The following is a 53,146-nucleotide window of genomic DNA, read 5'->3' on the forward strand; positions in this document are numbered from 1 at the left end:
AGCATCGGTAGCAACAACAGTATAGTTTGGATTGTCACCCAAAGTCACCGCAATCGGATAATCACCCACATTAGAGAACTGCGTAGCAGTAGTTGCCAAGGTATAGTTGATGGTATCTCCATTCACGGCACCAGTAACCACAGCAGTAAGTTCAGGATTCAGGTCTCCGTATATTTTAGTTTGATCCGCAGCCACCACAGTCACATTAAGGACTTTAGGGGTAACGGTTACTGTAACGGTAGCATTATCACAATTGGTTGGATTAAGTATTTCACAGATTCTGTATACCAAAGAATACGAACCAGCAGGTGTACCCGCGGCTACTATTACATTGGTGCCAGAAAGCGTGATTCCAGAATTGGTTGCAGAGACAAAAGTCGTATTGACTTGAGCAGGCACTACAGCCACCCCATTCAATTTATCATTTGAAAGGACATTGGTGAAAGCTGTTTCAGCAGTAGCCCCATATACTACAGTTCCGACATCATTAATCGCATCAATTACAGGAGCAGTAACGGTTACAGTAACAATAGCATTATCACAATTGGCAGGATTAAGTATTTCACAGATTCGGTATACCAAAGAATACGAACCGGCAGGCGTACCCGCGGCTACAATTACATTGGTACCAGAAAGCGTGATTCCTGTATTAGTTGCCGAAACAAAAGTGGTACTCACTTTAGAAGCTACAACCGCTACTCCGTTCAAGGTATCGTTAGTCAACACATTAGTGAAAGCCGTTCCACCAGTAAATCCGTTTACCGGAGTTCCAGCATCATCGACAGCGACAATAGCAGGTGCGTTAACTGGAATGGTAACTGTTGCTGAATCACAATTGTCGGGATATTGCTTATCACAAATTTTATAGATGATGGAATAAGAACCAGCAGGAGTTCCAGCAGGAATTGATATTTGGCCTGTTGTTAAATCTAAAATTGGTACAGAGGCTCCAACAGTACTTGGTACGGCAGCGGTTATAATTGTTAAATTCACTTGATTAATTACTGCAGCTAAACCATTTACTGTATCAGGTGTATTAGCTGAATTAGGATTGCTTAGTAAAACATTCCCAGCATTAAAATTCCCACTAGTCCCATTCGATGAAACTAGTAGATCATTTACAGCGTCAATTTCTGGTGCAGGAACAATAGTAACACTAGTTGTGGCTTCACAACCATTAGCGTCAGTTACTTTATAAGTGTACGTTCCTGCAGTTAAACCTGTTGTAGACGGATTAGTAACATCATAAGTATATGGACCTTTACCACCATCAGCACTTAATGATACGCTACCAGTACCGCCAAAATATGTGATTTGACTAGCAGTTGCAGTCAATACCACTTTTGTAGGAGCCGCGTTGATAGTAACCGTTATTGATTTAGAGCAACCGTTTGCATCAGTAGCGGTGTAGGTATAATTTCCGGCAGCCAAATCAGTTTTGGCAGTTGAATTGAAAGTAATAGTTCCTGTCCCCCCAGTTGGCGTGCTTAAAACTACCGATCCTTTTTCACCAAAACATTTCGGTTGAGTAGGAGTTGCAATAAAAGCAATTTCAGCAGGAGCCGCGTTGATAGTAACCGTTATTGATTTAGAACAACCGTTATCATCAGTAGCTGTGTATGTATAATTTCCGGCAGCCAAATCAGTTTTGGCAGTAGAATTGAAAGTAATAGTTCCAGTTCCTCCTGTTGACGTACTTAAAACTACCGATCCTTTTTCACCAAAACATTTTGGTTGAGTAGGAGTTGCAGTAAAAGCAATTTCAGCAGGAGCTGCGTTGATAGTTACCGTTATTGATTTAGAACAACCGTTAGCATCAGTAGCGGTGTACGTATAATTTCCGGCAGTCAAATCAGTTTTGGCAGTTGAATTGAAAGTAATAGTTCCAGTTCCACCAGTTGGAGTGCTTAAAACTACCGATCCTTTTTCACCAAAACATTTCGGTTGAGTAGGAGTTGCAATAAAAGCAATTTCAGCAGGAGCCGCGTTGATAGTAACCGTTATTGATTTAGAACAACCGTTAGCATCAGTAGCGGTGTACGTATAATTTCCGGCAGCTAAATCAGTTTTGGCAGTTGAATTGAAAGTAATAGTTCCTGTCCCCCCAGTTGGCGTGCTTAAAACTACCGATCCTTTTTCACCAAAACATTTCGGTTGAGTAGGAGTTGCAGTAAAAGCGATTTCAGCAGGAGCTGCGTTGATAGTAACCGTTATTGATTTAGAACAACCGTTCGCATCAGTAGCGGTGTACGTATAATTTCCGGCAGCTAAATCAGTTTTGGCAGTTGAATTGAAAGTAATAGTTCCTGTTCCCCCAGTTGGCGTGCTTAAAACTACCGATCCTTTTTCACCAAAACATTTCGGTTGAGTAGGAGTTGCAGTAAAAGCGATTTCAGCAGGAGCCGCGTTGATAGTAACCGTTATTGATTTAGAACAACCGTTCGCATCAGTAGCGGTGTACGTATAATTTCCGGCAGCCAAATCAGTTTTGGCAGTTGAATTGAAAGTAATAGTTCCTGTCCCCCCAGTTGGCGAGCTTAAAACTATCGATCCTTTTTCACCAAAACATTTCGGTTGAGTAGGAGTTGCAGTAAAAGCGATTGCTGGTGTAATAGTCAGTTTAACTGCTGTTCTGGTTAAACTTGAACACGTACCATTCGAATATTCTGCATAATAAGTTACCGAGCCTACTGAATTTAAAGTTGGATTTGTAACAATATTTCCATTTGTTGCGGCATCATACCAAGTTATTCCAGTAGTTGATATTAAAGCATTATTGGCATTTAGCGTCTGTATAGGTGTAGCCTCACATTCAGTAATATTACCGTTACTTGTTGGTTGATTTGGCGCAAATGTTATCGTAATTTTAGCCTCGTTTGATAGTAATCCAGTTAAATCTTTAATGGTATAATTAATAGGCGTTGGATTATTTTTAAAACTAGCTAACGGAACAAAAGTTACTATTCCATTTGAGTTAACAGACCAAGTTCCCTGACCTGATACCGTTAAGGAAGTTTGAATTCCAGACAATGTTGGATTTAAATCTACGGATGATTTGTCGATGTTTTGATTAGAATCAATATCATTAGATGTTACATCTATTGTGATAGTGCCATATGATTTACATAAACTTGAATCATCATTTGCAATTGGTGCCTTGGGTATTGTAAAACTTACCTCTCCAAAACTAATCGAACTTTGTCTTTGATTAGAACTGTTACTATTTCCTAATCTAAAAGATATTGAATTAAGAGTTCCAAAGTTAACTGCTGCAATGTATTTTGTATTAGTAATACTAATAGGGTCAACAGAATTACTAGGTCCTTGAAATCTTGTATATGGTGTTACTGTGCTAACGGTAATTAAACTGTTAGCTTCTAATGTATAGTTTTCGTTATTAGGCCTAGTAACATCAAAAAATTCATTTCCGTCCAAATCAAGAACTTCTAAAATAAAAGAGCTTAAATCAATTTTTAATTGTTGCGCGGTGTTAAATGTTCCTCCTTTATAGAAAGCAAATTGAAATTCAACATTTCCATTAGGTTGAGACGTACTAATCACGGGTTGAAATCTATCTCTTAAACTTCCACCTCCATTATTTGGATTGTCAATATCAACGATTGTAGCATTAGTTATATTTACTATAGTAACTATAGCATCAACATCAGTTCCATCAACATTAGTAACAGTGGGATAACGATATTTGGCACCGACTGTTTTATCGGTTCCAGATATTAATGTTGGGGTTGTGAATTTTGGTGTTTGTGAAAATGATTTTAGTGAAACTAAAAGGAATAAAATAAAAAATATTATTTTACTTGTTTTTAAAGTAATTTTATTCATGAATTTGTAGGTTTTTTTTCAGTAGTAAAAAGTCTTTTTTTAATGTTTTTTATAAAAGTATTTTGAAACATAATCAATTATAAAAAGGAATTTAAAAAAAGGAATTAATTTCTTTTTAAGTGGCTAGTTTAAATTATTTTAAAAATCAATTTATGCCGTTAAATACGAAATTTTGGTAATATTGGTTTTAAATAATTTAGTTAAATAAATATTTTGATTAACTCTAATTATTTCAAAAAAGAAGATGGTAAAAAATAGAAAACCCATTATGAATGACAATGATATATTATTTTGGATAAATAAATCGTCTTGTAGTTTAACAATTTTATTAAGTAATATTTCAATCATAACTAGGATTTTTTTTATAGGAATTTATTTTTAAATTTAGAATTTGGGCAAAGGTAAATAAATAGGAATATCTTATATTTTTTTTCTGCCAAAAACCAATAAACTCGTTTAATGACACTTTTTTAATCTTAGGGATTAATTTTCAATCCTTTTTTGCTGATTATTAGGCTTTGTTTACTTGATTTAGGTAAGTTTTTTTAATGTTTTTTGTTATTAAAAAGTAAGGGTAGAATAAAATATTTAACAAGTTGATTGGGAGTGTATTTTTTTTATCTAAGAGTAATCTTTTTATGGTTATTTTTCACTAATTTTTTCAGCTAAAAAATATTAGTTATCAATCAAATTTTCATTATTTGAATTTGAATAAGCAATTGCATTTAAAATTTATTTTGTAATTTGTAAGCTCAAATAAATTGAAACAATGCCATTGATAAATAAACAGTGTTAGTATGAAAAATCTAATTTTAGTTCGGCATGCAAAATCAAGTTGGGAAGTTCCAATGCATGATAAAGATCGTGGTTTGACTTGTCAAGGAATGAAAGATGCGCATCTTGTTTCTACTCATGCAAAAGATTTTATACCCAAAACGTATATTATTTGGGCCAGTTCTGCAAAAAGAGCAACAAACACGGCGTTAATTTTTGCTCAAAATTTAGCCTATCCTATAGAAAGTATCGTTTACAAAGACGACCTTTATACCTTTGACGAAAAGAAATTGGAGGAAGTTATTAAATCATGCAGTAATCTTTTCGAAAGTGTTATTGTTTTCGGACATAATGGTGCAATTACAAATTTTGTTAATAAATTTGGGGATAATTATATTGATAATATTCCTACAAGCGGTTTTGTATCTTTAGAATTTGATACAGATGATTGGAAAAAAATTAAAAAAGGTAAAATAAAAAAAATAATATTTCCCAAAGATTTAAGATGAATAAAGTATTAGAATACAAATACATTGATAGAGAAAAAAGTTGGTTAGCTTTCAACGCAAGAGTGCTTCAAGAGGCTGGCGATAGTTCAGTTCCACTATTAGACAGATTACGATTTTTAGGTATATTTTCGAATAATTTAGATGAGTTTTTCAGAGTTCGTTTTGCAGCCATTAGACGATTAAGTCTTACAGGAATCACTGGAGAAAAGTATCTTGGAGGGATTTCTGCACAGCAATTAGTAAAAGATATTACCGAAATTGTAATCCAACAACAATCTGAAAGTTTACGAATATTAAATATTATTGAAGCTGAACTTGAGACAGAAAATATATTTATCATCACTGAAAATGATATTACAATTGAGCAGGAAATCTTTTTGAAAGACTTTTTTATTCAAAAATTAAGTCCTGAATTAGTAACAATAATTTTGAATGATTTAGCAGAATTTCCTGTTTTGAAAGACACTTCGGGATATTTAGCCATCAAGTTAGTTATGAATCAAAATTCAGAAGTTCGTTATGCCGTAATCGAAATTCCAAAAACAATTAACCGTTTTGTTGTTTTACCATCAAATAATGAGAAACAGTATGTCATACTTCTGGATGATGTTATTAGACATAATTTGAGCAGTATTTTCAATATTTTTGACTATGAAAGTGTTTCTGCACATATGATAAAAATCACCAGAGATGCTCAGTTAGACATCGACAGTGATTTAAGCAAAAGTATGATTGAAAAAATATCATTGAGTGTTAAAGATCGTAGAATTGGTGAACCGGTTCGCTTTATTTATGACCAATTAATTGAAGAGGATACCCTGCAATTTTTTCTTGATAAAATGAAAATCGTTTCTACTGACAGTATTATTCCTGGTGGAAGATACCATAACAGACGCGATTATATGAATTTTCCAAATCTAGGTCGATTTGATTTATTGTACAAAACCAATGATCCGTTACCAATTCCAGGATTAAGTCTTGAAGGAAGTATGTTAGAAAAAATAAGTGAAAGAGATTATTTACTCAATGCTCCATATCAATCCTTTTCCTATTTGACTAAGTTTTTGCGTGAAGCGGCATTAGATCCAAAGGTAACTTCAATTAAAATTACTTTATACCGATTAGCCAAAAATTCTCAAATCATTAGTTCATTGATAAATGCTGCCAAAAACGGAAAAAAAGTAACCGTTCAAATCGAATTGCAAGCTCGTTTTGATGAAGCCTCCAATATTTCGTATGCAGAGCAAATGCAACTAGAAGGCATTGAATTAATCTTTGGAATAAAAGGACTAAAAGTACACAGTAAAATATGTGTTATTGAAAGAAATGAACATAATAAAATAAAACGATACGGCTTTATTTCAACAGGGAATTTCAATGAATCAACCGCAAAAGTGTACACTGACGTAACACTTTTTACGAGTCATCAGCAAATTCTGAAAGATATTATGCGAATATTTGAGTTTTTTGATATCAATTACAGAGTACATCGCTATAAGCATCTTATAGTTTCACCGCATTACACCAGAAGCCGATTTTTAAAATTAATTGATCGAGAGATTACACATGCATTAGCGGGAAGAAAAACACATATAAAGCTAAAAATGAATAGCTTGTCTGATTTTGAAATGATAGATAAATTATATGAGGCCAGTAGAGCAGGAGTAAAAATTCAACTCGAAGTTAGAGGAATTTGTTCATTGATTCCAGGAATCCCAGGTATGAGCGATAATATCGAAGCTATAAGTATTGTAGATAATTATTTAGAACATTCCAGAATTTATATTTTTGGTAATGCTGGACAAACTGAAGTTTATATTTCATCAGCTGATTTTATGACCAGAAATCTAGACGGTCGTGTTGAAGTTACCTGTCCGATTTACGATCAGGAAATAAAAAATGAATTAATAGATAACTTCGATATAGGTTGGAAAGGGAATGTAAAAGCTCGTTATCATTCTTATAAATTAGATAATAAGTATAGAATTCGAAATCATAATCCAGTTTTTAGGGCACAATTAGAAACCTATAAATACTATCAAAGTAAAGTTGAGTTAGAGTCAAAAATGGAAAAAATAGTATAATAATTTGTTCCAGTTTAGTTTAATGTTTTCAATAATTTTTTCATTTTAGAATTAATAAATAGACCAATTAATTACTAAAAGAATAAACGAATCAAATCCAAAATGATTAAAATAAAAAAATATGCCGCAATCGATATTGGTTCTAATGCCATGCGTTTATTGATTGTAAATATTGTAGAACAAGAGGGAAAAGAGCCGCAGTTTAATAAGAGTTCATTAGTGCGTGTTCCAATACGTCTTGGACAAGATGCCTTTACCGTAGGTGAAATTTCAGAAGAGAACTTGGAAAGAATGTGCGATGCTATGAAAGCTTTTAATCTTTTGATGAAGGTGCATAAAGTAGAACGCTATATGGCTTTTGCAACTTCAGCGATGCGCGAAGCCTACAATGGCAAAGAAGTTGTTGCTCTAATAAAGAAAAAAGCCGACATAAAAATAGAAATAATTGATGGTAAAAAGGAAGCAGCAATAATCGCTTCAACAGATTTACACCATTTACTTAAAACAGATCAGACCTATCTTTTTGTTGATGTAGGTGGTGGAAGCACCGAATTTACCTTGTTTTCTAATGGCAAAATGATTAATTCAAGATCATTCAAAGCAGGAACCGTTCGGTTATTAAATGATATGGTTTGTGATGTGGTTTGGGATGAAATTGAAAAATGGATCAAAACAAATACGGAAGAATATGAAGAAGTCATTCTGATTGGTTCAGGGGGGAATATCAACAAGCTGTTCAAGATGTCCGGAAAAATACAAGAAAAACCATTGTCTTATATTTATATGAATTCCCAATATGCTTTCTTGAATTCACTTTCTTATGAACAAAGAATTTCAGAATTAGGATTGAATCCGGATCGCGCCGATGTAATTATTCCTGCTACAAGAATTTATCTGAACGCCATGAAATGGAGTGGAGCAAGAAATATTTATGTTCCTAAAATTGGGCTTTCTGATGGTATTGTAAAAGCGATGTATTACGGAAAGATTTAATTTCTTTTAGATTTTACATTTTAAGCATCTAAATCTAATCCAAATGTTGCTCGTAAAAGTTCAATATTTGGATTTATTTCATGTAATCTGTTGTATCGATCCTGGTCGTTAAAGCTTCTTTTGCTCTCAATACTTTCGTTCACAATAACCTCAATTGTGATATCATGATTGTGTAAATGTCCTTTTAAATGTCCTAAAAGTCCATTCAATTCTTTTTCGAAGTCTAATTTAGATCCTTCATTTGGCAATTCAATTGTGATGGAAGTTCCGTTTAATTTAGGATCGTTAATAAGTAATAACGACTCCATAATTTTATAGCCTTTATCTCCTAAACGTTGTGCATATTTGTTCCAATGCAATAACATTTCTGTTTCAGTAAAAGATTCTGTTGGTAAGTGTGCCACCTCTTTAACAATCCCTCTGGTACTTTCTTCCAATGCTTTTTTGGCGCGAATACTAGCTAATGAAAACGCAGAAACCTTTGGTTCATTAGATTGTGGAATATCAATTTTTACTGTTGGAGTGGAAACTGAAGGAGCACTAACAATAGTTTCCGGTTCTTTTTCTTGAGTTGCTGCTACTATTGGATTAATTGTAGTGCTTTCTATTTTAGCTTTTGGACTTTCAACTATAGAGTAATCGTTCTTTCTAAAGTAAGTAGGAGGAATTATAAATTGGTCAACTTTTTTTTTTCTCCATCAAAAGTGATAGAGGCAAGTTGCATCAGGCAAAGTTCAACAAGAAGTCGTTGGTTTTGGCTCAGTTTGTATTTCAAATCACAATCATTAGCAATTTCAATTCCTTTTAAAAGAAAGTCTTGACTGCATTTTTGTGCTTGGACACCATACATTTGCTGCGCTTGTTCTCCAACTTCTAATAAAGATAATGTAGAAGGTGTTTTAGAAACCAATAAATCCCTAAAATGGGAAGCTAATCCGGATACAAAATGGTGTGCATCAAAACCTTTAGCAAGAATTTCGTTGAAAGCCATCAATAAATCTGGGATTTTGTTTTCCAAAATCAAATCGGTTACATTGATGTACGTTTCGTAATCCAACACATTCAAGTTTTCCGTAACGGCTTGACGTGTTAAATCTTTTCCGCAAAAAGAAACTACTCGGTCAAAAATAGACAAAGCATCACGCATTGCGCCATCAGCTTTTTGAGCAATAATATGCAAAGCATCATCTTCAAATACTACGCCTTGACTTGTGGCCACTTCGGCAAGATGTTCTTTAGCATCTTTTACGGTAATTCTTTTGAAATCAAATATTTGACAACGAGAAAGTATCGTTGGAATAATTTTATGTTTTTCGGTCGTAGCCAAAATAAAAATGGCATGTTTGGGCGGTTCTTCCAATGTTTTCAAGAAAGCATTAAAAGCTGCCGAGGACAACATGTGAACCTCATCAATAATGTATACTTTGTATTGTCCCGTTTGTGGCGGGATTCGAACTTGGTCAATTAGATTACGTATATCATCCACGGAGTTGTTGGATGCGGCATCTAATTCGAAAACATTAAAGGCAAAATCTTCATTAGGATCATCATATCCAGGCTGGTTAATTTTACGAGCCAAAATACGGGCACAAGTTGTTTTTCCAACACCACGTGGTCCTGTAAATAACAATGCTGAAGCTAAGTGATTGCTTTCTATGGCATTCAATAAAGTATTAGTAATGGCTTTTTGTCCTACAACATCTTTAAATGTTTGAGGACGATATTTACGAGCCGATACAACAAATTGTTCCATAGAAATTTTATTCGAAAGCAAATATAGGTTTTAATTTAATGATGCAAAAATTTAAGTATTGAAAGATTTTATAATTTTCAGAATGGTTTTTGTTTCCCAAATTTCCTAGCTCAGATTACTTCACAGTACTATAATTTTAATGGAGTTCAGTGAACTGCGTTTGAAGAAAAAATCCTTATTCGCTGGTCCCGAAACCTCGGGATGGCGTATAAGATTGTTACGGATAGCTGGAATAAGCTCCTAAAAAATAATTGATTTAAATTCTTGATTTAGTTTTAAATTATTTTAGAAAACGAGCTTACTTGTTTCTCCCTTTGATGGTTAGATCAATTAATACTTTTGCGGCTCCATTTTCGGAATTTGCTGCATATCCCGCTACAAACACACCTTTTTTACCAGAAGTTGATTTTATACCATAAACTGTTGCTTCGTCATCTGGATTTGAATCTCCTTCGTAACGATAAATATGTTGAATTTCATAGTGGCTTGGATTTTTTACAATATCTTCCTCATGAAGATTAAAATCAAAGGTAAATCCCATCTCATTCAAATCGTCTAAGGCTTTAGAAACGGTGGCATAGTGATACATATTTGACATAATAGAGATTTTTTAGTTATTTACTAAAGGTAACTAATTTATTATGAATTGATTGTAAAAGGCTTGTTAAAGTAGGTTACAGTAAATGAAAAAAAAGAATTAAATAGTGTAAATTTGCACCGCAGACCGCCTTATCGCCGTCTCGTCTTTTGGGACGAGAGGGAGGAAAGTCCGGACACCAAAGGGAAGCATAGCGGGTAACACCCGTCGGTCTCGTCTTTACGGACGAGATTAGGACAAGTGCAACAGAAAGTATGTACAGGTAATGCTGTAGTGAAACCAGGTAAACTCTATGCGGTGAAATATCAAGTATATCAGCATTTAAGGGCGTCTCGTTCGTTGCTGAAGGGTAGATAGCTTGAGTCACGCAGTAATGTGTGATCTAGATAAATGATAAGGCTCTAATTTATTGGAGACAGAATCCGGCTTATAGGTCTGCATTTTTTATTAAAAGATTTAATAAAACTAAAGATTGTGAAATCTAAAAAAGAACCATTAAGAAATTAAGTTTCATTAAGTCGCAACGCTTAATTTTCTGAATTTCTTAATGGTTTAATTTTTAAATAGTAGTTATGAAATAGCCAATAGCAACAAGTTTGCGTAAGTAAACACCAATAAATAAAAAGGCGATACTATATATGACTGCTAAAAAATAATTTTTACCTATATGAAAACAAGAATTGGGATTTTAGGATTGGGTGGAGTAGGTGGTTACTTCGGAGGATTATTAGCCAAAGCTTATTTTGAATCAGATGCAATCGAAATCGTATTTATTGCAAGAGGCGAAACCCAAAAAGCAATAGCCAAAAATGGATTAAAAATTATTGCTGATACTACTGAAATAAGTACTTTTCCGAGTTTAGTTTCTAACAACCCAGAAGAAATTGGGAAACTTAATTACCTTATTTGCGCTACTAAAACCTACGATATTGAAACCAGTTTTGAAACCATAAAAAATTGTATTACCCCAAACACGATAATCCTACCTTTATATAATGGTGTCGATGCCACGGAACGCATCCAAAAGTTGTTTTCTGAAAATACTGTTTTGCAAGGTTGTGTTTATATTGTTTCAATGATTGAATCACCTGGAGTTATCAAAAAAATGGGTTCTTATGAAAAACTATTTTTTGGTTCTAAAAATACACCGGTTTCCAAATTAAATGAACTACAATCCATTTTCGAAAATGCCAATATTGAAAGTTATCTTGTGGAAAATATCGAAGAAACGGTTTGGGAAAAGTTCATTTTTATTTCAGCGTTAGCTTCAGCTACTTCCTATTTGAACGTAAACATAGGAGGGATTTTGAATAATCCTGAAAATAAAGCAATTTATAGTTCACTGTTAAACGAGATTACTGCTGTCGCTGTTGCAAAAGGGCTAGCGTTGCCAGATGATATTGTGGCTCAGACGATTATCAAACTAGAGAAAACTCCAAAAGACGCCACTTCATCGATGCACAGAGATTTATTGGCTGGTAGAAATACTGAAGTAGTTTCCTTGACAAAATATGTGGTAGATCAAGCAATAAAATTTGGAGTTGCAACGCCTATTTACCAACTTGTATTAGAGAAGTTAGCTAAAAATTGAGTTTATTGTTAAAATAAAATTCTGACAAATTAGAATTTAGTATTATGTTTGCGTCCGATATAAAACAAATGATATATCGAGAACTTAATAATAACTATACATGCAATTTTCGGTATCTAAAAATGGTAAAGCAGCTCTTGCAGCTCTTTTTATTTTAATGACAATTTCACATTCTAACGCACAAGAAAAACCAGTAGTAGAAAAAAGTCAATTTAAAATTAATGTATTACTTCCCGGATTTGTTTACGAACATGGTCTAAGTGATAAAAATACACTTTACTCAGAATGGAGTTCAGGTTATGGATATACATCGAATAGTTTTGGGAAAACCTGGACCTTCTATCCTTACATCAACGAACAGTTTCGTCATTATTATAATTTAGAGAAAAGAGCAGAAAAGGGAAAAGTTACTTCTCATAATTCAGGAGGTTTTGTTGCTATGACCGCTCTTTATAATTTCAAATCAATTGCTACGAATGATAACTTTTTGCCCGAAAATGCATCGATAACTGTAGCGCCGGTTTGGGGTTTTCAACGAACGTACAAAGGGAATTTTAATCTTGATTTGAATATGGGTGTTGGTTATAATTTTGACAAAAATGACAGTGAATTAGTTCCAGTTTTAAACTTTACTTTGGGTTGGATAATTGGTAAATAGTTATTTTAAATCTTTATTAAAAACAGAAAAGCTCTTGTAATTTCAAGAACTTTTCTGTTTTATATATTATCTAGATTATTCTTCTTCACCTTCGTTTTGGTCTGATTCATTTTCAGAATCTTCTTTATCACCAGAACCAATTTCGAAAAAACTAAAAATAGAACCACCATAACTTTTCTGGAACGAAAAGTGAATCATGTGATCTAGTTTGGTATATTTAGAATGCTCGATTACCATCATTCCATCTTCATTAAGTAATTCTTTCTCGAAAACTAATAAGATAATTTTTTCGAAAGTTTTTTGATCCAAAGCATAAGGCGGATCTGCAAAAATAATATCGTAAGATGTTTTGCATCTTTCTAAATACGTGAATACATCACTTTTTGTGGCGGCAATATTAAAATCATATTCAGCTGCTACTTGCTTGATGAATTTTACACAACCAAAATCACCATCAACAGAAGTGATTGGCGTACTTCCTCGTGAGGCAAATTCGTAACTGATATTTCCTGTTCCTGCAAATAAATCTAATATTTTAAGTCCTTCAAAACTGAAATGGTTGTTCAAAACATTAAACAATGCTTCTTTAGACATATCGGTAGTGGGACGAACGGGCAATCCTTTTGGTGGAAAAATGCGTCTTCCTTTGTATTTTCCTGAAATGATTCTCATGAGTTGAAAAGTATAAAATGATTTCTGTTTTCGGCCTCAGAAAAATAATTGTTCCATCGTAAATCTTCTACATCTATGAGGGAAACGTTGCGAATGTATTTGTAAGCAATTTTGAAATAATCACTTTCGGTATTAATATTTCCGATTAATTCCAATGGGAAATTTTCGGGATTTAAGTTCAATTGCTCAGCCGTAAATAAAATATAATATAAGAAATCTTCCGGCGTTTTATAATCAAAAGAATTGAAGAGTAATAATTTTTGGTTCTGAACCACAATGATTTCAAAATGACCTGTATTAATATGTACAAACATTTTTTTATCATCCTTATTCTTGGAAGCAACTAATAATTTGGAAACCAAAATACTATTTGCATGTTTGTAATCGAAAGCACCAAATTGATCAATGAAAAAATTATTGATATTCACATACGGAATGTAAACTGCATTCATTTGATAGTTTGAAATTTCATCAAAAGCGAAAAAATCAGTTTCAAAAACCTTCGTGTTGTATTGCAGATAACTGCCTAAAAAGTTTTCGTCAAATAACGGTTCAGGTACAAATGTTGAAAGGTTATTATTATGAATCACCAGAATTTCATCATATGAATCATTCAATTCCGGATGATCTCTAAAAGCATCGGCAAACAAATCTTCAATTTTTGTGGCTTTATGAAAGGTATCAAAATGAACTTCGTTAAATGAAGTTACCGTATTATTTAGCGTATCAAAACAACAAAAAGAAAGTCCTGTCAAGGAAACTTGAATGGAAAGTTTTTTATAATTTTTTTCGGCTATGTTCATAATAGTATTGATTTTTTCAACAACGCAAACTTACAAATTTTAAAATCAATAACAATATCAATTGCAATGGCAATGGCAAAAATCAATTACAAAAAATCAATTACAAAACTTAATTGCAATGACAATAACAGTAGCAATGACAATAGTAATGACAATGGCAATATTCAATGGCAGTAATTGAAAATTGAAATTGCTATTGACATTGAAATTGAAAAAACATTCTTTACTTTGCAGTCAAATAACACAAAATGAATTCCTCCCTGTTTTATAGTCTTTTACAAAAAAAATTCCCTTTTCAACCCACCTATAAACAGGATATTTTTTTTCAAAAAATCGCTATTTTTTTAACCGAAACCGATAATAGAACCATCTTCGTATTAAAAGGATATGCGGGAACGGGAAAAACGACCGTTATTTCTACGATTGTAAATAGTTTATTAGACATCAATAAAAAATATGTCTTGTTGGCGCCAACTGGTCGTGCGGCAAAAGTAATTGCCAATTATTCGAACAAACCGGCTTTTACGATTCATAAAAAAATATACTTCCCCAAGAAATCTTCCGGTGGTGGCGTTTCGTTTACGTTACAACAAAACAAACACAAGAATACCATATTTATAGTCGATGAAGCATCGATGATTTCGGATACTAATTCTGATTCTAAGTTGTATGAAAACGGTTCCTTATTAGATGATTTGATTTCGTATGTCTATTCGGGAACCAATTGTAAGATGATTTTATTGGGAGATACGGCTCAGTTGCCTCCGGTGAATTTAGATATCAGTCCCGCTTTGGACATTCGTACTTTGGGAATGAATTATGATAAGGAAGTAGAACATATTGAGTTAGACGAAGTAATGCGTCAGGAAGAAAATTCCGGGATTTTGCATAACGCAACTGAACTTCGGGAATTATTGAAAGATTCCTTTATTGATGAATTCAAATTTGATCTCAAAAAATTCAAAGATATCGTTCGGTTGACCGATGGTTACGATATTCAGGATGCCATCAATTCCGCATACAGCAATTATAGTATAGAAGACACCGCTTTTATTGTTCGTTCCAATAAAAGAGCGAATCAATATAATGAGCAAATCAGAACCAAAATCCTCGATAAAGAAAGTGAACTTTCCACTGGCGATTTTCTGATGGTGGTGAAGAACAATTATTTTTGGTTGAAAGATTCTGATGAAGCGGGTTTTATAGCCAATGGTGATATTATCGAAATATTAGAAATTTTCAATATCAAAGAATTGTATGGTTTTAAGTTTGCCAAAGTAAAAATTCGAATGATTGATTACCCCAATCAGATTCCATTTGAAACGGTATTATTAATGGACACCATAAAAAGTGAATCACCATCGTTGACCTATGAAGAATCGAATAGATTATATCAGGAAGTATTGAAAGATTACGAAGGTGAAACCAAATTCCAAAAGTTCCAAAAAGTAAAAGCCAACGAATATTTCAATGGTTTGCAAGTGAAATTCTCGTATGCAATTACGTGCCATAAATCACAAGGCGGTCAGTGGAATACTGTTTTTATAGAACAACCGTATTTACCGGACGGCATCAATAGAGATTATATTCGCTGGTTGTACACGGCAATGACTCGAGCCAAAAATAAATTATATTTGATAGGTTTTAAGGATGAGAATTTTGTAGAGTAAATTTATAAATAATGAAACAAAGAATAGCTCACATTGCCTTGGTTGTTGCTGATTATGATGAGGCGATAGCTTTTTATACTCAAAAATTACATTTTGATTTAATTGAAGATACCGTTTTAAATGATACAAAGCGATGGGTTTTGGTTGCTCCAAAAGGTGCCATTGGATTCAGTTTGCTTCTGGCAAAAGCAGCAACTAAAGAACAGTCAGAAAAAGTGGGAAATCAAACTGGTGGACGCGTATTTCTATTTTTAAATACTGATAATTTTGAAAGAGATTATCAAAATTTATTGGATAATAAAGTTGAAATTATTAGAGAACCTATTTTGGAAGCGTATGGTAAAGTAGCTGTTTTTGCTGATATTTACGGCAATCTTTGGGATTTAATAGAACGAGCTGATAACTAGAATAAATAAATTTTATTCACATGAACACATTAAACGACTTACATAAAATATCTGGCTCTTTTTCGAATACCGAAAAAATGCCGGTTTTGTTTTTGGGACACGGAAGCCCGATGAACGCAATTGAAGAAAATCAGTTTGTGACGGGTTTTCGAAATTTGGCAAAAACATTACCGCAACCGAATGCCATTTTGTGTATTTCGGCGCATTGGTATACCAAAGGTACCAAAGTTACCGCAATGGAAATGCCCCGAACGATTCACGATTTTGGAGGTTTTCCACAAGCACTGTTCGATGTACAATATCCCGCAAAAGGAAGTCCGGATTTAGCAGTAGATACCAAACATTTATTATCGCCAGTAGAGGTAGAGCTGGACGAACATTGGGGTTTGGATCATGGTGCTTGGAGTGTTATTAAACATTTATATCCCGAGGCGAATGTTCCCGTGATTCAGTTGAGTATTGATTATACAAAATCTGGACAATACCATTTTGAACTGGCTCAGAAATTAAGTGCGTTGCGTACCAAAGGAATCTTGATTGTAGGCAGCGGAAATATTGTGCATAATTTAAGGTTGGTCGATTATCATAATTTCGACAAAGACAATTACGGTTACGATTGGGCAATTGAAGCAAGGGAATCGGTAAACAATTATTTATTGGACGGGAATTTTCAACCATTGATTGATTTTGAAAAACAAAGCAAGGCGTTCCAATTAGCGATTCCTACGCCAGAGCATTATTTACCTTTAATTTATACTTTAGGACTAAAAGGAAAAACCGAAGAACTGAGTTTGTTTAATGATAAGTTATTGGCGGGTTCTTTGAGTATGACTTCGGTGAAGATTATGTAGATAGGTAGTAAAGGAGTGTATTGTAAAATAGCTCTTTTGCTTTAAAAAAATATTAACACCCCAAAACCAACCTTAAAAAAAACTTATTGTGAAAACACGAGACGATAAAAAATTAGATAATCCAGTTTGGTTTTCGTTATCAGAAACACATCAAAGTTTTGCGGTAGAGTATGGCAGTGTAAAATTATATCATCCGGATTATTGTCCGTTTGGTGGTTTTGAAAAAGGTAATGCGATTGCAAAGTCTTTGGATGAATATTCTGAGATGGTTGATAGTTTTTTTATTGTTGGAGAAAAGCCGGAACTTTCAAATCTATTGAAGTTAAATAAAGAATTGGTTTGTCTTCAAATGATTGTTTGTAATCCAATCGACATTGCTATTAATGACCCAATCATAAAACTGACTGACGAACATATTGATGTTTTATATGAGTTGGTGAACTTGGTGCAACCAGGATATTTTAAAAAGAAAACCGCTTTATTAGGTAATTATTATGGTATTTTCAAAAACGGTGAACTTGTTGCCGTGACTGGTGAGCGCATGCAAATGAATGACTTTATCGAAGTAAGCGCAGTTGTCTCACATCCCAACCATACCGGAAAAGGATACGCCAAACAATTAGTGATCCATGCCGTAAATGAAATTTTCAAGCAAAATAAAATTCCATATTTACATGTGATTGAAGACAATAAAGGTGCAATACAATTGTACGAGAAGTTGGGTTTTACAATCAGGCGTAAAATTAGTTTCTGGAATATCACCAAGCAAATTTAAGGATTGAGAACAATTTTGTAAATCCTAAAAACATACTAACTTAGCACTTTAGCAATTCCATATATAATGAAAATAATAGCAGTCATTCCCGCACGTTATGCTTCGACACGATTTCCCGCAAAACTAATGCAGGATTTGGGAGGCAAAACGGTTATTTTAAGAACTTATGAAGCAGCCATAAACACTAAATTGTTTGATGATGTTTTTGTGGTAACGGATTCGGATTTAATTTATAATGAAATCGTTTCTCACGGTGGAAAAGCCATCAAGAGTATTAAAGAACACGAATCAGGGAGTGATAGAATTGCAGAAGCGGTTGAAAATCTGGACGTTGATATTGTGATTAATGTGCAAGGAGACGAACCGTTTATCGATGCCGAACCGTTGGTAAAAGTCATTGAAGTTTTTAGAAATGATTTGGATAAAAAAGTAGATTTGGCTTCTTTAATGCGCGAAATTACTAATGAAGAAGACATCAATAATCCCAACAATGTAAAAGTAGTTGTGGATCAAAATGGATTCGCATTATACTTTTCACGTTCGGTAATTCCATATCCAAGAGAGAAAAATGTGGGTGTTCGCTACATGCAACACATCGGGATTTATGCTTTTAGAAAACAAGCATTATTGGATTTTTATAGTTTACCAATGCAATCTTTGGAAGCATCCGAAAAATTGGAACAATTGCGTTATTTGGAATTTGGAAAACGAATTAAAATGGTGGAAACGACACATGTCGGAATCGGAATTGATACTCCGGAGGATTTAGAAAGAGCGAGAAAAATGCTGTAGTTACTCCAGATTTTCATGATCGAAATAACCTTTTGTTTTTACTTTGGTGGAGAAGAAATTCAAGAAAAGCACAATAAAAAACAGAAACAGTAAGGCTTGTGTTGTAACTAGAAATTTCCCTATTGGTGTAATGGGATGGTAGTCGCCATAGCCGATGGAAGAGGAAGTTACAATGCTGAAATAAATAGAATCAAACCAATGCAAAAACGGTCTGTTCATGTAATTTCCAACAGAATAAAAGACAGCATACGCAAATGCAATCTCCAAATAATTAAAAAATAGCAACAACATGGATCTCTTGTATGAGCGTGGTTTTGAAAATAAATCAGATGCAAAAATCAGTGTTGGAATATAAAAAACAGTTTCCAAAAAAACATAAACAAGAATCCAAATAAGCCATTCTTGGCTTTGCCAATGATTTATTAATATCACTATTGGAAAAATCACTTTTAATAAAACATAAAAGTCTAAAGCTAAATCTTGGTATTCAACTCCTTTCTTGCTGGCCCAATATTTAATGTAAATCCCTGGAAAAAGTAATTGGGACGAAGCCAGTATTAATCGGACAATTTTTTCAATTCCATTATCTTCCTGATGATCGTTATTCCAAATGGATTGAATATTCTGAATCCGTTTTTGGATAGGATTAAATTTAGGTTGCACGCCCTTTGACGTTTTTCCAAGAAGTAGTTTTTTTAAAATTTTTTTCATTCTAGCAAAGTGTTAAATAACGCTATGTAAGGTTACAAAATAATTGTGTTGCTTGGCCAGAATTCCATTGTGAATTTTCACAAAAAACTTATACTATTAAGTTAGTTTCTCAATTAGAATTAGTTCGTTATGAACTTCAAGTCTGGGAATGGTCTTAATCTGAAATTGATCTTTGTAAAACTCGGAAACGTATTTTTTATTTCTTAAATTTTGGCTTTCATTTAATAACATGGTATTGAAAAGTATAAAACCATGACTTTTTAAAAGAGAGCAAACTCTATTGATAAAAAAAGTTTCAAATAGAAAATTTGGCATTACTGTATCTTGAAAAATATCAATAATAATTAAATCGTATTTGGTTTTGGTTTTTAGAACAAATTCGAAAGCATCATCTATTACAATTTCAAGATTTTCAATTTCGTCTAGTTTAAAATAGGTATTGGCTATTTTAATTATTTCGGGATCAATTTCAACTCCGATAATTTTTCCTTTGTATTTTATTTCGTCCACCAACGTTTTGATAACGCTTCCGCCTGCAACTCCCAAAACAAGAATATGTTTCATGGGAACTATTTTTTCGTAGCCAATATTTTTTAACCCCAATCTTAAAATGCGTTGTAAACTGCCATATGAATAATTAGCATTTTCTGAGTCTAAAACTAATTCACCATTAGTCCAAGTTACTTCAATCGATTTGCTCAATGAAGATTTTGTTTCATAAATTTTTATTGGAATGAGATAACTGAATATTTTTTTAATCATTAGTGGCAGTTTTACTCAAAAATAAGATTTAAATTATTTATTTTGTGCGAAATAAGAAAGAATGAAGAAACAATTTTACAAATGGATATTTTTCAGACTCATGGGATGGAAAATAGTTGGAGGAATTGACGCAAATATTAAAAAATGCGTCATGATGGTGATGCCGCATACAAGTGCACATGATTTTTATTTGGGAATTTTCACCAGAGGCATTACTGGATTAGAAATGAACTGGGTGGGTAAGAAGGAATTGTTTCGTTTTCCTTTCGGATTTTATTTTAGATATATGGGCGGCGAACCACTGGATCGTTCTGGCGGTTTGAATAAAGTGGATTCTATCGCTGCTATTTTTCAAAGGAAAGAAATTTTTCGTTTGGCTGTTGCTCCAGAAGGAACCCGTGAAAAAGTTACCGAATTAAAAACAGGATTTTATTATATCGCTTTAAAAGCAAATGTTCCTATAATTCCTGTTACATTTGATTTTGGAAGAAAAGAAGTGAATTTAGGAAATCCAGTTTCACCAACTGGAGATATCGAAAGTGATATGGCAATTTTGAAGAAACACTATAAAGGTGTAAAAGGTAAAATCCCGGAAAAAGGATATTCATTTGAATAAATAATAGTGTAAAAAATAAATTCAATTTATTGTAAAAATAATTGATGCAGGAAAATAATATAAGAGAACCCCATTTCGAAATTCCGACATGGGGTTATTTTTTTAATCGGGAACATAACTTTTAAAAGTTCCATTCTTATAAAAAATAACAATTTTATCTATTTCAGTAGAATCGGATTCTTTAGCGCTATTTTGATTTTCTATTTTTTTTGTTTCCAAAGTTGGGATCACAGATGGAATTTTAATTTCTGAAAATAAATTTTCAGATATTATTTCAGCAGAAGAAGGAGCAGGAATATTTTGTTTTACAACTTGCTCAACATTATTTTCTTTTTTGCCTGACTGTTGTGAATTTTTAGGAAAATTTCCTTTTCCATTTAAAATCCAATACAAATCTACATCAGGAAAAACCTCTAATATTTTAAGAATAAAATCCAAGCTGGGTTTGTTTCTTCCTGAAAGTAGGTGAGACAAACTGGAGCGCTGTACACCAATTTTATCAGCAAAAGAAGATGCATTCAAACTGTAGTAATCCAGTATAATTTCTAATCTTTTTATAAAATCCTCTATGTTTACCATTGTAAATTAATATTAAAAATTAACTATTTACAAATGTAATCAAAATAGATTAAAACACCAAAATTACAACTGTAAATAGCAATATATTATATCAAAGTACATAAAGTATAAAACGATATAAACATACATAACTGTTTGATATTTAATTATTAAAATAACATTATAAAAATAAATAACAATTGTCAATTATAGGAAGTAAGTTAACAGAGTCTAACCGCTAAATATTGTTTACATCATTGAAATATTTTGAATTTAAATAGTTTACAAATGTAAATGTAAAGATGTTTACTTTTGTAAATCAAATAAAACATCATGGATTTAGAACAAGTATTCAGTCAATATAAAGAAGAAACTATTCACGGTCGTTACATTACTTTAGATTCTATTGAACCTTTATTGCAAAAATTAAACACCAATAATCAACTACAAATTATTGGAAAATCAGTTTTAGGAAAGTCGATTTATTCGTATAAAATCGGAGAAGGTAAAACTAGAATTTTCCTTTGGTCACAAATGCATGGAAATGAAAGTACAACTACAAAAGCACTATTTGACTTTTTGAATCTATTACATAGTGGTTCTGAATTGGCACAGAAATTACTCAACGCATTTACTTTTTGTAGTATTCCTATGCTGAATCCTGACGGTGCAACATTGTATACAAGAGAAAATGCTAACAAAGTAGACTTAAATCGCGATTCGCAAGCGCTTACGCAGCCAGAAAGCAAGATTTTAAGAGAGGTTTTTGAGGTTTTTAAACCCGATTATTGCTTTAATCTTCACGATCAGCGTACTATTTTTGGCGTAAGCGATACTGGTAAGCCGGCTACTTTATCATTTTTAGCGCCGTCCTATAATGAAGAACGAGAAATAAACGAATCCAGATTAAAGGCTATTAATTTGATTGCGAGTATAAATGAAGAGCTTCAGAAGTATTTACCGAACCAAATAGGTCGTTTTGATGATTCTTTCAATATAAACTGCATTGGTGATACGTTTCAATATTTGGGTGTACCTACATTATTGTTTGAAGCGGGGCATTTTGCTAATGATTATGAAAGAGAAAAAACTCGTAAATACGTTTTTATGGCGCTAATTTCCAGTTTTACGACACTTTGCGAAAACGTTATAGTTAGCAACGGAATTAATAAATATTTGAATATTCCTCAAAATAAAGTCGTTTTTTATGATTTTATGTATAAAAACATCAAAATAAATTATGATGGTATCGAAATAATCACCAATTTTGCATCACAATACAAAGAGGAGTTAATTGAAAATCGGGTTTGTTTTAATGCCTATGTTTCACAAATAGGGGATTTAGAAAATTATTTTGGTCATTTTGAATACGATGCTAAAGGAGCTTTATATGAAGATGATTTTGGTAATATTCCTAAATTGAATCAAAAAGCTGATTTTTATTTAGATAATAACATAAAAGTTGTTAACGGAATGATAAAAATTTAATATTTATGTCTTTTTGTTGTTTTTATGTATATTTTTATACTTTGTTATAGTAATTAATAATATTAATTTAAGAATTATGAGTAAATTTCGTTTAGATGAAGTAGATCACCAGATTTTAGATATGTTGATAGACAATACAAGAGTTCCATTTACGGATATTGCAAAAAAATTATTGATTTCTGCAGGAACTGTTCATGTCAGAGTTAAAAAAATGGAGGATGCCGGTATTATAATGGGATCTTCATTAGTGCTTGATTATGACAAATTGGGATATTCTTTTATCGCTTATGTAGGTGTTTTTCTAAACAATACGTCTCAAACAAAATTTGTTTTGGAACGAATCAATGAAATCCCTTTTGTAACGGTAGCCTCTGTTACTACTGGGAAATTTAATATCTTCTGTAAAATTAGAGCAAAAGATACTAAGCATGCTAAAGATGTTATCTTTATGATTGACGATATTGATGGAGTTTACAGAACTGAAACGATGATCTCACTGGAGGAAAGCATAAATGATAAGAAGCGGTTGATGCATACTATTTTCAAAAATATGTAATTAATCTTGAATGCACTATATATAAATATAACCTCAAGTTAATTCTTGGGGTTTTTTTATGAAAAATTAACTAAACCAACTACAACTAGACTATGTACACATTACCTAAAATTGAACGTTTCAACCAGGATGTTCTTTCTAAATACAACATTTACAATAGTGTGTTTATTACATTGCCCTTTCAATCTATAGACAACACAGGAGCTTTACTGCCTTTATTTACAGATATTTGTGATACAGGATTCAAAAAACAAGAAACACCTAAAGAGATAGTTGATTTTTTTGCTGAAAGGTATTTACATAATGCTTCAGAATCAGAGAAAATTGATATTATGTTTCGTTTTATTCAATATATAGAACGTCAGATTGTTTTGTTTGATGCCATTGAAGATGCTGCTTTCCCGGTTGTTAATAATATGGAGGGAAGAGGATCTTTGAGGGATATTAAGGAGAAGTCAGATGCAAAAGATAAAGAAGACGAATTGGTCGATTTTCTGGAAGATTTCAATGTTAGAACGGTTTTGACTGCGCATCCTACACAGTTTTATCCTGGAGCTGTGCTTGGAATTATCAATGATTTAACAGAAGCGATTCGAAAAAATAACCTGCTTGACATTAAGCAATTACTGGCTCAATTAGGTAAAACTCCCTTTATTCAAAACGAAAAACCTAATCCTTTTGATGAAGCAGTAAGTTTGATATGGTATCTTGAAAATGTATTTTATCATACTTCCGGTGAGATGGTGCACTATCTTCAAAAAAATATTTTTAACGGAAACTCTATAAAAAATCCTTTGATTAAACTTGGTTTTTGGCCCGGTGGTGATCGTGATGGGAATCCTTTTGTAACAACCGAAATAACTTTGAAAGTAGCGGAACGCTTGAGAACTTCGATTTTAAAATGTTATTACATCGAAATGAGGGATTTGAAAAGAAAACTAACTTTCTCTGGAGTAGATACTTTGGTTACTGAACTTGAACAAAAACTTTATAGGTCTGTGTTTTATTCCAAAGGAGAAATTTTCATTACTCTTGACGAATTTAAATCGCAGTTGAGTAAAATAAAACAAATTGTTATTGATCAACATCAATCGTTATATTTAGATGAATTGGACGCGCTTCTTATAAAAGTAAATTTATTTGGGTTTCATTTTGCATCTTTAGATATTCGTCAGAATAGTAAAATTCACGATGCTGTGTTTAATGATGTTGTTGAATTTTATCTCAAAACAAATCCTGATGTTTTTCCAAAAAATTATTTTGAATTAAAAGAAGAAGATAAGCTAAAGGTCTTATCAAATGTAAGCGGAAATCTTGATGCGGCTGTTTTTCCGAATGAGATGACTCGTTTGACAATCGAATCTATTCAGGCGATTAAAATAATTCAGGAAAATAATGGTGAATTTGGCGCCAACCGCTATATAATTAGCAATAATGAAAGCGCGCTAAATGTTATGGAAACCTTTGCGTTATTCCGTTTGAGTAATTGGGAGAATCCCCCGGTTGATATTATTCCGCTTTTTGAATCGGTTGATGATTTGCAAAACGCGCATGAAATCATGGAAAAATTGTACACCAATCCAACTTATGCGGCACATTTAGCCAGTAGAAATAACAAACAAACCATAATGCTTGGTTTCTCTGACGGAACAAAAGACGGAGGCTATTTAATGGCGAATTGGAGTATTTATAAGGCAAAAGAAGAACTTACTGCGATTTCCAGAAAATATGGTGTAAAAGCAATTTTCTTTGATGGTCGTGGTGGACCTCCAGCCCGTGGTGGTGGAAAAACACATAAATTCTATGCTTCATTGGGTCCAAATATTGAAAACAATGAAATTCAGGTAACAGTTCAAGGACAAACGATTAGTTCTAATTTTGGAACTTTAGATTCCTGTCGTTATAACTTGGAGAATTTATTAAGTGCCGGTGTAACCAATCAGGTTTTTAGCAAAGGACAAAATGAATTGACCTTGGACGAAAAAAACATATTGGATCAATTGGCAGGATTTGGTTATGAAAAGTATTTGAGTTTCAAAAACCATCCAAAATTTATTCCGTATTTGGAACAAATGAGTACGTTGAAATATTACGCTAAAACGAATATTGGAAGCCGACCTTCTAAAAGAAGTAAGTCAGAACATTTAGATTTCGCTGATTTACGTGCGATTCCTTTTGTGGGTTCTTGGAGCCAGTTGAAGCAAAATGTACCCGGATTTTTTGGTGTAGGTACCGCGCTAAAACATTTTGAGGATACAAATCAATGGAGTAAAGTTCAGGACTTATATGATAATTCATTGTTCTTTAAAACCTTGTTAGAAAACAGTATGATGTCTTTGGCTAAATCATTTTTCCCACTGACAGCTTACATGAAAAAAGATCCTCAATTTGGTGCTTTTTGGCAAATTATTTATGACGAATTCTTAGAAACAAAACGATTGCTTTTGAAAATTGCTGGTCATAAAGAGTTAATGGAAAACTATCCTGATGGTAAAGCATCAATACAAATAAGAGAGCGTATTGTATTGCCATTGTTGACAATACAGCAATATGCTTTATTGCGAATAAATGAATTAAACAAAGAGGCTCAACCAGATGAAGCTTTAATTAAAGTGTACGAAAAAATTGTTACTCGTTCTCTTTTTGGAAATACAAACGCGAGTAGAAACTCCGCTTAAACGATAAAATAATGAAGTCAACAGAATTGCCATCGAATGAATATGCACCTTTTTATTCTCCTTATGTAAACGCTTTGGGAGACGTAAATTTGATAGAAGAATTAGAAATTTCATTGCATGATTTTATCCGTTTTGTTCAAAATATCCCAATGGATAAATTTGATTATAGATATGCGGAAGGGAAGTGGGATATCAAAGAAATTATTCAGCATGTAATCGATACCGAGCGTATTTTTGCGTATCGTGCCTTGCGTATTTCCCGAAATGACCAAACGCCTTTGCCAGGATTTGATGAAAATGATTATGTAAACAATACTCAAGCTACCAATAGAAGTATTCAAGATTTGCTAACTGAATTTTCAGCTGTGCGACATTCGAATTTGTTTCTTTTTAAAAGTTTATCAGACGAACAATTAAAGAGAGTTGGAATGGCTTCGAATGCAGCTGTGTCGGTTCGTGCCATCGGTTTTATTATGATTGGGCATCAAAAACACCATCAAAAGGTTTTTCAGGAAAGGTATTTATAATTTATTGAAAACCGGTTGACCAAATTTTCAGCTTGTTTTCAAAAGTCATTGTATTTGCAGGACTAGTGGAAGGCATTACATAATACGTGATGCCTTTTATTTGTCCAAATTTTTTCAGAAAGTATTTATGACTTTCTTTTCCGTTAAACATGATTGTAGTGATTCCGGGGAATTCTTTGAATAATGTTTCAAAATCATTTTCTTTTTGATTTTTGATATGGATGTCCAAGCTCCCTTTTCTTTCGCAATTTTCTAAACATCCCAAAGCCCAATGTTGTTTGCTTGGAGTAATTGTATCTTTTCTTTGAAGATTTCAGATATCGGTAAATTATCCAGCAATGTGTACATTATTTTCCAGAAATGATTTCTTTTATGTGCATAATACTCCTGTTTTTCCAGTGATGCAATGCCAGGCATAGTTCCTAAAATCAAAATTTTGGTTTGAGAATTTACAAAAGGAGGAAAGGATTGTATCATATAAATGAATTAAAGTACAGCATTCTCTTTTTCTATTACTGCTAATGCTAATCGGATTTTACCATAATCTATTTTTTCTTCAAAATAATCAAAATAGGGTTTCAAGGCATTAGGTGATTCCAGTTTTATTTGCGCTTCGGCAATTTGCGAAACTTCTTCTTTTGAGATAAACGAATCTAAATCTATATCAGCTCCGTCAACATATAGTTTTGCTAGATGAGACATAATGGTACTTAATCCTAATTTTCTTTTTTGAGCAATTTCCCCAACAGTCAATCCATTTTTAAAAAGTTCCAATGTTTCTTTGTAGGTTGTGGCTTCTTTTTTCTTTTTAGTTCCTTTTGCTTTTTGGAAATCTTGAATAACTTTTATAAAAGCATCACCATGTTTTTCCAGTTTTGCTTTACCAACACCATCAATTGCGAGTAATTCAGTATCACTCATCGGTCTTTCGGTTTCCATTTGGCGCAAAGCCGCATCACTGAAAATTACATAAGCCGGAACGGACTCTTCTTTAGAAATTTCATAACGTAATTTCCGTAAGGTTTCAAAAAGTGAATTAGCTACTGTTTTGCTTTTCGTTTCTTTGATTTCTTGCTTCTCGATATTGATTTTCTGAACCGTCGTCAGTTGTACTTTTTCACCTTCAAACAATACTTTTTTAGCTAAAGAAGTAAGTCGAATTTTATTTTGCTTATGAAAAGCAATTTCACAATAGCCCAGATTTATCAATTGTATTAAATATTGATTCCAGTCATACCATGAAAGATCAACACCAACACCATACGTTTTTAGGTTTTGGTATTCTTTTTCATAAATATAAGCATTTTTAGAACCGCGTAAAAAGTCAATAATTACAGGCAGTGGTTCGGTTTCCTGTAACCGAATAATTGCCGATAATGCTTTTTGAGCAATTATGGTTCCATCGAAAAAAAGCGGCGGATTTTTACAGATATCACAATTTCCACAATTCTCTGTAACGAGTTCGCCAAAATAGGAAAGCAATATTTTTCTGCGACAACTTAATGCATCGGCATATTGTTTCATTCGCTCCAGTTTGGCAAGTTGTACTTCGGCGTTTAAACCTTGAGAAGCAAATTTTTGCAATTGAATCACATCACCATAACTTTCGAACAATACGGTTTCTGATGGTAAACCATCGCGACCTGCACGACCAATTTCCTGATAATAACCTTCAATGTTTTTCGGCAAGTTATAGTGAATCACCCAACGAACATTTGATTTATCAATTCCCATCCCAAAAGCAATGGTTGCACATACCACTTTGCAATCATCATTGATAAATTCATCTTGTGTTTTCGAGCGAATTTTATTGTCTAAACCGGCGTGATAGGCTTTAGCACTAATGCCAATTTTTTGTAATTTTTCGGCCAGTTCTTCGGTGGTTTTTCTGCTTAAGCAATATACAATTCCAGATTCGTTTGGTTTTTCTTGGATGAAATCTATTATTTGTTTGACTCTGTCTAAAGCGGGACGAACTTCTAAACTTAAATTTTTTCGATCAAAAGAAGCTACAAATAGTTTTGGATTTTTAAGATTTAATTGTTCGCTAATATCTTTACGTGTAGCTTTATCAGCAGTTGCAGTTAAAGCTAAGATTGGAGTAGAAGGGAAGCGATTTTTTAGATATCCAAGATTTGTGTATGCTGGTCTGAAGTCATGTCCCCAAGATGAAATGCAATGTGCTTCGTCAATTGCAATAAGACTTATGGTTAAACTGTTGAAAATATTGTCTAGAAAAGACAAGCTTTCCGGAGCAATGTAAACGAGCTTAATCGTATTCGATTTTAAGCGTTCTATATAAAATTGTCGTTCCTCTTCGGTTTGACTGCTGTTGATGTAACAGGCTTCAATTCCATTGGCTTTTAGACCATCAACTTGATCTTTCATCAAAGCGATAAGTGGAGAAATTACGATTGTAATTCCGGGAAAAAGTAATGCTGGCAACTGAAAACAAATTGATTTCCCACCACCTGTAGGCATAATTGCCAATGTATCTTGTCCGGAAAGAATACAGTTTATTATTTCTTCCTGATTGGGTCTGAATTTTTCAAAACCAAAGTTTTCCTTTAGTTTGGCATATAAAATTTGAGGGGTCATTGTGGCTTATATTTAGAGGTCTAAAGTTATAAAAAAAGGAACTCGTGAATGAGTTCCTTTTTATAAATATATTTAAATGGGATTAATTAATCCTCATCTTCGTCATCGTCTTCATCTGAGAAATCTTTTTCGTCTGAATCGTCATCGTCCTCATCATCTCCTGAATCAGAATCTGGTTTGTCGATAGCGTCTTCATCATCGTCATCATCAATATCGTCATCTAAATCAAGACCTTTGATTGGTTCAACAACATCGTCTAAGATTATTTCATCATCTTCATCATAATTTTCAATTCTATCAGCAAGTTTAGTGCTCACTTTTACTAAATAAATAGTGTCTTCAGTTCGTACTTCAACTGCTTCAACTAATTCATTTTTAGCGTTTCTAAAACTTATAATGTTTGAATCATCATAACCATCTGGAAATTTATCCACCAATAGGTTTAAAATTTCATTGGTAAGTTTTGCGTAATCAACAATTACTCTCTTCATAAAAATATTCTATAAATCTAATAAATAAGCGAAAATTAAAGGTGCTACAATGGTAGCATCCGACTCAATAATAAACTTAGGGGTTTTAATATCTAATTTACCCCAAGTTATTTTTTCATTTGGTACCGCTCCAGAATACGAACCATAACTGGTTGTTGAATCTGAAATCTGACAGAAATAGCTCCAAAATGGAATGTCATGCATTTCCATATCTTGGTACAACATTGGTACCACACATATTGGAAAATCCCCAGCAATACCACCACCAATTTGAAAGAAACCTACACCGTTAGTACTGTTTTTTGGATACCAGTCAGACAAGAAAACCATATATTCGATACCAGATTTCATTGTAGAAGCTTTTAAATCTCCTTTAATTACATACGATGCAAATATGTTTCCCATTGTGCTATCTTCCCATCCCGGTACAATAATAGGTAAATTTTTCTCAGCAGCTGCATACATCCAGCTGTCTTTTAAGTCAATTTCATAATATTCTTCAAGAACACCTGAAAGTAACATTTTGTACATAAATTCATGCGGAAAATATCTTTCGCCTTTATCATCAGCATCTTTCCAGATTTTGTAAATATGCTTTTGCAAACGACGGAATGCTTCGTGCTCAGGAATACAAGTATCTGTAACACGATTTAAACCTCTTTCTAATAAATCCCATTCGTCCTGAGGGGTCAAATCACGATAATTTGGCACTCTTTCGTAATGAGAATGAGCTACTAAATTCATGATGTCTTCTTCAAGATTTGCACCAGTACAAGAAATAATATGAACTTTGTCCTGACGGATTATCTCGGAAAAAATCTTTCCAATCTCTGCTGTACTCATAGCTCCAGCCATGCTCACCATCATTTTTGCACCATTGGCTAATTGTTGTTCGTAAGCCTTAGCTGCGTCAACTAAAGATGCAGAATTAAAATGCAAATAATGCTTTTCAATAAACTGACTGATTGGTCCTTTGCTCATTTTTTAAAATTTAAATATTTAAAAATCATTACATTAGAAATAGTATTTCAAATTTAACGAATTTTTAAATTGACTAATTGAATTATTGTGAATTTATTTTTTCTTGTCGTAACCTAATATTTTCAAGACATCTTCAGAGGTTTGTTGTTCCGAGAATACCTCAGTTGCCAAAAATCCGTTCTCATCTCTGTCTATCAATATATGTTTCGGCTGTGGAATAAGGCAGTGATGTAAACCTCCGTATCCACCAATTGTTTCTTGATAGGCACCCGTATTAAAGAATCCAATATATAATGGTTTTTCTTTATTATACTTTGGCAAATAAATAGCATTCATGTTTTGTTCTGAGTTGTAATAATCATCGCTATCACAAGTCATTCCGCCCAATAAAACCCTTTCGTACGCATCATTCCAACGATTTACTGCCAGCATGATAAAACGTTTGTTAATTGCCCAAGTATCTGGTAAAGTAGTGATGAATGAAGAGTCAATCATGTTCCACTTTTCTCTGTCATTTTGTTGTTTTTGATACAATATCTGGTAAATAGCTCCGCCGCTTTCACCTACTGTGTATGAACCAAATTCAGTAAAAATATTTGGAACATCAACTTCGGCTTCATCGCAAGCTATTTTTATCTGATTGATGATTTCATCAATCATATATTGATAATCATATTCAAATGCCAAGGAGTTTTTTATTGGAAAACCTCCACCAATATTTAATCCGTCAAGAGTGGGGCATTCTTTTTTCAATGCCACATAAACCTTGATACATTTTACTAATTCATTCCAGTAGTAGGCATTGTCATTGATACCTGTATTGATAAAAAAGTGCAACATTTTCAGTTCCAATTTCTTATTTTCTTTGATTTCCTTTTTGTAAAACGGAACAATATTTTTGTATCCAATTCCCAATCTAGAAGTATAAAACTCAAATTTAGGCTCTTCTTCTGCGGCAATTCTAATTCCTATTTTGAATTTATTTTTTATCTGACCTTGAAGCAAATCAAGTTCTTCATAATTATCAATAATTGGAATCGTATTTTTATGACCAGTATTAATAAGTCGCGCTATGTTCTCAATATATTGGTCTCTTTTGAAACCATTACAAATTACATACGTGCTTTTATTTATTTTACCGTTTGCCAATAAATTTTCAACAATATTAATGTCAAAAGCAGATGACGTTTCAATATGGATGTTATTCTTAAAAGCTTCATTCATTATATATTCAAAATGAGAACTTTTTGTACAATAGCAATAGTAATATTTAGCCTCATACTTGTTTTTTTCCATTGATTTACGAAACCAGCTTTTGGCTTTGTTAATGTTGTTGGAAATTTGAGGTAAATAAGTAAATTTTAATGGAGTACCATATTTCTCTACTAGTTTCATCAAATCAATATTGTGAAACTGAAGATTATCTTTGTTTAAAGTAAATTCTTCTTGTGGAAAGTAATAGGTTTGATTTATTAAATCAGAATATTTTGTATTCATTATATTTTAGAATTATAGATTAAAATAGTGTATGCAATTTAATCTAAAATTCAAACTCTGATATTTGCATAAACGATTTGAAGCTTCTCGTTTTCTGCTTTCATGTATTGGAAAATGTCAAAACTGAAGTTTCCTTTAATAGAATAAAACCGCTTCAATATTCTCAGAAAAGACATATTGTTTCGGGTTTTATTAGAACTATAATTTCGCTTGTTTTGACTTTTTTTCATTGGTGCAAATGTAAAAAATATTATATACGCAATGCAATCCTTTTTATAAAAAATAATTAAGATTTATAATCTTGAAACGCTTCAAGAATTAATTCATTTTCAACCGATTGATTGATTTTTATTTTTCCGATACCTTCTATCAAAGCAAACTGAATGTTACCATACTCATTTTTTTTGTCGTGAATCAGTAAATCTAAGATAGGTTCGATGTCGTTTTCCTCAAAAATGATATCGTCATATTTAGACTTTATGCATGATTTTATTTGAGAATACTCTTCTTGACTGATTAGGTTCTTATGTAATGAAATGTAACTTTCTAATATCATCCCAACGGCAATCGCTTCTCCGTGTAATAAAGTAGTTTTATTTTCATTTTCCAGAAAATAACTTTCAATGGCATGACCCAATGTGTGGCCAAAATTCAATGATTTTCGGATATTTTTCTCAGTAGGATCTTGTATTACAATTTCATTTTTTATTTCGACAGAACGATAGATTAGTGTATCAAAATCAGCAAAATCTATGGATTTTAAATCCAAGAATTGTTCCCAATATTCCTTATCATATATTAAACCGTGTTTTAACATTTCCGCAAGACCTGAACGCATTTCATTTTGCGGTACCGTTTCAAGATATTGCGTATCGATAAGTACCATTATTGGAACATTTATAACACCAATTTGGTTTTTTAAATTTCCTAAATCAACCCCATTTTTCCCACCTACAGATGCATCAACCATAGATAGTAGCGTAGTAGGAATGTGAATAAAATCAACTCCGCGCTTGAATGTTGAAGCAACAAAACCACCTAGATCTGTAACAACGCCACCACCCAGATTAATTACAAGACTTTTTCTGTCAGCACCAAGTTCTGTTAATACATTCCAAATTTGGACGCAAGTCTCAATGTTTTTATTTTCTTCACCGGCATCAAATTCAATAATTTCAATAGTAAGATCGGTTTCTAAAAAAGGAAGAAATTTTGGTATACAAAACTCATTTGTATTACTGTCTACAATAATAAAAAGTTTGGAATACTTATTTTCTGTCAAATGAAGGTTTAAGGCTTCATATCCTTTTTCGTTGAAATGAATCGGATAACTGTTGGCTTGAATTGATTGCATCTGTATTGATTAATTGGAACCGCAAAATAAGACAATTTTTGCTAAATAATATTCAAAACTCTGTCTATATTTGTACAAAAATTTAACAAATAATGGAAAAAATATTCAATAATACTCAAGTTGCATTTTCATTAAAAAGTGATACGGAACTTGATAGAGCTTATTTTCTTTTCAAAATGATTGATAATCAGCCTCTAGTTCGAATAGGAACTGCGGTTACTAATTTTGCCCTAAAAGCGAATCTTCCGGTGGAAGGTTTAATACGAGCTACGGTTTTTGACCATTTCTGTGGTGGAGTAAATGAAGTGGACTGTCTTTCTGTAGTTGATAAAATGTACACTAAAGGAGTTTCATCTGTTTTAGATTATTCTGTAGAAGGAAAAGAGGAAGAAGAGCAGTTTGATGCTGCGCTTGAAATGACTTTAAAAACCATTGAATTTGCCAAAGAACGCCAAGCGATTCCTTTTGCAGTTTTTAAACCAACCGGTTTTGGTCGTTTTGAATTGTATGAGAAATTGGGAGAAAAACAAACGTTAACTCCAGAAGAACAAGCAGAATGGAATAGAGTAGTGGCCCGTTTTGATTTAGTCTGTAAAGATGCTCATGCAAAAAATGTTGCCTTGTTGATTGATGGAGAAGAAAGTTGGATGCAAGACGCAGCGGATGATTTAGTTACCGAAATGATGCGTAAATACAATAAAGAAAAAGCAATTGTTTTCAATACATTGCAAATGTACCGTTGGGATCGTTTGGATTACTTGAAAAAATTACACGAACTAGCCAAAAAAGACGGATTCTTCATTGGAATGAAATTAGTTCGTGGCGCTTACATGGAAAAAGAAATTGCACGTGCGGAAGAAAAAGGATATCCATCGCCAATATGTGCTTCAAAAGAAGCAACAGATGAAAATTATGATGCCGCAGTTCGCTATATGATTGATCATTTAGATACCATGTCTATTTTTGCAGGAACCCACAATGAGTTAAGTACCTATACGTTGATGGAATTAATGCAAGAAAAAGGAATTAAAACTAACGATGACAGAATCTGGTTTGGTCAATTGTACGGAATGAGTGACAATATCAGTTACAATCTAGCTGCTCATGGATACAATGTCGCTAAATACTTGCCTTTTGGCCCTGTAAAAGATGTGATGCCGTACTTAATTCGTCGTGCTGAAGAAAATACTTCGGTAGCCGGACAAACGAGTCGTGAATTGACATTGATCAAAACAGAACGCAATAGAAGAAAAGGGAAGTAGGAAAGTGGTCAGTGTTTAGATTTTAGTATTAAGTTATATTAGAATCTATAAAAAATTTCATAAAAAACTCCATTCAGCTTTATTGAATGGAGTTTTTTTATGTCAAATTACTACTGAAATTTAAGAGTTGCTAAACTGCAGATTACTTAAATTTTTATAAATACCATTTTCTAAAGCTATTAATTCTTGATGTGTTCCTTGTTCTGTAATTTTTCCTTTGTCTAAAACCAAAATTTGATCTGCGCTTCGAATGGTTGAAAGTCGGTGAGCAATAATGATGCTGGTTCTTCCTTCCATTAAAATCTCTAAGGCTTCTTGAACTAGTTTTTCACTTTCACTGTCTAATGATGATGTGGCTTCATCCAGAATCAAAATACTTGGGTTTTTCAATAATGCTCTCGCAATTGCAATACGTTGTCTTTGTCCTCCGGAAAGTTTAATGCCTCTTTCTCCCACAATAGTTTCAAATTTTTCAGGGAAACTTTCGATAAAATTATAAGCATTAGCTTGTTTTGAAGCGGTAACAATTTCTTCTTCGGTGGCATTTGGTTTTCCATAAGCAATATTCTCTCTGATGGTTCCTCCAAATAATATCACATCTTGCGGTACAATACTCATGTTTCCACGAAGACTTTCTAAATCAAAATCATAAATATTTTTTCCGTCAACCAATATTTCTCCTTCATCAATATTATAAAAACGTAATAGAAGTGAAGCAATAGTGGATTTTCCGGTTCCACTCGGGCCCACAATAGCTATTTTTTGACCAAAATTAGCCGTAAAACTGACGTCTTTCAATACTTTGATTTCTTTTCTCGAATGATAACTGAACGCAACATTTTTGAAGGTAACATTACCTTTTATCTTCTGGGCTTCAGCAGTATTTTGAATGGAATTAATTTTTTCAGGAGTTTCATCTAATAATTCAAAAACACGTTCCGTTGCTCCAATTGCTTTTTGGATTTGGGCATAAAGCTCCGCGATTCCTCCAAAAGAAGCACCTACAAATGTGGAATACAATACGAAAGAAATCAATTGTCCCACGCTCATTTCTCCGCTGATACTCAATCGAACACCGTACCAAACTACGGCTACTATAGCTCCAAAAAGACAGAAGATAATGAATGAAGCAAAGTAGCCTCGGTATTTTCCCCCTTTAATGGCAATTTTAACGACTTCTTTTATTTTTCCGTTGTAACGGGCAATTTCGTACCACTCATTGGCGAAAGCCTTGACAATACTGATGCCTTGCATGGTTTCTTCAACAATTACTTGACTTTCGGCAACTTTATCTTGAACATTTTTTGAATATTTCCTGATGAATCTTCCAAAAATGACAGCGGCAACAGCGACAAGCGGAACTACTGATAACATCAATAATGTCAATTTGATACTTTCGTTTGCCAATAAAAGTACGCCACCAATGATTAGAATAAATTGTCTTAAAAATTCGGCTATGGTTGATGTTAAAGTATCTTGTATTTGTGTTATATCAGAACTGATTCGGCTGTTTAATTCCCCCACACGCTTTTGCGAAAAGAAAGACATTGGCAGTTTTACCAAATTACTGTAAAGTGCTACTCTAAGATTAGCCAATGTATTTTCAGTGAAATTGACAAATAAATACAGTCTAAAAAACGAAAAAATCGATTGTAGAAATAAGATTATAATTAGTCCACCTGCGATCATATTAGCCTGAGAGTTATCTTTGTTTTTTACACAATCGATAAGCATTCCCATTAATTTAGGAAAAGCAAGAGCAGTCGCTCCTGTGAATAATAAAAAAATTAAACCTACATAAAATTTCCAACGGTGATTTCCTGCATATTGAAATATTACAGTTGCTTTTTGGAGTGAACTTGCAGTAATTTTTGATTTTGGTAAATCGTTTTCTTTGAACCTGGCCATTATCTATTGTTTATGTCACAAATGTAAGACTATAACGAATCAATACAAAAAAATACTAGAGTTTCATGCTTAGCATAAAGTGCTATAATAGAGCGTTAAAGCAAATGATGTTAATATTTTATTGATTTTTTTTACAATTCTGCTTGCAGATATGAATTCTAGCTGTATATTTGCACTCGCAATAAGGAAATGAAAGTAGCCAAATTGTACTAGGGCGATTAGCTCAGCTGGTTCAGAGCACCTCGTTTACACCGAGGGGGTCGGGGGTTCGAACCCCTCATCGCCCACTGTGAGGGATTACCGAAAGGTTTTCCCTCTTTTTTTTGTATATAAGACATCCCTTTTCCTCCATTTTACTGGCATTATGAGAAAATATATCTAAAATTGTAGGTGTTCGATATATACCCTCTTGGTAGTATAAGTTACCATTGAACACCATGTTTACAAACTCACGCTTTTGTAAAGTATCTGACCTCGTGTAGGCATGTTTAATATCACCCAATATATCCAGATTACGGTCTAAAATCTTGAAGGCCTTTCCTTGATTTGGGCTAAGCCTTTCTATTGCTGCCTTAAGGGTCAATATATGGTCACTGTAGGTTGAATACCATCTTTCGTAGGTATCCTTGTTTATCTCGTCCCTAAACCATTTTTCTTCTACTGCATTTAATAGCTGCAGTATTTCCTCCAGCTCATGTTTTTTGTCTGCTACTTTTTTCTTGTTTGCCTTTACTTCCTGTTCAATTGAGGCGTAACTGCCATCTCTTATCTCCTTAATCTTCCTTTCGGGAACGCTCATGAGATCGCAGACGTTTAAAAATTGCTCATGTGCTTTGATAGCACTAATGTTGTTATGCTTTGAATGCTTGCACTTATAATAGTAGAAGTATTTTCCAGATTTACCACGAGAAGGCGCACCAGTAAGCGGAGTTCCACAATGGCATTTTACAACGCCCCGTAGCGGTATTTCATCATCGATAACTACCTTTACTTTATCAACTTTCTTCATTTTAGATTGCACCATTGTCCATGTTGTCTTATCAACTATTGGCTCATGAATGGCTGGAAAAAGACCTCCCGGCAGATCTTTGAACGGTTCAACCCTTACAAGCCCTGCATAAACAGGATTTGCAAGCACACGATCAATAGCCATGTTGCCTTTCCTGTCAAAACCTGATTGATAAGCTATTTCTTTGATTTTATATAACGGCACATCACGCAGATACATATCATAGATTATTTTGACAATTTTAGCTTCTATCTCATTTACTTCAAGGTGGCGCTGTTTTCCTTCTCCAACCTTGCTGTAGCCGAAAGGTTTTTCTCTAGTAAGGAAACGACCTTCTTTTGCACGGGCTGTATAGAGTCCGCCACGCACTTTTATACTCCTGTTGATATTGTCTTCTTCAGCTAGCAACAATTGTAGGCCTGCTCGGAAAAAGCTTCCCGGTGTATCATAATCAAAAACGATCCCTTCGGTCACGCTGATAATCTGAATACTGTATTTTTTTTGGAATTGTTTGACCAAACTCATAGCTTCACCAGCATCCCTGCTAAAGCGGTCAAGCTGGTCTACAAGAAGGTAGTCCACCGATTTATAATGCTTGGCAATGAATACCTGTAATTTTATAAAATCTGGACGGTCAAAAGTCTTGGCACTTTTACCTCTGTCAATGAACGAATCCACCAACTGTATATTATTATATTGCAGGTATTGATCGGTATACAATTCCTGTCTTTCAATCGAGCCATTACTTTGCCCTAATTGACTAAATCTTAAATATCTAATCGCCCTCTTCATATAATTCTTTCAATGTTAATGACACAATAATTTCAATCATTAAATTTACGAATTTTTGTTCTTGTTCCCGCTCTATATCTTCATAATTTTTTGAGATATATTCTTCTACATCAGTCTGTTTGATAAATTTCTGTTTCATTTTTGTACCTCCTTTTACTTTTGGTAAAACAATAATTTTTAAACTGCAGATGAATTTAATACCATAGATGGCTTAAGAGTAAATACAGTCTCACCGAGGAACTCTTTGGCTGCCTTAGTCTCAAAGCAATATTAAAAACAGTTATAAAAAAACAAAGACAGTCCCTCCTTATTGTCGGGACAGTCTTTGTTTTTAAAAATAGTTGGTACAGCCAATTTGATGAATCACTCCTTTGTCGTGAATCAACAAAAAGGCTGGCGATTAAAATTGATAGTAGGCACTATCTTTTTTTGCGTCTGGCTTTCTTTTTCATTTGGTTGGCAAATAATCCTTCATCATAGTCATCTCCTTTTGTATTAGATAATAACCCTCCAAAGACTTCAATAAGGCTGTTTTCATCGTGGCTATTGGACAGATCTTCCTTAACCAAAAAGTCAAACAGCTTGTTTGGTTCTTTGATATCTTCATCTATAGTGGCATTGTTTTTTGAAGCAAGATTTCCCTGTATAGGTTGCTCCATTTTATTGCCATTATTCCACCATTCATTGAAAACGTTAGCCGAAAGGTTTTTACCTAATTGCGAACCATTCCACACGGATTTTGTACTATGGTCAATAAACGTTATTCCATAAACTCTGCCTTGCGTATTTCGTCTGACAACGGTATTAATACCTCGTTCCAACAACCGTTTTTTGAATTCTTTTTCATTCGATGCCGTCTGCAAGCACATCTCAATGGTTGTCTTAAGCAAAGCTTTGGATGGCTCATTTTTCAACAATTCTTTGGACTGGGCATAGTGTTGTTGAAGCTGAAAATATCCTGCCTGTTTACCGAACAGCGAAGCCTTAAAGGGATTGCTTGCTTTTTCTCCCTTTTCATTTATTGCAAAATATACCAGTCCTTGTTTTGGGATTCCATTAAATTCGCCCTTGACTTCTTCGGCGGTAATATTGAAAAGGGAAAGCAGGGCATTGTAGGTTCCGAAACCCTCAAATTTGTAGTACTTTGGTAAATTACGGATTACCGAAGCCATCTGGCTCTTTATATCTCCAGCCTTATAATCAACTGGTTTGAATATTTGATTTTGTGGATTTTGCTTTTTCTCGATAGCCGATATCAAGGAGAATTGTTTTTCCAATTCCCGACAGACATTCATCGAATGTCTTTTTTCAAATTTATCCGATATTTTCCTGCCATTTTCATCCACACAAACTGATACGATATGAATATGGGTCCGCTCAATATCTGTATGCTTGAATACCACAAAAGGCTGTTCAGCGTAACCCATTTTCTGCATATACTTTTGCGCCAGCTTTTCAAATTGTTCATCACTTACTTTATCCTTCGGATCAGGATTGAGAGAGATATGTAATATTGATTTTTCAGTCTTTCGGTTGGCCAGCAGGTACGGTTCAAAAGAACGCAACAGTTGACTGGTGGCAAAACTGCCATCGGGGGTTTGAATTATCTTATTGGTATACAAAATCTGTCCATTATCTTTTTCCACTTTAAGCTGATTGTACACCAAAGCACCATACAGATTGCTGCCTCTTCCGATTTTCGCTATCATTTTTTTAGGTATTTTGCTTCAAATTCCTGGGTTAGTAGAATGATTTTTTGACACAATACCGCCATTTCTGCTGTCTGTTTTTCCAATTTATAGAGATAGGCTGCGGCTTTCTTTTCAGAAAAATTGCGGTACAGTATTTTTACCACTTGGTTATAATTGGTTCCTACAGTCCTGAACTGTCCGAATAGGGTGGTCAGGCGCATATAGTAATCCATGGTTGCCTTGTCAACCATTACGGTCGTAATTCCTTTTTGGAAAACACATGCCGTAATAAAATGGGCCATTACATCCATGCGTGAAGCTTCATAGAGAGAAAGGAATCGTGCATTTTCCTCAGCACTAAGGCTTATAGAATAGCGGTGAACGGCGGGATCTTTCTTGGGATGCCTGCCTCCTTTATGCGGGGTGGTTTTGCCGTTGTCTTCCATAACCATTTTTACTGGTTTCGTCTAAAGAATTTTAAAACCAATATACTTTATCATTAGTAATGACTTCTGGATATTGCAGAATTTGGAAGCATTTGGCTTATTATTTCCGCATATTGATTTTCGCCTTAAGGACAACTTCCGTCAAATAAAGCCACGACAGGACCCTTTCTAAGAGTGCCTCGCTTTCGGGATTAATTTCATGAGAAACGTGAAATTATGCTCTACAAAGAAACAGTCACCAAGGAGATGTGGGAACTTCTCCAGAAGCTTATGAAAGATGAAAAATTGAAAGACTTCAGCCTTGTTGGAGGCACGGCTCTTAGCCTTATGATAGGCCATCGGCTAAGCATAGATATTGACCTGTTTACAATTAGAGATTTTGATGAGCTGGCAATGCTAACCCATCTCAAAGATCAACATCCGGTAAAAATCAGGGAGATCCTTGAGAACACCATGCTTTTAGATATAGGCCTGGTTAAGGTAGATATCATTGCCCACCGATATCTGTGGCAGGAACCAATTCGGACTGAAGAAGGTGTACGTCTGGCATCTTTACATGACATCGGCGCTATGAAGCTTCATGCGATTTTCCAAAACGGCACAAGGATAAAAGACTTTGTTGACATGTATTTTCTTTTGGAACACCATTCCCTTAAAACCTATTTAGAAACATACCAAAACAAATATAATGTAAATCCAAGACTGGCTGCTCTTGCATTAATGAATAAGAGGAATATAGACAAAGAAGAAAAAGTCAAACTCCTGAAAGGCAAAGAAACCAATTGGAACAAAATAACCCAGCGACTAAAAAAAGCAGTTTTTAATCCTTCAATTTTATTTTCTGAATCAAAAAATCAAATTCCTCCACCCAATAAAGGACGTGGATTTAGAAGCTAAGCGTTTGAATAAGAAGTTAAAAAATCGTATATTTATTTCATGGCACGAGTTAAAAAAAATAAGGCAATCCCAAATCTAAACCCAGTATTTTTTTGGGATTTCGACATAGATGCAATGGACTTTGAGAGAGCCTATAAAACTATTATTGCCCGTATAGTAGAGCGTGGAGGAAAAGAAGAAATCGACGAAATTGTTCGTTTCTACGGCTTTGAAAAGGTGGTGAAAGCGATTCGTGACGAAATTTATTTTCTTCCAAATTATGCCATTGACAAGGCTTTAAAATTGTTTCCTGAACTTAAAAAGGAAGAGATGTACTGCTATCTTAACCGTAAAGATAAACCCTACAGCTGGATTTAGTGAATACCTAAATCCCTAAACGGGTTTTTCTTGGTTTGTTTAATTCCTGATCTTTGCTTTGTTCCGTCTTAATGCCAATATTAAGTGGCTGGTTTGTACGCTGTCTCAATGATTCTTTTTCGCTTGGAGTTAAATTGTTCCTGCTATCATTGTTTACATAACGAAAAACAGTTTTTACAGACCCCATTATATCCAAAGGTTTTTCAGGCTTCTGTACTGGCTTCTTTTCACTTTCCTTAATTTTAATAACCAATAGCTTATCTAATAGTTTGCCCAGCCCGGTTTTTGTTGGGTTTTTAAACTGGCTGAGAAAATTAGAGAAGAAATTGCTTAAAATGTTTCCACCCCTGTCTACCTGTATAAATGGAATTTTCTTTCTATCATCCTTTTTTTTAATTTTCCTCTTTTTTTCCTCTTCCCGTTTTGGAGTTAATAGTGGTTTTTTCTTTTTTTTCGGTGCTTTATCTTTATGCTTATCTTTTTTCATGATATTTTACTTTCAGGCAAAAGGTAATTATCAGACTTATACATTCTTCATTTCGGCATTTTAAGTCTTTGATTGGCATGGCATGTCAGACTTTGTAAGGCTTGGACTTTATATTTTGCCCAAAGAAATAATAAAAAGAAAAAAAAGGTAGGACGTGCTGGATCAGTCTGTCCAAAAGACTACGGCATAATGGTTTGCTCGTTCCTCACAAACCACCCTTCGGGACTTATTCCGTTTCCTTTTGTCCTGTCTGCATCCCGTCCTTTGAAATTGCTTTCTTTTTCTTTTTTCCGATTTTCGGTTTTCTTTGGAAAAGATATTTTTATTGGTTTTGTGAGGCTCAATTATCTTTTCAAGGTTTGTCTGAAATAAAATCGCAAAGTTTCCGGAAAAACCATAAAAGCATTTTTACATTTTATGCTTTTAAAAACACTTATGCAAATAGGCAAATACCTGCAGGCTTGCACACCTGAATACCTGCAAGCCTGCAGTCCAACATACTTGCATGCTTGCATACTTGAATCCCTGCATACTTGTATACTTGTATACTTGTATACTTGTATACTTGTATACTTGAATGCCTGTATTTCCTCATGCTTGCTTACTTGCATCCCTGCATACTTGAGCCTTTTCTTTAAAGAAAATATTTTAAGATACAACTCAATTATTGCATCATATAACTCTCCGCAGTCTGCTGGCTTAAACAATAACACTGCCGTATGAGAAGGATCCGATTTATTTAGATATATCTTTAAAATAAATTACTTTATAACCATTACAATAAAAAAAGGGCCTCAAGCCCTTTCCATTAAAACCATATCCAATAATATTTTCGCAGGAAAATAGCAAGTTGTGTTTTGAGCTGCTTGAAATACTTTCCGCAGCTCAAAACCACTTGCCCTTGCAGGGGGCTGGAAAACGCCTCCAAAGTCGGCGTTTTATTAATATTCTAAATGGATTTACGATTAACGAATAAGTGCAGTTTTTTCAAACTGCACTTATTTTTTTATTCCTTTAAATATTGGTCAAACCAATCTGTAATTCGTTTTGTAAGGTCCATTTTATTCTCCTTGATTACAATTACATGCTGGTCTTTTGGATATACCAATAAAACATTCTTTTTCTTGGCTCTCCTCAATGCATTATAAAAAAGTAAACTCTGTTCGTAGGGTAAATTAGTCTCCATTTTACCAACCCAAGAAAGTAATGGTGTAGTAACATTATCTGCATAAAGTATAGGTGAATTTGTTAGATACAACTCTTTGTCTTCAAAAATAGATTTTCCTATTCTCCATTGTTGCGATTCACTTCGCCATAATTCTGGGATTTTTAGACTTTTTGAGTTACTAAAATACCAACTAACTATGTCTGAAATTGCTGCACCCGATACTGCAGCTGCAAAAATTTTCGATTTTGTAATAATGTAATTTGTTTCATAACCTCCGAAAGAATGCCCTATCAAACCAATTCGCTTGGTGTCAATCATTCCTGTTTTTACAACTGCATTGTTTGCAGCAACAACACAATCCAGTGCACTATTTCCGGTTTCTCCTTCATAATATTTCACATCTGGCATTAGTACAAAATAATTCCGTTGCACAAAATGTTTCACATTAAAACCGGTATCGTTGTATAAAGTCGGAATGCAATATTCATGCAATGAGTTAGTGATTTGTGAGTACACATTGATTATCATCGGATATTTTTTACCTACTTCATAATTTACCGGATAATATAATAAACCTTGCAGTTTGTCTCCTTTTGAATTCGAAAATGAAATTAATTCTACCTTTCCTTGATTAAAGTTTTTATCATGGGTATTGCTTTCAAAGAGAACTTTATTTACACCGTTTTTAAATGATACAATTTTTGGAGACTGATCGTGTGATTGTTCTCGATAGACATAGACTTCATTATTGGCTCTGCGCAATTCATCTGATTTTGTATCATTGTTTGCTACTGGAATTAAAGCGTTAGAAGTCGAAATTAATTTGAATTGTTGTGCTTTAGTAGCCGCATTTCCTGATGAAACGATTAAATTATTAGTCGCATTAATTTCAGTTAATGCCCAACCATTGTAATTATCATTTCCTATTTGCTTGATGTTTGAACCATCTACAGTGAAGTGAGTACCGCTTTCTCGTCCATTTGTAATGCGTTTTAGTTTACTTGTTTTTATATCAAATTTAAAAATATCAAACTCATCTTGTACCAAAAGGTATTCTCCATTATCACTCCATCCTTTCATTCCAAAAACATGTGGTCTTGTTATGTACTTTAAATCATTTGAAACCCATTCGGAACCTGTAGGTGGCACAATTGACACCGTCGATTGTGTTTTTATATTGTACAGCCACCAATTTTTATCTTTAAAATAGCATATGTACGCTCCATTTGGAGAAAAAGACAATAAGTAATTTTCACCAGGTTGCTTTTCTAAAAATAGCTTTTTGGTACCATCAGCCAGATTGTACAAGAAATAGTCAACCTCACCATAGCGCTTAAAATGAGGTGCATATGCAGTGGGATTGTAAAGTAATGCAACTGATTTACTGCCGTTAAGCTGTACAAAAGGAAGTTCTTTATTTGTAATCGTATTCCACCTATTTTCTTCAATAAACCAAACCGATAAAGTGGAGTAACCCTCAAGATTTTCCCTGTGTGCTTTTGGATAAATCCATAAATCTTCTGTATCCCAAACCTCGACTTCGTCTTTTTTTGGTGTTGCTTCTTCTTTGAGTTTTGCGATTCCAAAAAATACCCTTTTACCATCACTTGAAATTTTGAAAGATTTTGTGGTAACAATTTCATGCTTTTCTGGAAAATTTAAGAATGATTTTGGTTCAAAGGTTTGAATACTATTTTCTTGGGTTTTGTAGAAGTTCAGTTTTGTGTATTTCCCGTTGATGCCTTCTTCGAGCCAAAAAACACCTTTTCCATATTCTGCTAATGTTAGACCAGATAATTTGTTTTGCGTTGTGTGATATTCTGTTTTTTGGTTTGTCCGAAGCTCTATTGTTCCAAAACTACTTTTCCCTTCATGGCTAGTGAGATAAGTCAGGATATTATTAAGCTGGTCCAATTGGTATTCTGTTACATTTGGAACACGGATGATTTCTTTGTTTTTTATTGTTCTCAAGATTAATTCCCCATCATTGGAATAGCTCACAATAATTTTTCCACTATTTGCAAATTCAAAAGCAGTACAATTTGATATACTAATGTTTTCAGTATTTTCTAAGTTGGTTACTATTACTTTATCTCCTTGAAAGGCACCAAATGCAATTTCACCACCAAATTTGCCTTGTGTCCCTTGTGGAAAACTGAATCCAATATTTTTCTCTGTATGTTTTACAAATAATGTATTTGAACCATTGCTGTACTGCATATCAAATGATATCCAGTTTCCCTTTTGGGAAATAGCTCTGTTTTCTAATTTGCCCCACCTTTCATACTCTGCTTCAGCAATATTCTTTTTGGAATTATCCTGCCCGTAAATAGAGCAGGATATTACTATCCAAAATGACAAAATTATTTTTTTACAAGAATAACTGAAAGCGATAGTACTATTGTTTTTTAATAGCTTCATAACTTTAATATCCTGTGTTTTGCGGTTGTAAATTTGGATTTGCATTCAATTCTAGCTCTGGAATAGGCCACAAAACATCGGAACTGTTCCAGCCTGGTTTTGAAACAGATAATACTCCATCGACTGTTCCACTGCGCTTTAAATCAAAAAAGCGATGGCCGTGTTCCGTAAAAAACTCAAATCTTCGTTGTTTTTGAATTTCAGACAAAATTTCAGTGGCGATAGATGATGTAATTATTGGTAAACCAGCAGTCGTTCTTATCTTATTTAAATCCTCTTTTGCACCCGCTAAATCGCCTCGTTTGGCTCTTGCCTCGGCTCTGATCAAATATTGTTCTGCTAAGCGCAAAACAATAGAATATTCCTGCGAACTTGTTGTTGCGGTACGTAGTTTGTATTTATTAGGATGATTCCAAGTATTTAGTCCGGTGGTAACTGACTTTGTCCAATTCACTTTGCGTTGGTCGCCTGTTTCAAATGCATTCATAAAATCGGTACGAAGCGCACAAACTGGTGGCGGTCCTGATACGAAAATAAAAGTTGTACCTTCATTACTGTTTCGTACCGCTGTTGCTGATGCTAATTGCCAAATAGTAGTTTTACTATTTCTTAGAAAAATTTTATTTAAATCCGTTTCCCAAGCATAAAGCGGACTATTGATAACAGTAGTTGCTTCATTTGCTGCTTCTGTATTTTTATTCATGTATAAATATACTCTTGCCAGCATGGCTTTGGCCACCATTTTATTGGGTTTGGCACGATCCGAAGAACTATAATTTTCAGGCAATCTAGAACTGGCACTTTCTAAATCCTTCGCGATTGCTGCATAGACTTCATCCGCAGCACTACGCGTAACTTTTCTATTAATTTCATAATTGGTTCCTGTAATATAGGGGATGCTACCATAAATTTGCAACAGATAAAAATGCACTAGAGCACGAACGAATAGTGCTTCACCCGACACTCTGTTTTTAACCGCAATAGGTAACCCAGTCGAATTTTCAACTCCTTGAATAACCGAATTTGTATTATATATTTGACTATAGCTTGAAGTCCAAAGTGACGCCACTGTAGCATTGTCAGCCGTAAGCGCATTGTTGTAAATAGGTAGGGAAATTGTAGAGTTGGTATAATCTTGTAATTCATCCGCGTACAATCCCATTCTAACAGATGCACCAGTAGGTAATCCAGATAGTATGCCACCGTCACGAAGTTGTGCATAGATTTGTGCCATTGCTGCATTTGCTGTCAATTCACTTTCAAAAACTGTAGTTCCTGTAAGCTGAGAATTAGGCAATGGAACCTCTACAAAATCACTACAGGAACTTGAAGACAGTATCAGTGCCAAAACCAAAAGAATGCGATACACCTGGAATGGCTTTGATAGTACCATTATAAATTGTAAATTTTTCATATTACTATTTTTTTTAGAATTAAAAGTTTAATGTCATTCCGCCACTGATCACTTTTAGGGGAGGGAGGAATCCTGAGAACTTAAACTCGGGATCACCTGCTTTGTAGGATGTAAATGTGAGTAGGTTTTGACCTTGAATAAAAAGTTTACACTTTACATTAGTGGTCGCTTGTAACGGAATATCATAGGAAAGTGATATATTTTTTAGTCTGATAAAAGAGCCGTCTGTAATTACAGCATCGCTTTCTATGTACCTGTAATAAGCGCTTACCGCAGCACCATTTAGTCCCGTAGTGTGCAGTTGCGAACTGCTTTGATCCCCAATTTGCTGCCAAGCGTCACCACTAGTGTTGCTTTGGTTTACTGGACCACCTCCCGGAACATTTGAAATGTAATCGTAATTGTCTCTTTTTACGAACTGCAATAAAAAATCCAATTGCCAATTTTTATAGTCCAATTGGTTTTGGATACCTCCAAAATATTTAGGAGATAAGTCCTTGCTAATTTGCTTGTCGCCTGCTGTTATGCTTCCATCCCCATTTAAATCTTCAAAATCGTATAATCCTGTTTGTGGATTAACACCTTTACTTTGGTATAATTTTACAATATCAATGGATTGGCCAATCACATACCGATTTGCAAAAGTAGAACCTGAAAGATTCGGAAAAGAAAGTAATTTATTTTTTGCAACGGCCACATTGAAGTTTGTTGACCATTTAAAAGAGTTTGAATCAATATTTAGGGTTCGTACGGAAAATTCAAAACCTGAATTTTCAACGGTAGCATCAAGATTCGCATTCAATGACAAGAAACCTGTTGTAGCTGGCATAGGAATACCCACCAATTGATCCGACGAACGATTCTTATACAACGCTAGCGTACTAAAAATTAGGTCTTTAAAAAAACCAGTTTCTAAAGCTAATTCTAGTTTACGATTGGTTTCCCATCCAAAATCGGCATTATAAAGTCGTGTAGGTTGTAACCCAATTATGCCCTGATAATTTGCACCAGTTGTACCGTAGGTATCATAAAATTGATAATCTCCAATTTGATCATTGCCCGTAGTTCCATAACTAAAACGGAGTTTTCCAAAACTCATTTTACTATTTTCTGGATTGAATTTTTCTTTGCTAAAAATCCATGCAGCTCCAATAGCACCAAAATTAGCATATTGTTTGCCTGGTCCAAATCGGCTGGATCCATCCCGACGACCTGTAAAGTTTAAAAAGTATTTTTCGTCGTAACTGTAATTGATGCGACCAAAAAAAGCTTGGTAACGGTATAAAAAGGTATCGCTGTTGGTTGTGTTTTTTGTAATTGCAGAAGCTAAATTGTTAATCAGATTGTTGTTTGCAAAACCAATACCCGATAGGAATAGGCGTTCTGTACGTTGCTGTTGGCTAGTCATCCCCAGTAGCACATCAAATTTGTGGTTTCCAAAATTTTTGAAACCTCTTAGTTGTGGCTCTATAATCCATGATTGTCTGCTGGTAAGGTTTAAGTACATTGATGAATTGTCACTCCCAACTTCGTAAACGGGATTGTAAATGGTGGATGGTATCGTTCGAACTTCCTTGGTTTTTAAATCGGTAAAACCAAAATTTGATTTTATTTCTAAACCTGGAAGTAGTTCATAAGACAACACACTGTTGGCTACTAAGTCATTAGTGTTCGCACGGTAGGTGCTTTTTAGGGGTGCCAAAGGATTTTCGAAGGTATCATTTTCCCAGTTTAAATTACCATTTGAATCATAAAGTGCGGGAGCGTTTGGTGCCAAATAACGCGCTGTTAACGTCAAATCTGTCGCTGCTTGTAGATTATCTTGTGCCGTGTAATTTCCCGAAAAAGAGATTTTAAATTTCTTGTCTAAAGAAGTATGGTTTATTGAGCTAAGAATCCCTCCTTTAATGTACCTGAAATCTCCCGGAAGGACTGTCCCCTCGGTTCTGTAATTCCCACTCATCAAGAATTGCGTTGTTTCACTACCACCAGAGATACTGGTTCTAAAGTCATTGATTGTTGCTGAACCGCCTAATAATTCCTTTTGCCAATTGGTATATCGAGTTTGATCCCAAGCTCCATTTACATCATAATCGGTATCCGATATTAGAATTCCATCATTGATAAATGCTTGTTTACGCATCGACAAATACTGCTGCGTATTCATCAGATCTACAAATTTAGTCGCTGTACCAACGGCTGTTGAGGCCGTTACTGAAATGTTTGTTTTGCCTGATTTTCCTTTTTTTCGGGTAATTAACACCACACCATTTGCTCCCCTTGAGCCGTAAATTGCAGTCGCATCGGCATCTTTTAATACTTCGATGCTTTCAATGTCATTGGGGTTAATACTGTTGAGCGGACTGGCTTGGCTTGGTAATGCCGTTGAAGTATTCACGCTCCCTATGGACTCGTTTGAATAGGGAACTCCATCAATAATGTATAATGGTTCATTTCCATCAAGGCGAATACTGTTACGACCTCTAATTTTAATTTGGAAACCACCGCCGGGAGTTCCCCCATCTTGAATGATATTGACACCTGCCAATCTCCCTTGCATTGCAGCTAGTACATTTGTAACAGGTTGCTTGTCGATGTCTTTTGCAGTCATTCTTGCAATACTACCGGTTTGCTCTTTTTCTTTAATAGAATAATATCCGGCATTTATTACAATTTCTTTTAAAGTGGTTGCATCTTCAGTCAATTTTACATTGATAGTTGCTTGATTTGCAACTACAATTTGCATCGTTTTATAGCCTAGATAGGAAAAAACCAAAACATCATTCTCCGCTGCAAGTATGGTGTAGTTTCCATTTTCATCAGAAAATGCTGTTGTTGGCTTATTTTTAACCTTTATGGTTACGCCAGGAACTGTGCTGGTATCATCGGTAATTTTACCTTTGATAGATCGTGTTTGCGCATTTAATCCTGTTATGAAGCACAGGAAAAGGATGCAGTACAGTTTGGACAGTTGAGTAGTTGTCCAAAACTTCAAAAATGATTTTTTTTTCATACTTTTGAATTGGTTTAGTTAGACTTCGGTTTAGTTTGCTTTGGTCCTCTATTCGTCCGGCAAGAAGAGTTAGAGGGCCTTTTTTTGTGATTAGTTAAGAAAGCGCTAATTTTTTTTTAAGTCATAGGCATTATCTGTATATTATTAGGTGCTGTCACATCGAAGCAAGCTGTGTGATATGAAAATAAATAGTTATTTTTCTTCGTTATTGCTGTTTATATAAAAGCATCGGAACCGTAAAGCCAACAAATTATCAGTGTAATTAAAGCTAGAATTAAAGTAACTTTTATAGTTTTATAGTATTTCATTTTTTCGTTGTTGTTTGCTGTTTTTCAATTTATTATTTCGATTTGCGCTATTGCTGTTACCAAAGATCTTGAGAGCACTCTTTTTTTGGGTGCAAAAGTTTTTGAATTTATTTTTTTTTAGGAAAGTACACTGCCGTTGCCAGTTGCAGCCCAACTCAGGCAGTGCGTTTCCAAACTAACTAATTCAATTAATTGATTGATTTACGATACTGTAAAAAAGAAGATTTGCTAAGAATAAAAGGGAGTAACTTTTGCACATAAAAAATGGCATGGAACTCAGCTTACTGTCTTAGAGGTACTGGTATACCTGGGAACAATAAGTGAGCCCACGCCATGGGACGTGAGCATCTAACTTATTATTTCGTTCCTTTTAAAATTACCAGTTTTCTAAGACGAAATTCAAAGCGAATGCTTCAAATATTTTATATGAAGAATCGCAAAAATACATTACATATTTGTAATAATATAACAAATATAACAAAATACTTTTAAATGCGCACTAAAGTACGCACTATTTTTTGATCATTGCCTTTTCTTTGCTATAAATGACAGAGACTAGCAACATTATTTGTAACTATATTTTCAATAACTGGATTAAATCTTATAAATCTCAGAGGTCATTTGCATTGGATCATAATATTGAAGAAAGCATAGTTCGAAAAATTAAAAACACTTCGCTTAATATCGAAGGATCAAATTATAATATTCCTGTAAATACTCTTAAAAAAATTTGCGAGGCTAGAAATATAAAGCTTTCTGAGTTTTTCAAATTGATTGAAGAACAATCTGGTTCTAAGATTAATGATGATTTTGTTTTCAAAACAAACATAAAAAAAGATGCTTAGGCATCTTTTTTTATTGCCTATGTGGAAAACCGTAAAGAATTTTAAAAAGGGTTTTGTATGTTAGTTATTGCATATAAATTATCGAAATGAACTTTCAGTAATTTAACCAAAAAGGATTCATATCGAAGGTCAGTTCGCGCATGTATACAAGAATTACCGGGTCATAATAGTATTAAAACAACTGAAATTTATACTCATCTAAGTACGAAAAGTATTCACCAAATAAAAAGTCCATTTGATGATTTGTAAAAAAATATTTATACATTTGATCTGAAACAAAGTCTGACCGCAGTCAGACCTATCTCTCTAAATTTGGGGTGATAGGTCTGATTTTATCAGACCTATTATATACTAGTTATGTGATATTTTATGAATGAAACAATAATAATTGAAAACGGAAAAAACATTATTGATATAATTGATGATGGATTTGTTACTTGCCTTAAGATAAAAAAACCAATTGCGGTTTATTTTTGGTACGATCGTGAAGAAGATATTTGTAATTATTTTCAATTAAATCAAGACCACGAACGAATAGACGATTTATATAAGTTCAATGATACATTAATCAATGGTAGTGAAAGCGAATTGAAAAGTGAAATTCATTCATTTCTAAATATTTTTGCATCGGGTAAGTATAAAATAGTTTTAGAGAGCGGACTTATTAATAATAATGAGGATTACAATGAATTAAATATGAATTATAGCAATGTAAATGGTTCAAGTATATATTCCTATATTTATTGTAATTCAGTCACATATAGTATGATGTTTACACAACCTTATTCTTATATTTCAGAAGAAAAAGTAAATTATTATAAGGAAATAATAAGAAATGGTGGAAGACCTAAAATTATAACGTTTGAAAATACGGGGCATTATATGTATGACAATACAATATTTATATTAGATGGTCATCATAAAGCACTTGCTTATTTGAGTTTAAAAATACCTGCTGAAACAATTTCAATTGTAAAATTATACAATGCAGAAGATGATAAAATTAAAAACAGTCTTTTCTCTGAATATGAATATATTTTAACTGATTTTCACAAACAACATATCATATCAAATAATCCAATATTGCTTACTGATGAAAGTTTAAATTCATCCAATTATAATACTGAATTCAATAAATATTTAAAAACCATTCCAGGGAATGATATATCAGGTAAAGTTATCAATATGATTATCAAAGCAATGAATTCAGAAAAAATTGAAGAAAAAAGATGGTCTCTAAATAAGTTGAAAATCATTAGAGATAGAAATTTTGATACCGAGAGAGTTTATTTAAATTTTTCCGACTCGCATAACCAAGTTTTTAATGAAAAAATTGATTCAAAGGAAGAATTTGATAAACTGATTTGCAAAATTTTTAATAAATCATTAACTGAGATTGAAAAAAACATCACATAACAGCCACTCCTATGTAAAGCATCATAAAGTTATTCACAACTTTTGAGAGGGTTATATGTTGGTTATTTTTCGAGTATAAAATTCCGTCCCAACGGCTTGTTGAAAAAGTTGGAAACAACTTT

The 53,146-nt window shown here is 33.7% G+C and carries 44 protein-coding genes, 1 tRNA gene, 1 other RNA gene and 1 pseudogene; 23 read left to right on the forward strand and 24 right to left on the reverse strand.

Going from position 1 to position 53,146, the window contains the following annotated elements; genetic code table 11:
- On the reverse strand, positions 1–3,843 hold a 3,843-nt coding region (locus ACNQF8_RS14750), incomplete at its 3' end, for an MBG domain-containing protein (RefSeq protein ID WP_417953854.1).
- Positions 3,844–4,640: 797 nt separating this feature from the next.
- Between ACNQF8_RS14750 and ACNQF8_RS14755 the strand changes: the two genes are divergently transcribed.
- The 3 genes from ACNQF8_RS14755 (at position 4,641) to ACNQF8_RS14765 (ending at position 8,203) form a co-directional block, all read left to right on the forward strand.
- The gene (locus ACNQF8_RS14755; protein ID WP_315212177.1) at positions 4,641–5,126 is read left to right on the forward strand and encodes a SixA phosphatase family protein; all 486 of its coding nucleotides are present in this window, start codon (positions 4,641–4,643) and stop codon (positions 5,124–5,126) included.
- Positions 5,123–7,210: a polyphosphate kinase 1 gene (gene ppk1 / locus ACNQF8_RS14760; RefSeq protein WP_417952390.1), complete on the forward strand. Its 2,088-nt coding sequence runs from the start codon at positions 5,123–5,125 to the stop codon at positions 7,208–7,210. The genes ACNQF8_RS14755 and ppk1 overlap by 4 nt, the downstream gene beginning before the upstream one ends.
- Before the next feature lie 102 nt (positions 7,211–7,312).
- The gene (locus ACNQF8_RS14765) at positions 7,313–8,203 is read left to right on the forward strand and encodes a Ppx/GppA phosphatase family protein (protein WP_099715622.1); all 891 of its coding nucleotides are present in this window, start codon (positions 7,313–7,315) and stop codon (positions 8,201–8,203) included.
- Positions 8,204–8,223: 20 nt separating this feature from the next.
- Here the strand turns inward: ACNQF8_RS14765 and ACNQF8_RS14770 are convergent, their stop codons facing one another.
- Complete coding sequence (locus tag ACNQF8_RS14770; protein ID WP_417952391.1) at positions 8,224–8,640, reverse strand: DNA polymerase III subunit gamma/tau; 417 nt, start codon at positions 8,638–8,640, stop codon at positions 8,224–8,226.
- Positions 8,641–8,647: 7 nt separating this feature from the next.
- Between ACNQF8_RS14770 and ACNQF8_RS14775 the strand changes: the two genes are divergently transcribed.
- On the forward strand, positions 8,648–8,773 hold the full coding sequence (locus ACNQF8_RS14775; protein WP_417952392.1) for a hypothetical protein: 126 nt from the start codon (positions 8,648–8,650) through the stop codon (positions 8,771–8,773).
- A 97-nt stretch (positions 8,774–8,870) separates the two neighbouring features.
- Here ACNQF8_RS14775 and dnaX read toward each other — a convergent pair whose 3' ends face one another.
- Both dnaX and ACNQF8_RS14785 read right to left on the reverse strand, forming a co-directional pair.
- Positions 8,871–9,956, reverse strand: a complete 1,086-nt coding sequence (gene dnaX, locus ACNQF8_RS14780; RefSeq protein WP_417952393.1) for a DNA polymerase III subunit gamma/tau — start codon at positions 9,954–9,956, stop codon at positions 8,871–8,873.
- A 298-nt stretch (positions 9,957–10,254) separates the two neighbouring features.
- The gene (locus ACNQF8_RS14785; RefSeq protein WP_315212184.1) at positions 10,255–10,554 is read right to left on the reverse strand and encodes a hypothetical protein; all 300 of its coding nucleotides are present in this window, start codon (positions 10,552–10,554) and stop codon (positions 10,255–10,257) included.
- Between the two features lie 118 nt (positions 10,555–10,672).
- Here ACNQF8_RS14785 and rnpB point away from each other — a divergent pair.
- The 3 genes from rnpB to ACNQF8_RS14800 all read left to right on the forward strand — a co-directional run bounded on the left by rnpB (position 10,673) and on the right by ACNQF8_RS14800 (position 12,803).
- Positions 10,673–11,000: RNase P RNA component class A (gene rnpB, locus ACNQF8_RS14790), an RNA gene on the forward strand.
- 221 nt (positions 11,001–11,221) lie between these two features.
- On the forward strand, positions 11,222–12,145 hold the full coding sequence (locus tag ACNQF8_RS14795; protein ID WP_417952394.1) for a ketopantoate reductase family protein: 924 nt from the start codon (positions 11,222–11,224) through the stop codon (positions 12,143–12,145).
- Between the two features lie 100 nt (positions 12,146–12,245).
- Positions 12,246–12,803 carry a hypothetical protein gene (locus tag ACNQF8_RS14800; protein WP_417952395.1) on the forward strand — a complete coding sequence of 186 codons (558 nt, stop codon included), beginning with the start codon at positions 12,246–12,248 and terminating at the stop codon, positions 12,801–12,803.
- A 75-nt stretch (positions 12,804–12,878) separates the two neighbouring features.
- Here the strand turns inward: ACNQF8_RS14800 and ACNQF8_RS14805 are convergent, their stop codons facing one another.
- Positions 12,879–13,475 carry an RsmD family RNA methyltransferase gene (locus ACNQF8_RS14805; RefSeq protein WP_417952396.1) on the reverse strand — a complete coding sequence of 199 codons (597 nt, stop codon included), beginning with the start codon at positions 13,473–13,475 and terminating at the stop codon, positions 12,879–12,881.
- Positions 13,472–14,278 (reverse strand): DUF3822 family protein, encoded by an 807-nt coding sequence (locus ACNQF8_RS14810; RefSeq protein ID WP_417953856.1) that lies wholly within the window; start codon positions 14,276–14,278, stop codon positions 13,472–13,474. The genes ACNQF8_RS14805 and ACNQF8_RS14810 overlap by 4 nt, the downstream gene beginning before the upstream one ends.
- 248 nt (positions 14,279–14,526) lie before the next feature.
- Between ACNQF8_RS14810 and ACNQF8_RS14815 the strand changes: the two genes are divergently transcribed.
- The 5 genes from ACNQF8_RS14815 to kdsB all read left to right on the forward strand — a co-directional run bounded on the left by ACNQF8_RS14815 (position 14,527) and on the right by kdsB (position 18,773).
- The gene (locus ACNQF8_RS14815; RefSeq protein ID WP_417953858.1) at positions 14,527–15,948 is read left to right on the forward strand and encodes an ATP-dependent DNA helicase; all 1,422 of its coding nucleotides are present in this window, start codon (positions 14,527–14,529) and stop codon (positions 15,946–15,948) included.
- Between the two features lie 11 nt (positions 15,949–15,959).
- On the forward strand, positions 15,960–16,355 hold the full coding sequence (locus ACNQF8_RS14820) for a VOC family protein (RefSeq protein WP_417952399.1): 396 nt from the start codon (positions 15,960–15,962) through the stop codon (positions 16,353–16,355).
- Between the two features lie 20 nt (positions 16,356–16,375).
- Positions 16,376–17,206: a 4,5-DOPA-extradiol-dioxygenase gene (ygiD, locus tag ACNQF8_RS14825; protein ID WP_417953860.1), complete on the forward strand. Its 831-nt coding sequence runs from the start codon at positions 16,376–16,378 to the stop codon at positions 17,204–17,206.
- Positions 17,207–17,294: 88 nt separating this feature from the next.
- The gene (locus ACNQF8_RS14830) at positions 17,295–17,981 is read left to right on the forward strand and encodes a GNAT family N-acetyltransferase (protein ID WP_417952401.1); all 687 of its coding nucleotides are present in this window, start codon (positions 17,295–17,297) and stop codon (positions 17,979–17,981) included.
- A 66-nt stretch (positions 17,982–18,047) separates the two neighbouring features.
- Positions 18,048–18,773: a 3-deoxy-manno-octulosonate cytidylyltransferase gene (kdsB, locus tag ACNQF8_RS14835; protein WP_417952402.1), complete on the forward strand. Its 726-nt coding sequence runs from the start codon at positions 18,048–18,050 to the stop codon at positions 18,771–18,773.
- On the opposite strand, the gene ACNQF8_RS14840 is transcribed toward kdsB, so the two are convergent.
- A complete protein-coding gene (locus ACNQF8_RS14840) occupies positions 18,774–19,484 on the reverse strand; it encodes a potassium channel family protein (RefSeq protein ID WP_417953861.1) in 711 nt (236 codons plus the stop codon).
- A 96-nt stretch (positions 19,485–19,580) separates the two neighbouring features.
- On the reverse strand, positions 19,581–20,246 hold the full coding sequence (locus tag ACNQF8_RS14845; RefSeq protein WP_417952404.1) for a spermidine synthase: 666 nt from the start codon (positions 20,244–20,246) through the stop codon (positions 19,581–19,583).
- Between the two features lie 61 nt (positions 20,247–20,307).
- On the opposite strand from ACNQF8_RS14845, the gene ACNQF8_RS14850 reads away from it, so the two are divergent.
- The gene (locus ACNQF8_RS14850; RefSeq protein ID WP_417952405.1) at positions 20,308–20,862 is read left to right on the forward strand and encodes a 1-acyl-sn-glycerol-3-phosphate acyltransferase; all 555 of its coding nucleotides are present in this window, start codon (positions 20,308–20,310) and stop codon (positions 20,860–20,862) included.
- Positions 20,863–20,964: 102 nt separating this feature from the next.
- On the opposite strand, the gene ACNQF8_RS14855 is transcribed toward ACNQF8_RS14850, so the two are convergent.
- Complete coding sequence (locus tag ACNQF8_RS14855; RefSeq protein WP_417952406.1) at positions 20,965–21,441, reverse strand: helix-turn-helix domain-containing protein; 477 nt, start codon at positions 21,439–21,441, stop codon at positions 20,965–20,967.
- A gap of 312 nt (positions 21,442–21,753) precedes the next feature.
- Between ACNQF8_RS14855 and ACNQF8_RS14860 the strand changes: the two genes are divergently transcribed.
- From ACNQF8_RS14860 to ACNQF8_RS14875, 4 genes are all read left to right on the forward strand, one after another.
- The gene (locus ACNQF8_RS14860) at positions 21,754–22,908 is read left to right on the forward strand and encodes a M14 family metallopeptidase (protein WP_417952407.1); all 1,155 of its coding nucleotides are present in this window, start codon (positions 21,754–21,756) and stop codon (positions 22,906–22,908) included.
- 76 nt (positions 22,909–22,984) lie between these two features.
- Complete coding sequence (locus tag ACNQF8_RS14865) at positions 22,985–23,464, forward strand: Lrp/AsnC family transcriptional regulator (RefSeq protein ID WP_072943262.1); 480 nt, start codon at positions 22,985–22,987, stop codon at positions 23,462–23,464.
- 92 nt (positions 23,465–23,556) lie between these two features.
- Entirely contained in the window at positions 23,557–26,142 is a 2,586-nt protein-coding gene (locus tag ACNQF8_RS14870) for a phosphoenolpyruvate carboxylase (protein WP_417953863.1), read from the forward strand.
- An 11-nt stretch (positions 26,143–26,153) separates the two neighbouring features.
- Complete coding sequence (locus ACNQF8_RS14875) at positions 26,154–26,669, forward strand: DinB family protein (RefSeq protein ID WP_417952410.1); 516 nt, start codon at positions 26,154–26,156, stop codon at positions 26,667–26,669.
- 1 nt (position 26,670) lies between these two features.
- Here the strand turns inward: ACNQF8_RS14875 and ACNQF8_RS14880 are convergent.
- From ACNQF8_RS14880 to aroB, 6 genes and pseudogenes are all read right to left on the reverse strand, one after another.
- Positions 26,671–27,146 (reverse strand): annotated as a pseudogene (locus ACNQF8_RS14880) (DNA-deoxyinosine glycosylase).
- 9 nt (positions 27,147–27,155) lie between these two features.
- Positions 27,156–29,267, reverse strand: coding sequence for a DNA helicase RecQ (gene recQ, locus ACNQF8_RS14885; protein ID WP_417953865.1), 2,112 nt, complete (start codon positions 29,265–29,267; stop codon positions 27,156–27,158).
- Between the two features lie 86 nt (positions 29,268–29,353).
- Positions 29,354–29,758 carry a DNA primase gene (locus ACNQF8_RS14890; protein WP_417952413.1) on the reverse strand — a complete coding sequence of 135 codons (405 nt, stop codon included), beginning with the start codon at positions 29,756–29,758 and terminating at the stop codon, positions 29,354–29,356.
- Positions 29,759–29,767: 9 nt separating this feature from the next.
- Positions 29,768–30,739 carry a deoxyhypusine synthase family protein gene (locus ACNQF8_RS14895; protein WP_073208830.1) on the reverse strand — a complete coding sequence of 324 codons (972 nt, stop codon included), beginning with the start codon at positions 30,737–30,739 and terminating at the stop codon, positions 29,768–29,770.
- Positions 30,740–30,832: 93 nt separating this feature from the next.
- Positions 30,833–32,236 (reverse strand): type III PLP-dependent enzyme domain-containing protein, encoded by a 1,404-nt coding sequence (locus ACNQF8_RS14900; RefSeq protein ID WP_315209746.1) that lies wholly within the window; start codon positions 32,234–32,236, stop codon positions 30,833–30,835.
- A gap of 286 nt (positions 32,237–32,522) precedes the next feature.
- Positions 32,523–33,590, reverse strand: coding sequence for a 3-dehydroquinate synthase (gene aroB / locus ACNQF8_RS14905; protein ID WP_417952414.1), 1,068 nt, complete (start codon positions 33,588–33,590; stop codon positions 32,523–32,525).
- A gap of 92 nt (positions 33,591–33,682) precedes the next feature.
- On the opposite strand from aroB, the gene ACNQF8_RS14910 reads away from it, so the two are divergent.
- Positions 33,683–34,852: a proline dehydrogenase family protein gene (locus ACNQF8_RS14910; protein ID WP_417952415.1), complete on the forward strand. Its 1,170-nt coding sequence runs from the start codon at positions 33,683–33,685 to the stop codon at positions 34,850–34,852.
- A 120-nt stretch (positions 34,853–34,972) separates the two neighbouring features.
- On the opposite strand, the gene ACNQF8_RS14915 is transcribed toward ACNQF8_RS14910, so the two are convergent.
- Positions 34,973–36,760, reverse strand: coding sequence for an ABC transporter ATP-binding protein (locus ACNQF8_RS14915; RefSeq protein ID WP_315209754.1), 1,788 nt, complete (start codon positions 36,758–36,760; stop codon positions 34,973–34,975).
- 212 nt (positions 36,761–36,972) lie between these two features.
- Between ACNQF8_RS14915 and ACNQF8_RS14920 the strand changes: the two genes are divergently transcribed.
- Positions 36,973–37,047, forward strand: a tRNA-Val gene (locus ACNQF8_RS14920).
- Here the strand turns inward: ACNQF8_RS14920 and ACNQF8_RS14925 are convergent.
- The 4 genes from ACNQF8_RS14925 to mobA all read right to left on the reverse strand — a co-directional run bounded on the left by ACNQF8_RS14925 (position 37,038) and on the right by mobA (position 40,698).
- Positions 37,038–38,561 (reverse strand): recombinase family protein, encoded by a 1,524-nt coding sequence (locus tag ACNQF8_RS14925; protein ID WP_417953866.1) that lies wholly within the window; start codon positions 38,559–38,561, stop codon positions 37,038–37,040. The two genes, ACNQF8_RS14920 and ACNQF8_RS14925, sit on opposite strands and share 10 nt — an antisense overlap.
- Positions 38,545–38,700, reverse strand: a complete 156-nt coding sequence (locus ACNQF8_RS14930; protein ID WP_196854069.1) for a hypothetical protein — start codon at positions 38,698–38,700, stop codon at positions 38,545–38,547. Before ACNQF8_RS14930 ends, ACNQF8_RS14925 begins: the two co-directional genes overlap by 17 nt.
- A gap of 280 nt (positions 38,701–38,980) precedes the next feature.
- The gene (gene mobB, locus ACNQF8_RS14935; RefSeq protein ID WP_417953868.1) at positions 38,981–40,270 is read right to left on the reverse strand and encodes a conjugal transfer protein MobB; all 1,290 of its coding nucleotides are present in this window, start codon (positions 40,268–40,270) and stop codon (positions 38,981–38,983) included.
- Positions 40,267–40,698, reverse strand: a complete 432-nt coding sequence (gene mobA, locus ACNQF8_RS14940) for a conjugal transfer protein MobA (protein ID WP_417953870.1) — start codon at positions 40,696–40,698, stop codon at positions 40,267–40,269. Before mobA ends, mobB begins: the two co-directional genes overlap by 4 nt.
- Positions 40,699–40,914: 216 nt before the next feature.
- On the opposite strand from mobA, the gene ACNQF8_RS14945 reads away from it, so the two are divergent.
- Together ACNQF8_RS14945 and ACNQF8_RS14950 are read left to right on the forward strand one after the other, a co-directional pair.
- Entirely contained in the window at positions 40,915–41,595 is a 681-nt protein-coding gene (locus ACNQF8_RS14945; RefSeq protein WP_417953872.1) for a nucleotidyl transferase AbiEii/AbiGii toxin family protein, read from the forward strand.
- 39 nt (positions 41,596–41,634) lie between these two features.
- Positions 41,635–41,952, forward strand: a complete 318-nt coding sequence (locus ACNQF8_RS14950; RefSeq protein WP_417953873.1) for a DUF6922 domain-containing protein — start codon at positions 41,635–41,637, stop codon at positions 41,950–41,952.
- Between the two features lie 7 nt (positions 41,953–41,959).
- Here the strand turns inward: ACNQF8_RS14950 and ACNQF8_RS14955 are convergent, their stop codons facing one another.
- From ACNQF8_RS14955 to ACNQF8_RS14970, 4 genes are all read right to left on the reverse strand, one after another.
- Positions 41,960–42,439, reverse strand: a complete 480-nt coding sequence (locus ACNQF8_RS14955; protein ID WP_417953874.1) for a hypothetical protein — start codon at positions 42,437–42,439, stop codon at positions 41,960–41,962.
- Positions 42,440–43,445: 1,006 nt separating this feature from the next.
- Positions 43,446–46,028 (reverse strand): S9 family peptidase, encoded by a 2,583-nt coding sequence (locus ACNQF8_RS14960; RefSeq protein WP_417953875.1) that lies wholly within the window; start codon positions 46,026–46,028, stop codon positions 43,446–43,448.
- A gap of 4 nt (positions 46,029–46,032) precedes the next feature.
- Positions 46,033–47,442, reverse strand: coding sequence for a RagB/SusD family nutrient uptake outer membrane protein (locus ACNQF8_RS14965; protein WP_417953876.1), 1,410 nt, complete (start codon positions 47,440–47,442; stop codon positions 46,033–46,035).
- A 19-nt stretch (positions 47,443–47,461) separates the two neighbouring features.
- A complete protein-coding gene (locus tag ACNQF8_RS14970) occupies positions 47,462–50,455 on the reverse strand; it encodes a SusC/RagA family TonB-linked outer membrane protein (RefSeq protein ID WP_417953877.1) in 2,994 nt (997 codons plus the stop codon).
- A gap of 853 nt (positions 50,456–51,308) precedes the next feature.
- Here ACNQF8_RS14970 and ACNQF8_RS14975 point away from each other — a divergent pair.
- Positions 51,309–51,608 (forward strand): transcriptional regulator, encoded by a 300-nt coding sequence (locus ACNQF8_RS14975; protein WP_417953878.1) that lies wholly within the window; start codon positions 51,309–51,311, stop codon positions 51,606–51,608.
- Between the two features lie 369 nt (positions 51,609–51,977).
- Complete coding sequence (locus ACNQF8_RS14980; RefSeq protein WP_417953879.1) at positions 51,978–53,024, forward strand: hypothetical protein; 1,047 nt, start codon at positions 51,978–51,980, stop codon at positions 53,022–53,024.
- The last annotated feature ends 122 nt before the right edge of the window (positions 53,025–53,146 follow it).

Source organism: Flavobacterium labens, from assembly GCF_048286755.1.
In the GTDB taxonomy this organism is placed as follows: Bacteria; Bacteroidota; Bacteroidia; order Flavobacteriales; family Flavobacteriaceae; genus Flavobacterium.

Bases quoted from the DNA above. Each gene is read 5' to 3' on its own strand.
- ACNQF8_RS14850 (WP_417952405.1), top strand. From the start codon at position 20,308: ATGAAGAAACAATTTTACAAATGGATATTTTTCAGACTCATGGGATGG.
- kdsB (WP_417952402.1), top strand. From the start codon at position 18,048: ATGAAAATAATAGCAGTCATTCCCGCACGTTATGCTTCGACACGATTT.
- ACNQF8_RS14865 (WP_072943262.1), top strand. From the start codon at position 22,985: ATGAGTAAATTTCGTTTAGATGAAGTAGATCACCAGATTTTAGATATG.
- ACNQF8_RS14950 (WP_417953873.1), top strand. From the start codon at position 41,635: ATGGCACGAGTTAAAAAAAATAAGGCAATCCCAAATCTAAACCCAGTA.
- ACNQF8_RS14855 (WP_417952406.1), bottom strand. From the start codon at position 21,441: ATGGTAAACATAGAGGATTTTATAAAAAGATTAGAAATTATACTGGAT.
- ACNQF8_RS14765 (WP_099715622.1), top strand. From the start codon at position 7,313: ATGATTAAAATAAAAAAATATGCCGCAATCGATATTGGTTCTAATGCC.
- ACNQF8_RS14925 (WP_417953866.1), bottom strand. From the start codon at position 38,561: ATGAAGAGGGCGATTAGATATTTAAGATTTAGTCAATTAGGGCAAAGT.
- ACNQF8_RS14755 (WP_315212177.1), top strand. From the start codon at position 4,641: ATGAAAAATCTAATTTTAGTTCGGCATGCAAAATCAAGTTGGGAAGTT.
- ACNQF8_RS14960 (WP_417953875.1), bottom strand. From the start codon at position 46,028: ATGAAGCTATTAAAAAACAATAGTACTATCGCTTTCAGTTATTCTTGT.
- ACNQF8_RS14840 (WP_417953861.1), bottom strand. From the start codon at position 19,484: ATGAAAAAAATTTTAAAAAAACTACTTCTTGGAAAAACGTCAAAGGGC.
- ACNQF8_RS14970 (WP_417953877.1), bottom strand. From the start codon at position 50,455: ATGAAAAAAAAATCATTTTTGAAGTTTTGGACAACTACTCAACTGTCC.
- ACNQF8_RS14805 (WP_417952396.1), bottom strand. From the start codon at position 13,475: ATGAGAATCATTTCAGGAAAATACAAAGGAAGACGCATTTTTCCACCA.
- ACNQF8_RS14810 (WP_417953856.1), bottom strand. From the start codon at position 14,278: ATGAACATAGCCGAAAAAAATTATAAAAAACTTTCCATTCAAGTTTCC.
- ACNQF8_RS14915 (WP_315209754.1), bottom strand. From the start codon at position 36,760: ATGGCCAGGTTCAAAGAAAACGATTTACCAAAATCAAAAATTACTGCA.
- ACNQF8_RS14945 (WP_417953872.1), top strand. From the start codon at position 40,915: ATGCTCTACAAAGAAACAGTCACCAAGGAGATGTGGGAACTTCTCCAG.
- recQ (WP_417953865.1), bottom strand. From the start codon at position 29,267: ATGACCCCTCAAATTTTATATGCCAAACTAAAGGAAAACTTTGGTTTT.
- ACNQF8_RS14965 (WP_417953876.1), bottom strand. From the start codon at position 47,442: ATGAAAAATTTACAATTTATAATGGTACTATCAAAGCCATTCCAGGTG.
- mobB (WP_417953868.1), bottom strand. From the start codon at position 40,270: ATGATAGCGAAAATCGGAAGAGGCAGCAATCTGTATGGTGCTTTGGTG.
- ACNQF8_RS14955 (WP_417953874.1), bottom strand. From the start codon at position 42,439: ATGAAAAAAGATAAGCATAAAGATAAAGCACCGAAAAAAAAGAAAAAA.
- ACNQF8_RS14785 (WP_315212184.1), bottom strand. From the start codon at position 10,554: ATGTCAAATATGTATCACTATGCCACCGTTTCTAAAGCCTTAGACGAT.
- mobA (WP_417953870.1), bottom strand. From the start codon at position 40,698: ATGGAAGACAACGGCAAAACCACCCCGCATAAAGGAGGCAGGCATCCC.
- ACNQF8_RS14800 (WP_417952395.1), top strand. From the start codon at position 12,246: ATGCAATTTTCGGTATCTAAAAATGGTAAAGCAGCTCTTGCAGCTCTT.
- ppk1 (WP_417952390.1), top strand. From the start codon at position 5,123: ATGAATAAAGTATTAGAATACAAATACATTGATAGAGAAAAAAGTTGG.
- ACNQF8_RS14815 (WP_417953858.1), top strand. From the start codon at position 14,527: ATGAATTCCTCCCTGTTTTATAGTCTTTTACAAAAAAAATTCCCTTTT.
- ACNQF8_RS14875 (WP_417952410.1), top strand. From the start codon at position 26,154: ATGAAGTCAACAGAATTGCCATCGAATGAATATGCACCTTTTTATTCT.
- dnaX (WP_417952393.1), bottom strand. From the start codon at position 9,956: ATGGAACAATTTGTTGTATCGGCTCGTAAATATCGTCCTCAAACATTT.
- ygiD (WP_417953860.1), top strand. From the start codon at position 16,376: ATGAACACATTAAACGACTTACATAAAATATCTGGCTCTTTTTCGAAT.
- ACNQF8_RS14930 (WP_196854069.1), bottom strand. From the start codon at position 38,700: ATGAAACAGAAATTTATCAAACAGACTGATGTAGAAGAATATATCTCA.
- ACNQF8_RS14975 (WP_417953878.1), top strand. From the start codon at position 51,309: ATGACAGAGACTAGCAACATTATTTGTAACTATATTTTCAATAACTGG.
- ACNQF8_RS14910 (WP_417952415.1), top strand. From the start codon at position 33,683: ATGGAAAAAATATTCAATAATACTCAAGTTGCATTTTCATTAAAAAGT.
- ACNQF8_RS14900 (WP_315209746.1), bottom strand. From the start codon at position 32,236: ATGAATACAAAATATTCTGATTTAATAAATCAAACCTATTACTTTCCA.
- ACNQF8_RS14980 (WP_417953879.1), top strand. From the start codon at position 51,978: ATGAATGAAACAATAATAATTGAAAACGGAAAAAACATTATTGATATA.
- aroB (WP_417952414.1), bottom strand. From the start codon at position 33,590: ATGCAATCAATTCAAGCCAACAGTTATCCGATTCATTTCAACGAAAAA.
- ACNQF8_RS14820 (WP_417952399.1), top strand. From the start codon at position 15,960: ATGAAACAAAGAATAGCTCACATTGCCTTGGTTGTTGCTGATTATGAT.
- ACNQF8_RS14895 (WP_073208830.1), bottom strand. From the start codon at position 30,739: ATGAGCAAAGGACCAATCAGTCAGTTTATTGAAAAGCATTATTTGCAT.
- ACNQF8_RS14860 (WP_417952407.1), top strand. From the start codon at position 21,754: ATGGATTTAGAACAAGTATTCAGTCAATATAAAGAAGAAACTATTCAC.
- ACNQF8_RS14890 (WP_417952413.1), bottom strand. From the start codon at position 29,758: ATGAAGAGAGTAATTGTTGATTACGCAAAACTTACCAATGAAATTTTA.
- ACNQF8_RS14795 (WP_417952394.1), top strand. From the start codon at position 11,222: ATGAAAACAAGAATTGGGATTTTAGGATTGGGTGGAGTAGGTGGTTAC.
- ACNQF8_RS14870 (WP_417953863.1), top strand. From the start codon at position 23,557: ATGTACACATTACCTAAAATTGAACGTTTCAACCAGGATGTTCTTTCT.
- ACNQF8_RS14845 (WP_417952404.1), bottom strand. From the start codon at position 20,246: ATGATTAAAAAAATATTCAGTTATCTCATTCCAATAAAAATTTATGAA.